We start from the raw sequence: 57,671 nt of genomic DNA, 5'->3' as shown, positions 1-57,671 counted from the left end.
CGTCGCCGTCGTCGTGCAAATCTCGGGTGTGATAGAGCGCGATGGGCTCGATCAGCACGACGATGCGCCGCGCCTCACGGGCCAGGGTAAAAGCCGTGCGGTAGAGCTCGACAGCGTCGTCGCCGCGGGCGGGCACCGCCACCAGCAGCCCGGGAATGTCGCGCAACACGGCGAGGGAGTTGTCGTTGTGAAAGTGGCCGCCAAAACCCTTCTGGTAGGCCAGCCCCGCGATGCGCACGACCATCGGGTTGTCGTAGGCGCGGTCCGAGAAGAACTGCATCGTGGCAGCTTCGCCGCGCAGCTGGTCTTCCGCGTTGTGCAGGTAGGCGAGGTACTGGATCTCCGGCACCGGGAGCAGGCCGAGCGTGGCGGTACCGAGCGCGAGCCCCAGGATGGTCTGTTCGTCGAGCAGCGTGTTGAACACGCGCAGTGGTCCGGCCTTCGCGAGCAGCCCCTTGGTGACGCCGTACACGCCGCCCTTCTTGGCGACGTCCTCCCCGAACAAGATCACGTTCGGAAAGCGCTCCATCGCTTCGACCAACGCGGCGTTGATGCCCTGGGCCAGCGTCATCGGCTGCGAAGAACGCACACGCTCGTCGAGAGTGGCCGCGGCCCGCACGATCTCGTCGCAAGGGTTGGCGACGGCGCGGAGCACCTGGGCGCGGGACGTGAGCTTGGGGCGATCGATGGCGATGCGCGCGGCTTCTTCCACCCGGGCTGCCGCGGCAGCGCGCATCTCGAGCACCGCCTCGGCGTCGAGGGCGCCCGCGTCGATGAGATCGAGGGCGGCGCGGAGCACGGGATCCCGGCGCTCGGCGTCCTCGAGCTCCGTTTGAGTACGGTAGGTGGTGTCGACGTCGCTACCAGCGTGCCCGAGCAGCCGGACCATCGAGAGATGCAGAACCGCGGCCCGGCGGGTCTTCCTGCAGTGCTGCACCGCAGCGCGGGCCGTGCGGAACGTCGAGGCCAGATCCCAGCCATCGGCGCGAAAGTACGCCAGGTGGGGCACGGCTCGGAGGCGTGTCTCGACCCAGTGCTCGGGGGTCCGAACGCTGATCCCGAGGCCGTTGTCCTCACACACCACGAGCAGCGGCATGGGCAGGTTCTGGTGCAGCGTCCAGCTCACGGCGTTCAACGCGCCGAGCGCGGTCGAGTGGTTCAAGCTCGCGTCGCCAAAGCTGGCCACGGCGATCGAATTGCGGGCGCCGGGCACTTCGACGCCGAGTCGCGGCGCGCGCTCGAGGGCAAAGGCGAGCCCCAAGGCCCGCGGCAGATGCGAGGCGATGGTGCTGGTCGACGGGATGATGCCGAGTGGTTTGCTTCCCAAGACCTTGTGTCGTCCGCCGCTGATTGGCTCCTCGCTCGAGGCCACCAACGACAAGACGATGTCCCGCACGCTGTCGACTCCAGGGACCTGGCGAGCACGCTCGACCTGCACGGCGCCGCTTCGGTAGTGGAGCAGCGCTGGATCGCTCGGGCCGGTGAGGCGGCCGAGGACCACGTTGGCCTCGTGCCCCGTGCTGCAGATGGTGTAGTGCCCGTGCCCTCGGCCTCGGAGCTCGTGCGCGGTGAGATCGAGCTGGCGTGTCAAGAGCATCGACTCGAGGAGCTCGCAGCCGAGCAGCGGCTCGAGATCCCAATCGGGGCGCGCCGCGCGACGTTGGTGGCTTTTGACGACCTCGCAGAAGCGAGCGACGAGCTGGCGCACTCTCTCGAGTGACATTTGCCGGCAGCCTACTCGCGGGAGCGTGGGTTATCTCCAGCAAAATCGCGCGGACCGGCGCCTTTTGTTCGGGAGCGCACGAGGCCCGAATTGCAGGGGCATCCGTCCAACGCTCGGTCAGATGGGTCGCGCGCCTTTGCGCGGCCGGGGCCCTCGGCGCTACGCTCCGACTCGGGATTATGCCCTCCGAGCATCCGGACGATCAGGACGGAGGAGCGCTGCCCGCGCGCGCGGCGGCGCCGGATGAACCCACTCAAGTGGACATCAGGCCGCGCGCGGAGGCAGCACAGCCGAGCGGTACCGGGCACTCGCCGGAGGCGGCCGAAGCCAGCGAGGGCAGCTCGACCAGCACGAGCAGCAACGAGACCGCCTCCCGCACCATCAGCGGCGTGACCGGGGTCACCGGTTTGCCTCTCACTCGGGGCGCCGCCAGCGGGGTCACGACCGCCGCCCCGCTGATTCTGAAGAGCGAAGAGCATGCGCGTGCCGTTGCGCTCTTCCGCTTGGTGATCGCCGCCGCGGTCGCTGGCCTCGTCGCGGTCTGGTTGCCGGAGCGGGAATCGCCCGGGCGTTGGTTGGCTACCTTCGTGATCAGCTTCACTCTGGCGGTCACGACCTGGCTCCTGGTCGAGTTCCGAAATCCCGAGCGTTACAGCGCCAACAAACTCCTGTTCCAGGGACTGTGCTGCGTCGCGACGATCCTCGCGGTGGTCTACTACGTGGGCATCTTTTCACCGACGATCATCGCCATGTACATCGGGGTCTACTTCTTCGGCGTCGGCGACTCGCCGCGCTCGGGCTGGGCCATCTACTTGACGGGAGCCATCGGTTATCTCGCGCTCGGAATGGCAGCGATGCTCGGTGTGCTCCCGACTGATCGCGCCGTGATGGCGCTGTCGACCCCCGAGCTGTCCTCGATGATCGCGGTGGCCGGGGTGTGTCAGGTGCTATTTTTTGCGACCTTCTGGATGGCGCGCAGCAGCCGGCGGGCGACGCTGGCGGCGTTCGATCGCCTGGAGCGCGCCGCGAGGCAAATCCGCAAGCGCGAGGCGCTGCTGAATGAAGTGCGAGCCGAGCTCGATCAGGAGCGCGCGGCGAAGGAAGGCCGGTTCACCGACCAGAAGCTGGGGAAGTACCTGATTGGCGAGGTGATCGGCCGCGGCGCCATGGGTGAGGTCTATCGGGGCTGGGAGCAGGGCGCCGAGCGACCAGTGGCGGTGAAATTCTTGAGCGCGGCCCTGGCTGAAGATGCCTCGGCGCTGGAGCGTTTCTTTCGGGAGTCGGACATCGCCGCGAAGCTCGAGTCGAAGCACGTCGTAAAGGTCTTCGACCACGGCGTGGCCGACGGCGGCGCACCGTTTCTGGTGATGGAGCTGCTGGAGGGCGCGGATCTCGCCCAGGTCCTCAGGGACAAAGGACGGCTGGGCACGGGCGAGGCACTGGAGCTCGTGTCACAGGTGGCAGCAGCCCTGGCGGAGGCGGACGAGAATGGCATCGTTCACCGCGACCTAAAACCTCAGAACCTCTTCCGCTTGCTGAGCTCGGGCCGCCCGCATTGGAAGGTGCTCGATTTCGGGGTCTCGAAGGTCCTGGACTCGGCGAAGGACTTGACGCTTGGGGCGGCGGTCGGCACGCCAAGCTACATGTCCCCCGAACAAGCGCGGGGGGCGCCGGTCGATCATCGCGCGGACGTCTTTGCGCTCGGGATCGTCGCCTACCGTGTGCTCACCGGCAAACCGGCCTTCACCGGTCCGGATAGCGCCAGCACCCTCTACAACGTGGTCCACGTGCAGCCGGTGCGGCCGTCGGATCTGGTTGGGCTCGGGGACGACGTCGACCGCGCGCTCGCGCTCGCGTTGGCCAAGGACGCGGAGCGTCGCTTTGCGTCGTCGCTGATGTTTGCGATGGCGTTGTCCGAGGCCTTGAAGAATCGCCTGGACGACCGCTTGCGGCGGGACGCCGACGCGTTGCTGGCCGAACAACCGTGGGGCACGGACGTACTCAAGGTCCTCCGGGCGGAGAATCGCCGCTGGCGCCATGCTCAGGCGTCCGGGCGAAGCACGTCAAAACCTCCGGGCCGCGCGTCTTCTGCCTGAGCACCGCGCTCAAACGCGGCCGGCGCCTCGTACTCGGTCGTCCCCCTGGCGGCGGGTCGTGCCCTCACGGTCGAGCTGTTCGAGCAGCGGAATGGCCTGTTTGCGAGACACACCCGCCAGATCTTTGAACTCCGGCACACTCATCACGGGTCGGCCCGCGAAGAACTCGCCGATCTTGAGGCGCAGCGCGTCCAGGTGCCGCTCGGCAAACCAGAGCCCACCCAGACGGCGTGCGCGAGTTTCGGACGACAGCCCTGCCAGCGCATGTTTCAGTGACTCGGGGCTGAGGGTTGGGCAGCGTTCGGCGATGACCGCTTCGCTCGAACCCTCGAGGGCGGCGGCGTCGAGCACCTCGAGCACACGGTCGCGTGACTCTCGCGCCTGCGGGCCCGCGAGCGTGGCAAAACTCTGTAGACAGATCACGCCGGCCGCGACCTGTGTCTGACCGGATTTCGTGGCGCGCTCGAGGGCGACGTCCGTCACCTCGCGTCCGGCGCGGGCGGCCAGTCGCGTGCGCAGCGTCTCCAGCGACAGCCCGGGCTGGTCGGGGTGGGCTTCGTGATGGCGCCCGAGCTCTGAGACCAGCTCGGAGACCAGGACGTCGAGCGTGGCGGGAACCGTGTAGGCGTCGTTGGAAAGCGCGAGCGCGTCGGCCGGACCACGTCGTTTCTTTCCGGTCAGCCAGCGCGCGAGATCTCCCGGTTCGAGGCCGAAGCGGCGTTCGACGTCGGGCCCGAAGATGGGCCGCGGTGCGGCGAGTGTCATCAAACCGCCGAGCGCTGCGGCCCAGTCCCCCTGGGCGACGTTCGCCAGCGTGGTGGCGCGGAGCTGCCAGCCCGACGTGTCTTTGCGCTTGGGCAGCGGCGGACTCTGCGCGTCGAGCACCCGACCGCCGGCGAGCACGGCGCCATGCTCGCGCGTGCTCTTGAAGCCGCGCAGCACGATGCCGATGCCGCCCTGGCAGGGCAGGGGTTCCTCCAGACGCAGATGAAACAGCCCCTCCCCGATGCGCGTGACGCGGGCGCTTCGCCGGGTCGTGCCGAGATGGACGATGACGGGGCTGCCGTTGCCGAGGGCGGAGTCGGCGCCAGGCAGGAGCGTCAAGTGTGCGTCGAGGCGCGTGCTCAGCGGCAGCTGGGGCTCCAGCGTCACGATGTCTCCGCGCCCGACCTCGTCGACCTCCAGGCGCGCGAGGTTCACTGCCACGCGGCTCGGGGCTGTGATGGTCTCGACCTGTTTGCCGTGCACCTCCAGGCCGCGGCAGACACTCTCGTGGATCCCCCGCGGGCCGGCGACGAAGACCGTGGCGCCCAGCTTCAACGCTCCGCGGGTGAGGGTGCCGGTCACGACGGTGCCGGCGCCCTTCACCGTGAACACACGATCGACCGGCAGCCAGAGGCGCCCACTTGCGCCGCGGTCCGGCGCGGAGCGTGCGAGCTCGCCGAGTGCGGCTCGGAGCTCGTCGAGGCCGCGGCCGGACAGGGCGTCGGTGGGGACGACGGTGGTTGCCTCCAGGCCGAGAGCCTCGAGGGTGGTGCGGACATCCATCACCGCGAGCTCGAGCATCTCCGCGTCGACCAGATCTGCCTTGGTCAGCGCGACGACGACGCGACGGATGCCGAGCAGCGTGCAGATGTGCAAGTGCTCGCGGGTCTGCGGCATGACCCCATCGTCCGCGGCGACACACAGGAGCACACCGTCGACGCCACCGACGCCGGCGATCATCGCGTGCACGAGTTTTCTGTGGCCCGGCACGTCGATGAAGCTGATGCCCGCGTCCGCGAGCTCCGCGAAGCCGAGCTCGATGCTGATGCCGCGGCGCTTTTCATCCGGCAGCCGATCGGTGTCGGTCCCGGTCAAGGCGCGGATCAGCGACGTCTTGCCATGGTCGACGTGCCCCGCCGTGGCGAGCACCACTCGGCGTCGATTCTCGGCTGGCTGCGGCACGCCGAGAACGGTAGCAACCCCCGGCCCGAGCTGGTAAGCCTTCCTCGGAAGCGCTCGGTACGCTGGCGCGGCCCTCGGTCTTCAAAACCGATGGGGGTTCGGTTCAACCCGGGCTCCGGTGGGTTCGATTCCCATGCGCTTCCGCTGATTCCGCCGCGTTCAACCGGCCAGCTCCGCGGCGCGGCGTGACTCACCTTCGGGGATCTCCAGCGCGTCGAGCAGCTCACGCTCGAGCTGATCGAGCGCCTCCACGGCGAGCCCGGGTGCGGCGAACAGCTCCAGGTGCAGCTCACCGCGGTAACCGAAGGCAACGACGGCGGGTACCGGCACGCCTTCCATGTTCGGTCCGATGATCCGGATGCTCTCGATGTCATCGCCAAACGCCGCGACACCGTGATCGATGCGGCCGACGTTGGTGAACACCAGCCCCCGGCTGAGGGGGAGATCGATCAGCACCGGGTGCAACCAGCGGGTGATGCGTCGTGCCCAGGCGTGCGGCGCGCCGATTGCCAGCGTCAACGGTGTCAGCAAGAAGGCCGGGCCCGCGAGGCCTCGGCGGTGTTGCGCGGTGACCTTGGAGACGGCGCTGAGGGTCCGCCCGAGATCCGAGACGGCCGCTCGCGGTACGATCACCGACAGAATGCTGGACGTGTTGGCCGCAGTCAGGCGCGGCGAGCCGGAATAACGGCGCAGATCCATGGTGTACATCACCGCGATGGGTCCGCGACTCGAGCGGCGCGCAGCGACCTTTGCCAAGGCCGCGAGCAGGATGTCGTTGACGCTGGCCTTCTGGGGTTTGCAGCGAGCCTTGATGCGATCGACATCGGAGGCTGTCAGGGTCAGGTGACGCCACCTCGATGGGCTCGACGGCTCGAGGGGAAAGTGGCGCTCGCGCTTGGCTGCCGCGTAGGTCCGAAAAGGGAGCAGGGTCGTCGCGGCCATGTCGCGGGCGAGCACCGGAGCGTGGCGCCAGCCCAGGCCCTCGAGCGAGCTGAGGATGCCGCGTCGCGCGTCGGTGGGGGCCGCTGGTTCCTGGTTGTAGAGGTGCGCGCCGAGCACGTGCCCCACGGCGGCGACGCCGGCCCCGTCGACGGCGAGGTGTGTGATGCTCAGGATCAGCCGCGAACCTTCGTTGCGCCGCAAGCTGACCATCCTGAGCGGGCGCTCGCGAGTCGAGTCGATGGAGCGCCGGACCCAGTGCTTGGTCTCGGCCTCGACATCAACGGGGTTGTCGAGCAGGTGCACGGCGTCCGAGATGGGCCCCTCGACCGCCCGCCAGCGGTCGCGCCAGAAGCCGGGCACGTAGCGGCGGCCGAGCACCGGGAAGGCGCTGACCGCAGCCTGGAACGCGCGCTCCAGATCGGCGCGGGAAAAACTGCGCTTGAGGTCGATGACCGCGTGGATCCCCAAGTCGCCATAACGTTCGATCGAACCGAAGAGGCTGACGTCCGGGAGCTCGGCGGTGAGCATGCTCGGATTGTCGCTCGGGCGAGGCCGAAGTGCGAGGGGACTCGGGGTCGCGCGCGGATATTTCTGTGCAAACGGCTCCGGCTTCGATTGAACGGGCGCGCCCGGCAGGCCCTCACTCGCCCTCGGCGGCTCGCTCCGCCGCGTCGATCAGCTGCGCCAGGTGATCGTGAAATTCACGCAGCAGCTTGGGGTCGTCGCGGGCGAACTCGACGGCGATACCGCGGGCCCGGAGCTGCTTGACCACGCACGGGATCCAGAGCGCGCTCTTGCTCGGGGCGTGGGTCACGCAGAGCGCGATGCGCTGGGATGGAGAATATCCTGGCGGCGTGGCCAGGAACAGCCCGGCGCGCGAGGCGTCGCGCGAGTGAAGAACGAACAGGTCCTCGATTCGCCCGAGGGACACCTCCAACAGCGGCGTATCACTGGCCGCAAACGCAGGCCTCGCCCCGCTGATCTTCCGCGCTTCGAACGGGGTCTCGGCGAGCGCCTGGCAATTGGCCGCGGCGGCAACGATGAAACTGTCCCAGCGCTCGCGCTGCTCACCGGCGAGCAGGAAAAACGCGACACCCATGCCTGCGACCTGCTCCGGCTGGCCCTCAGCCAGGTTTCGACGCGTGACGACCGCGTTGGCCTCGAAGGCGCCGAGCTCGTACGGGAGGTGCGACCGAAGTCGCACGAGCTGTCGCAGACTCGGCGGCTCCTTCGTCCTCAGGTAGAGGCCACCAAGACTCACGTCTTCGCTCGAGAACGGGGTCCAGGTCGCGCCCTGCCGAACTTCGACGGGCATCGCGATGCGGTACCGGATGTCGTGCCGGCCCAGCTCTGTAGTCTCGTGGGTCAGGGTTCCGGCGAATAGCACGACTGGCCGAGGCTGGCTCGGCCGTTGGCGCGGGCTGCGCGCAAAGTCGCTCCGGGCGGCACTACCCCGGGTGGCGACGGTGGCGGGTCATCCCGTCGCCCGTTGAATCGTCACGGCTTTTCGATCCACAGCTCGACGTTGCGGTCGTCTGTGGTGCCGGGACCGCTGGCGCCGGTCCAGCCCGAGACGAAATCGAGCGCGGCGAGCTGGCGGCCCTCCAGGGCGACGGGATCCCCCATCACCGAAAAATCGACGTTCGTGGTCCGGAGCATGAGCCAGCCGTTGTCTTGATCCCAGACCTCGACCACGCGGATCTGCTGCGGGAAGTCGGCGAGCGCGCTCGTCATCACCTCCCAGTACGCATGCCCGGCGGTGGGAGTGATCCACTTCACGCGATTTTCGTGCGAGTGCCCCACCATGCTGAAGACCACGTTGGGATAGACCCCCAGAAGATCGAGCCACGCTTGCTCGGAGACTGCGTCAGCCTGTGCCTTGCCGCCGAGGCCGGTGCCGTCACCCAGGGAGCTGGTGGCGTGATGCGAGGCGAGCGCTACCCATTTGCCATCTGCCTGGGCTTTGTCGAGGGCCGGCTTGATCACCGTGTCGATGTCGCCCTGCCGGAGCAGGCCCTCGGAGCCACCGGTCTCTGCCGCGGTGTCGAGCACGAGGAAGCGCAACTCGGTGCCCTGCACGTCGAATGTGTAGATGGCCTTGCCGCTCTTTTCCTGGTCGGCGCCCAACCCATGGCCATCTCCATTTGCGGCGATGCGGGTCATGAGCTCCGTGCGCAAGAGCGGCATGCGTGCATCGTCGGGGACGATCTCGCCCTTGACGATCGGCCCGCCGGGCAAGGACCAATCCCGCGTTCCGGCGACGGCTTCCGAGCCGGTGGCTTCGGCCTGTTTGACCGGTGTGACGGGCAGGTTGCCCTGGATCAAGATGTCGTGGTTTCCCGTGACCCAGTACCAGGGCATCGCCAGGCCCGGCGCCTTGAATGGATCTTTGCCGTCGTTGCGCGCGCCTTTTTTCGGGTCGTCGTTCTTGCCGGAATCGCACTCGACCTTCTCGCTTCCGCTGAGCAGCGCGAGCACCCAGTCGACCTCGTTCGTTTGTGCGTTGTCGGCGTTGTCACCCCCGAGCAGAAGGAAGTCGATGGGGTCGGTGTCGTGCAGCTCGTTCACACTCTGGACCGCGGCGTTGATCAGGTGGCACATGTCCACGTCTTCCGGCCGATAGGCGCCGGCGGTTGCGCCGGGTGAATCGAACGCGGCGAGACGGGTGGGGGACTCGTCGTCGGCGAGCTGTAGATCGGGCATGTGCACGAAGCGCGAGATGCGCTTGGCATTGGGCCCGGCGGCGGGCGCGGTCTTGCCGGCGGGCATGCGCGCGACGTACGGCTCGCCCGGGCCCTCGGAGAGATCACCAAACCCTTCGGCCAGCATCGCCTCGCGGTCATCGGGATCGGAGGGTTTTCGGCCGTCCGCGGGCTTCATCGGCGCCTTGGAGGGCAAGAGGGTCACGTCGGTGGTCAGGCGCACCGGTTCCTTCGGGATGCCGCCGCCGCCGCCGCCGTCGTCCGAAGATCCGCAGCCGATGGCAGCGAGGCCCAACAGAGTCACGACACACAGGCTTCGGTCGACGGTTCGCATCCGCGCAGTCTAGACGTTGCGCGCGAGCGGCGCCATCCGGACTCGCCGCTGCCGGCGCCGGATAGACTACGGGGCGCGGAGCATGGCGAGCTCTGCCAGGAGCGGCTCGGGGGGCACCGGCATCGCCCCGCGTTCGCTTGCAACGAAGCTCGCGTACCGGTTGGCGCGCGAGAGCGCGGTTTCGGGGGATGTCGCCCGAACGAGCTCGATGGCGAGGCACGCCGTGAACGCGTCCCCGGCGCCGACTGGATCGCCGTCGGAGCAGCGAAGGGCGTAGCCCGGGTGGTCCAAGCGGACCTCGCGTGAACGGAGCACAGCGCCGGCTCCCCCGCGGGTCACAGCGCACCAGAGGACTCCCCTCTCCACGAGGGCGACGGCGGCGTCGTGCACTCCGAGCAGCTCCTCGACGCGGCGGGCCTCGAGCTCGTTCAGCTTGAGCAGCTGCGCGTGCGCGAGGGCGGTCTCCAGGGCCGCCTCGGTGACGTGCGGGGGTCGCAGGTTGAGATCGCAGACGCGAAGGCAAGGGGCAGGCAGATCGCCGAGGATCTTCGTGAGCGCGGCGGAGCCGAGCAAGCTGCGCTGGGCCAGCGTTCCGAACACGAACACATCGGCGTCAGCGACGGCGCGGCCGAGCTCCGGCGTGTGTTCGATGCGGTCCCAGGCGGCGGCGTCGCCGATGCGGAACACGGGCTCCCCCTGCGCGAGCTCGACCCGCACGGTTCCGGTTGGGTAGACGGGATCGACACCGACGAACCGCACGTCGACGCCGCACCGGCCGAGCTCCGCCCTCGCCGTATCGCCGAGCGTGTCCGCCCCAACGCGGCTCACCAGCGTGACGCGCGCGCCGAGCTGGCGCGCGTGAAATGCCACGTTGGCCGCCGCTCCACCCAGGCGTGGGCCGTCCGGGAACAAGTCGAAGAGCAGCTCCCCGAACGCAACGACGTGCGGCGCATTGTGCACGGGTCGAGCATAGGCCCCGCGGACCGTCAGATGAAGCGGGGCGAGTTTGATCGACGGAGCGGGTCATGCTTGGCTCCCGGCGCCGATGTCGCCCGTGCGTTCATGGCCCCTGCTCGCTGCGCTCGTTGCGCTCGGCTGCGGTGCGCCCGACCCCCCGGGATCCACCGGCGGTACTCACGTGACTCCCGGCGCTTGCGGCCGGGGGCTCTCGGTGATCCACACGGACTTCGAGTCGACGAACGTCTCGCTCCTCGACTGGGGCGGCAAGGTGCTGTCGTCATCGTTCATTTCGAGCGCCACGACCGGCGCGAAACTCTCCCAGAAGCTCACCGGGGATGTGGTCTTGCCAACGGCTCCGGTCGTCGGCCCGCCGCTCGTGCTGATCGATCGTTACCCTGCGTCGGTGATCACCTGGGTCGACGTCGAGTCCGCGCAGGTTTCGGCGCAGCTCAGCGTGCGCTCCGGCTTTGCTGCGAACCCCCACGACTATCTCGACCTCTCCGATACCCGGGCCTGGGTCACGCGCTTCAATCGGAACTCCGACCCCGACGCGGGGCCGCTCGATCGGGGTGACGACGTGCTCGTGTTGGACCTGTCGGTGCCCGCGGCCGTGGGGTCCATCGATCTTTCACCGGCCATGGCCGGAGCTCCTGCACAGTTTCACGCCAATCCGCACCGCATGGCGCGCGTCGGGCAGCGCGTGTTCGTCACGCTCCTCGGCAAGACGAAGGACCACAGCGATGCGGTGCCGTCACGCCTGGTGGCAATCGACGTCGACTCCGAGAAAGTCGAGGACGTGCTCGTGCTCGACGGACTCTACGAGTGCAACGGGCTCGCACTCTCACCCGATCAGAGCCGCATCGCGATCTCGTGTTCCGGCCGTTTCCACGGCGGAGACAACCCCGATCCGGGCGAGTCAGCGCTTGCCATCGTCCGGCTTTCCCCCGACCTCGTCGAGGAGCAGCGCCACGCTGCGCCGCCCGGCGCCCCGTTTGGTTTTGCTCTCACGTGGGCGACCGACCAGCTCGTTGTCACCAATACCTTCGGCCGTGATGCTTCCGGGTCGATCGCCGCGCGTCCCGACGCGTTCGTCAGCGTGGAGCTCGCGACCGGCCTCACACGGACGCTGCTCGAGTCGAAGGACACCCCGTTCACGCTGGGCGATGTGCGCTGTGCGCCGAGCTGCTCGGTCTGTTTTGCCACCGACGCCGGGCGCGGACTGCTGTTCGCCTTCGACGTGGACGGATCGGGGCAGCTGGGCGCGGCGCGCCCGCTCACGGTCGGCGACGACATCGGCTTGGCGCCGCGATTTCTCGGCCAGTTCTGAGGCAGCCCCATGGTCTTCGACGTCCTCACGCTGGTTCTCGGCATCTGGCTCACCATTCGCAAACTCGAGGTCCGGCGCCACGAAGCCAGTGACCACCCGGAGGCGGCGCCGGCAGATTTCGAGCGCTGGAAGGTCATCGCGCTCGGGGCCTACAACCTCGGGAGCCTGGGCTGTTTTGCCAAGCTGTTCCTGGACTACCTGGTTCAGCTGGGCGCGCCCCGCATCGGCGTGCCCTGGACCGCGATTCGCGTCGCGGGATTCGGGCTGTTCGTCGCCTGGGTGGTTGTCTTGATTACCGTGTGGGTGCGCAGCAGCCAGGCGCGGAAACTCCAGGAAAAGCTGGGCCTCCAGCTACAACGGCGGCCCGCGGCGGACCGCAACGAGCGCTAGGTCCCAAAGGTTCCAGTGCCGGAGGAAGGAGTCGGTGGGGACCGGCGTAAGGAGGGGCGTCCATGAACGAGCGCGAGCGCCTCTCCACCACGCTGGGCATCCTGCTGGCGGGACTCCTCCAGGCCGAGGACGAAGAGGTCGACTCCCAGCGCCGCCCCAGACTGCGCAGCGAGAGTGGCGTGTTTCGGGTCGGGGAAGATGGGCTCGGCCCCTCTGACTCCGCTTTCGAGCCCGCCGACCCGGGCTGAGCCTCGGCTACGTCGGCCCGGGCGAGCGCAGCTGCCGCCCCGCTAGCACACCGCATGCTTCAGGCGGCGCCGAGCACACCCATCGCACGCCCGACCTGGGTGAACGCGCCGATCGCCTGGTCGATCTGCGCCGGTTCGTGCTGTGCGGAGAGCTGAACGCGGATCCGGGCTTCCCCTTTGGGCACGACCGGATACGAGAACCCGATCACGTAGATGCCTTCCTCGAGCAGGCGGGCGGCCATCTCCTGGGCCGTCTTTGCGTCGCCGAGCATCACCGGCACGATCGGGTGGATCCCCTCTTTGACGCGGAAGCCCGCCGCCGTCATGCCGGCGCGAAAACGGGCGGCGTTGCTCATCACTCGCTCCCGGAGCTCGGCGCTCGAGTCGAGCAGATCGAACACCGCGAGGCTCGCGCCCGCGACGGCTGGCGCGAGGGTGTTCGAGAACAAATAAGGCCGCGAGCGTTGCCGCAGGAGGTCGATGACCTCGCGGCGACCCGTGGTGAAGCCTCCACTGGCACCGCCCAACGCTTTCCCCAGCGTGCTGGTGAGGACGTCGATGCGAGAGAGCACGCCCGCGTGCTCCGGCGTGCCGCGCCCCGTCGGCCCGATGAAACCGGTGGCGTGGGAATCGTCGACCATCACCATCGCGCCGTAACGCTCGGCCAGATCGCAGATCGGGCCCAGCTTGGCCAGGTAACCGTCCATGCTGAAGACACCGTCGGTGGCGATCATTCGCAGGCGTTTGCCCGCGCTCTGTTGCAGGGCGGCCTCCAGCGCGGTGAGGTCGCCGTTCGGGTAACGCAGCCGTTCGGCTTTGCACAGCCGGACCCCGTCGATGATGCTGGCGTGATTCAAGGCGTCACTGATGATGGCGTCCTGCTCGCCGAGCAACACCTCGAACAGGCCCCCGTTCGCGTCGAAACACGAGGAGTAGAGGATGGTGTCCTCGGTGCCGAAGAACTGACTGATGCGTGCCTCGAGCGCCTTGTGCAGGTCCTGGGTGCCGCAGATGAAGCGCACACTCGAAAGTCCGAAGCCATGGGAGTCGAGCGCGCGTTTGGCGCCCTCGATCACCGCCGGGTGGCTGGACAATCCCAGGTAGTTGTTGGCGCAGAAATTCAGGACCTGTTTGCCGTTGGAGGCGATGCGCGCGCCTTGGGGCGTCGTGATCACCCGCTCGTCTTTGTACAGCCCCGCCTCGCGGATGCCGGAAAGCTCGGTGGCGTAGATGTGTTTCGCTCGGTCGTACATGGGTGCGATCTCCGAGGGGTGCGGGTCGCTCGAGGGCTTCAGAAGCGGAGCACGACCTTGGGGAAGGCGGTGATGCGCTCCTCGAACGTGTCCTTGTCGAACTTGTCGAAATCGACGATGGGCCCGTCGCCCTTGTTCAGGATGACGTCGTACACGAGATCGTGGATGTTTGGATCCCGCGACTCGAGCAGGTGGCGGGTGATGTGCCAGGTCTCCCAGATGCGCCGGCCAATCACGCTGTGCATGGCGATGCCGTCCACGATCACGCGGTCGAAGCTCTCGATCACCGCGTCGCCGCTCTTGAGTCCGAACAGGATCACGTCCCCGCCGCGTCGCACGGAGTGAATGGCGTTGTTGACGCTGGAGTTCAGGCCGCTCATCTCGAGCACGACGTCGGCGCCAACACCGTCGGTCAGGCGTCGCACCTCGGCCACCAGCTGTTTGTCGTGGGCGTAGTCGTTCGGGCCCATGTTGCCGGGTGAGAGCACGACATCCGCGCCGAGTTTGCTCGCCATGTCCGCGTGGTGTTTCACCGGCTCGATGCCGATGATTTTCGACGCTCCGAGGGCTCGGGCGATCACCACCGCGAACAGCCCAATCGTGCCGCACCCGACGATGGCCACGCGCTTGCCGCGCAAGTTCACCTTGGTACAGGCGTGAACGGCGTTGCCGAACGGCTCCTGGATCGCCGCCACCTCGGGCCGCATCTTCTTCATGTCGGTGCGCCAGATCACGCGCGCTGGCAGCTTGACGTAGTCGGCGAAGGCGCCGTCGTAGCTGATGCCGATGATCAGGTCGTCGGCACACACGTGGGCGTCGCCGGTCCGGCACTGGTAACAGACCCCGCAGAAGATGTGGCTCTCTGCCGCCACCATGTCACCGACGGCGAGGCCGTGGGTGCGGGCCGCGTCGCTGCCCACAGCGATGATCTCACCGAACAGCTCGTGGCCGATGACCCGGCGGTCGCGGGCCGCGTGCGCGGCGCCCGCTTCTTTGTCGAGCGAGCCGACGATCATCTCCTTGAAGGCACGTCGGAACCAGATCCCGCGGTCGCTCCCGCAAAACCCCACGAAGCGCGGTTTGATCAGCACCCGCGAGCGGTCGTTGTAGTCGTCCTTCTCGTCGAGCGTGGCCTTCGGCACCTCCGCCATGCGGAGGCCCCGGCTCTGGTCCCAGGGATCCTTCACGCGGTCGTAGACCAGGGCGCGCATCGAGTCGGTCATGCCCGCCACTCATACGACCGCGCGAGTCGCGGGTCGAGTGGGGTATGCACGATGCGTGCGGCGAAATGGCGAATCGCCGCGGCGCGTCAGCGACGTCCGCGGCGATCGTGGCTCCCGAGGAGCCGGGCTCAGGGTTTGGTGGCCTTGAGGATCTCTTTGATCGGCAGCTTGAGGCGACCGCCCTTGCCGGCGTCCGCCACCGGCGGCGCTGCGGCGTCGGGGACGACCACGGCGGCCGCGTCCGGGACGGCCACAGCGGCCGCATCCGGGACGGCGACGGCGGCGGCATCCGCGACCATCACGACGCCCGCGTCCTGGTTCTTCACCTTCTCGAGGTCGATCTTCAAGATCTTGTCGTCGAGTTGTTTGCTGACGATCCAGCCCGGCGAAAGCTCTCCTACCCCACTGGGCCAGTCCACCAGCATCCAGTTGCCGTAGCGGGCTTTGCGGTTGACCAGGGTTCCGGTCGACAGCGTGGAGATGTGGGAAGTCGTATCGTCCGCCTCTTTGTAAACCTTGGCGTTGGCGAAGATCACACGGACCGTGCCGCTCTCGTCCTTCTCCTTGTCGCCGTAGCGAGTGACGGCCTTGTCGTCCTTCTTCTCTTCCTTCGGCGGCTCCGCACTCGCGGTCGGGGCTGGGGGCGGCGCGGGCGGTTCGGGCGGCGGCTCCTCCTTCTTCTTGCATGCGAGTAGTGCGCCCAGGAGCAGGGCGGCAGAAGCCGTGATCGTCCACTTATCGAGCATGCGCATCCGTTGATCCTCCGTCGGAGCGGGACCGTAGCAAACAAGCTCGTTCACCGTCGAGTGGCGCGTAAGCCGTGGGCGCTTTGGGCAGAACCCACGCAAAAACTCGGCCCCCCTTCAGGGGCGGGGAGGGGGCGGTGTCGTCTCGGGGACGGGCGGGCGTCCGGCCAGGCACCTGGAAATGCCGTCGACGAGCGCCTGCGGCGCCTCCTTCGGGAGCCGTGGATGCCCCATCACGTTCGACAAGAGGCGGTCCCAGGTCACGTTTCCGTCGGCGCCGAAGCTCATCCACACGAACAGCGCCCGCCCCTTGATGTTGGCGAAGGGGACCCCGGCGCCGCGTCCACCCAGCCAGGCTCGGGAGTCGCTCGAGTTGTTGCGGTTGTCGCCCATCACCCAGACTTCGCCGGGCGACACCTTGTACGGACCCTGTCGGCCGTCGAAACGGTCGTCCTCGAACAAGGTCAGATAGCTGTACTCACCCAGGAACTCCACGAACAAGTCCCCGTGTTTCATGCCGCCGTCGTCCCCCTCGCGGAACTCGTAGGCGCCGACGAGACAGCTCGGAATGCGCCACCCGTTGAGCGCGGGGTGACCGCCCTCGACGGTGAGCACATCTCCCGGCAGCGCGATGACCCGCTTGATGAAGTCTTGCCGGGCGTTGGCGGGGTTCGGGTCCGGGAACTCGAACACCATGACGTCGCCGTGTTTGGGCGGCAGTCGGGAGAGCACCCGGGTCTTCGTGAACGGGATGGTGGGTCCGTAGGAGAACTTGTTGACGAAGATGTGATCCTGGATCTGCAGCGTCGGCAGCATCGACCCGCTGGGGATCTTGAAGGCCTCGACGACGAACGCTCTGAGCAGGAGCGCGACTCCCACCGCGACGCCGATCGACTCCGCGTACTCCCGCAGCTCACCCTTGCGCCAGCGCCCCAGGTGGCGTTCGACCAGCTTCTCGGCGCGCTCCTCAGCGGTGTCGAACGCTTCGGCGTCGAACGTCGCCTGGTCCATCGTGTCGCGCAGGGCCTCCAGGCTCTCGTCGAGGTCTTCCCGCGCGCTCTTCGGCACGTTTCGCTCGATTGCCTTGCGGTTCTTGTCGCGGATGCGCTCGGCCTCGTCGAGCAAGTGGGCCGCTTGTTCGTAGGCTCGCCGCAGCTCCGCGGGCACGTCGGCCCTGCCGCCAAGACCGACCTGAGACGCGAACGGCAGGTGGTACCGGTAGTGGTACAGCACCATCTCGAACAGCGTGAACAGCACGATGCCGCTCGGGACCGGCTGGTCTTGCACGATGAAGCGCAGCTTGCCCAGGCCGCTCGCCGCGGCCTCTGCCCCGGCTGGTTTCAGCAGCCACACCGTCGCTGCCGCCAGGGCGAGGGGTACCAGGACGAACCAGACGGCCCAGAACAAGGTGCGCGGGAGCTTCGAAGGTTGCACGAGTTGGGCCGCCCGTGACTTCTACAAGCTTGCCCCAGGCGGGGCAAGCTCGAGTGATCCGCTCGGAGCGGGACGCGTCACCCTCTCGCAGCGCTGCTTTCGCCGCGCGAAAGCGCACGAGGCGAGTCTAGAGCGCCGAACAGGTTGAACGTCGTTTGTTTTCAGCGACTTGCAAGGTGTTCGGCGCTCGCGCGCGGAGCGCGCACGGCCGAAGGCCGGGGGTTCGGGGCGCAGCCCCAACGTAAAGGTCCTAGAACACGAGCAGCGCAAGCTGATCGGTGTTCTAGGGGCGGTCGCCGGATTGAACGACGTAGTCGATCTTTGCCGCGCGGTCGTCGCCCGCTTGGGCTGGCGGTGAAGTGCGGCCGACCTGACTCGAGTGGTCGATCACGAGGTAGTAGACGCCCTTCGGCGAGGGTACGAAGCGCTTCCACGGTTGGCCCGCCAGCAGCGGTTCGTCGAGCAGAGGGGGTTGCGGAAGCGCAGCCGCGCCTGGCGCTTTCACGTACTGCTCGATCATCTGGTCACCCAGAAATTTGGGGACCAAGAAGGCGTCGACGCCCGGGGCGCCGTCGAGGCTCGCGGTGATGTAGAGCGCCTGGTCGTCGTCCTTGATCTCGAAGCCACCGATGAAGTCCATCTGTCCGGTGTGCACCTCCGTGCGGTCGTTGATCAGGGTGACCTTGTCTTCGCTCGCGACCACGAAGGGCTTGAAAGGTTTCCGTCCCTTGGGCACGTAGCCAAGGCCGAAATCGGTCTCGCCCTTGTCGTTGTAGCGGATCACGGTGAACCCACGTTGCAACTGGCCGTCGACGATCTGGCGGCCGATTTGATCCGGTTTGACGTTCAGGATGCTCATGCCGCCGCGCGCGAGCGCGCTCTCCACCATCAACATCTGGAAGTTGGTCGAGTCGATCTTCCGCGGTCGGAAGTAGATGTACATCGACCCGTCTTCGTGCAGCTGAAAGTCCGGGGCGTATTCGATGAGGCCGGCCGACGTGAAGCCGATGCGCCCGGTCAGGTTCGTCCAGCCGTAGCCCTTGCCGGTGTACTGCACGATGATGCTCTTGCGATTGTCGTCGTCGAGCACGGTCTGGCTGCACGTGTCGGCGAAAAAACGCCCGAGCACGGGCTGATCGTCGGAGAGCTTCAGCGGTGCCCCGCGATGGGTCATCTCGAAACAGAAGCGTTCGAGGCCGAACTTCAGGATGTCGAAGCGCAGCGACTTGTTCTTGGGGTTGTTGATCACGCCGGCGCCGAGCACCGACATGGAGGCTGCGCCGAGGGTCTCCTTCTTGGGGCAGCCGGTGGAGCCGAGGGTGATTGCGAGGAGAGGGAGGGCGAGCCAGGGGCGGCGCATGGCCGGGAGCATAGCCCGAATCTCCCGGCTTCTCGGCAGGGGCGGTTCGGGGCGGCCGGGCGGCCCGACACGACGGCGGTCGCGGACCTGCGCGCGGGCGGGTAAGCTCCGTGACCGAGGTGAACGAGCCGCACGTCGCAGTCATCGGGGCCGGAGCCTGGGGCACGGCCCTCGGGCTGCTGTTCGCACAAAAAGGCGAGGCCGTCCGGCTCTGGACCTGGCAGCCGGAGCACGCCGAGTCGATGCGACGCGACCGGGAGAACGCGGAGTTTTTTCCTGGCTTCCCGCTGCCCGAAAACGTCCTGCCGACCAGCGACTACCGGGAAGCACTCGAAGGCGCCGACCTCGTGGTCCTGGTCGTGCCGTCGGATGCTTTCCGCGAGACGCTGGTGCGCATGGCGCCGAGTCTGCCGCCGCGCGCGGCGTTGATGAGCGCAACCAAGGGCATCGAGAACGACACGCTGATGTCCATGAGCGAGGTCGTCGTGGACGTGCTCGGTCCCGAGGCCAAGGCGCGCTCGACCTTTCTGTCCGGGCCGAGCTTCGCCAAGGAAGTCGCCCAGGGGTTTCCGACCAACGTCGTCGTTGCGGGTTCCGACGCAGAGCTCACGCTCGCCATTCAAAGGCGCTGCGCGACGGATCGCTTTCGTGTGTACTCGAGCGACGATCCCATCGGTGTCGAGGTCGGCGGGGCGTTGAAGAACGTCATCGCGATTGCAGCTGGCGCCTGTGACGGCCTCGGCTTCGGCCACAACACCCGGGCCGCGCTGATCACCCGGGGCTTGGCCGAGATCGCCCGCATCGCCATCGCAAAGGGTGGGAACGTGCTCACCCTGGCCGGGCTATCCGGCATGGGGGATCTCGTGCTGACCTGCACGGCCGAGCTCAGTCGCAATCGCACCGTGGGGTTCGAGATGGGGCGTGGCCGTTCGCTCACGGACGTGCTCGCCGGGCTCGGGCATGTGGCGGAGGGTGTGAAGACCGCCAAGAGTGCCTACCAGCTGGCGCAGGCGCTCGACGTGGAGTTGCCGATTTGCAACGAGGTCTACCGGGTGCTCTACGAGCAGAAAGATCCGCGCGCCGCGGTGCATGACGTGCTGACTCGTCCCCTGAAGAAAGAGTGGGGTTGAGCGCCGCGCCCAGGATTTTTGAATCAGCCCGGCGGCCTGTGCGTCGGAATTCTCGGGGGTCGGAAACTTGACCCCCCTGCCTTGCCGTCGGATGACCTGAGCACCCGGAGAGCACCTGGACATGGGCCGCATCGAACAGTCTGGACCAAGCACGCGCGCCATCTCGGGGCTCTCGGCGCTGGTGGTCGCGATGGGCCTGTCGCTCGTTGCGCCGAGCGCGCGGGCTCAGCAACCCGGCTACGGACAGCAACCGGGCTACGGACAGCAGCCGGGCTACGGACAGCAACCGGGCTACGGACAGCAACCGGGCTACGGACAGCAACCGGGCTACGGACAGCAACCGGGCTACGGACAGCAACCGGGCTACGGACAGCCGCCCGGCTACGGACAGCCGCCTGGCTACGGACGCCCGCCGGGGTATCCCGCGGCGCAGCGCTCGACAAAACGCACCGATGTCGAGCTGGGTTTGCTCTACACCACGGCGGCGCTCTACGGCGTCGGCACTGGCGTGTGGTTCTCCACCGAGGTCGGGATCAAAGATCCCGGGATCTTTCTGATCCCGCCCGCACTCCTGGGAGTGGCGGCTCCCGCCGGCGTCTACTTCTTGGATGATCCCGAGATGGATCGCGGACTGCCGGCATCCATCGCGTCGGGCATGGTCATCGGCGCCGCAGAGGGCATCGGCATCTGGAGCTATCAGTTCGTCAGTTCGGACGAGAGTGAGGCGTGGGGGTTCAAAGGACTCACTCGCGCGACCACTCTCGGTGCGACCCTGGGTGGCGTCGCTGGCTTCGCTACCGGGTACTATCTCGAGCCCTCGCCGAAGAGCTCGTTGCTCACGTCGAGCGCCGTGGTCTGGGGTGCCAGCATCGGAACCATGTTCGGCTACGGCGGCTCCGAGGCGGGAGTGGGCTACGGCCGCGCCAACGACAGTGCGTCGCTGGGCGGCCTGATTGGTTTCAACCTGGCGTTGGCGGCGGGGGCCGCGACAAGCGCCATCTACATTCCCAGCTACGAACAGGTCGGCTGGATGTGGGCTGGCGCCGGCATCGGGGCGGCCGTCTCGTTGCCCGTGTTCCTGTTTTATGCCGGCGACGACGGACCGCCGGCCAAGCGAGGGTTCCTGTTCATGGGCACCGCGACCACACTCGGGATCGCGGCGGGAGCCATCTTTGCGTCGGGTGAGCTCGACGAATACGAGATCGGAAAACGCAACGACGCCCCGCTCGGAAATCGCTTCGCGAGCATCACCACGCTGGGGCCGATGGTCTTGCCGGGTGGTGGCGGCGTGACGCTCGGCGGACTCCTCTATTGAGCGCCGCGCGGTCGCCGCCGGATTTCCGTGCGGACCGCGCCGCCTTTTGGCCTGGCCGGAGCGAGCGGATGGGGTCTCGGGCAGCAGTTGTTCCATCGGGGCGAAAACCGCCCTAGCCTCGGCGTGAAAATGGCTTTGGTCCGCTACTACCCTTCCGATGGCGCACCGGTTCTGACGCCGCTCCACAAACCGGTCACGACCCTCGGCCGCGCGCTCGACAACGACGTGCGCGTTCCCGACGCGAGCGCCGCCGAGCACCACGCGCAGATCGTGTTCGACGGCAGAGATTTCCAGCTGGAGGAAGTGGACCGGACCGCCGAGATCCTGATCAACGGCAAGAAGAAGCGGCGGGCGCGGCTGGTGAACGGTGACCGTCTGACCCTGGGGCGCGCGCAGCTGGGATTCAGCATGTTCAGCGAGCCCATCGCGGCAGAGCGCGAGCAGCCGACGGACAGCCGCAGCCCAGCCAACGAGCTGATGGGTCTGACTCGTCTGCAGTCCTTCAGCGAACGCTTGATGAGCTCGAGCTCCGTGGACGAGCTGCTCGAGACGCTGCTCGACGACATCATCGAGCTGACCGGTGCGTCCCGCGGAGTGGTGCTCCTGGTCGATCCCGGTGAGGGCGATGAACGCCAGCCGCGGGTGCGCGCCAGTCGCAACGTACAACGCGAGGCAATCCAGGATCCTTCGGGCGCCATCAGCGACAGCATCGTGCGACAGGTGATCGAGACCAAACGTCCCGTCATCGTCAGCGACGCCCTGACGGACACCACGTTCAGCAAGTCCGAGAGTGTCATCGCCCTCAAGCTGTCGAGCGTGATGTGCGTGCCGCTCTCGGCCCAGGGCGAGGTGATCGGTGCGCTCTACGTTGGCAACAACGAAATCAAGCACTTGTTCGATCGACGAGAGCTCGATCTTTTGAACATCTTCGGCGCCCAAGCGTCGCTGATCTTGCAGAATGCGATGCTCGTCAGCGCGCTGCGCGCGGACAAAGAGAAGCTCAAGACCGAGCTGCACGACAAACGCTTCGGAGAGATCATCGGCAGCTGCCCCAGCATGCTCGAGGTGTTCCGCAAGCTGCAGAAGGTCGCGGGTACCGACATCAGTGTGATGATCACGGGTGAGACGGGTACGGGCAAAGAGCTGATCGCCCGGGAGCTTCACCGGCGGAGCAATCGTGAAAAGGGGCCCTTCATCACGGTCAACTGCGGGGCGATCCCCGAGAACCTGATGGAGAGTGAGATGTTCGGCCACGTGAAGGGAGCCTTCACCGGCGCCATCGCCAGCCGCCCCGGAAAATTCCAGCAGGCCGACGGGGGCACACTGTTCCTCGACGAGGTCGGCGAGCTCCCTCTCCAGCTTCAGGTGAAGCTGCTGCGAGCGATTCAGGAGCGGGTAGTGTTTCGCGTCGGCGACAGTCGGGCAGAGAAATGCGACATCCGCATCATCGCGGCGACGAACCGCACGTTGGAGGACATGATCAAGACCGGTGAGTTCCGAGAAGACCTCTACTACCGCTTGAACGTGGTCAACATCTGGCTGCCGCCGCTGCGGGAGCGCGCCGACGACATCTTCATCATCGCCAAGGCTCTGCTCAGCAAGTACGCGGACGAGCTCGGGAGCGGGGTGCGCGGGTTCTCTCCCCAGGCGCTGGCCGCCGTCAAACGCTACACCTGGCCGGGCAACATCCGGCAGCTGGAGAACCGCATCAAGAAGGCGCTGGTGATGTGCGACAAGTCGTTGCTCGGTCCCGAGGACATGGACCTCGGTCCCGAGGCGATGGAATCCATCGTGCCGCTCGAGAAGGCCAAGGAAGAGTTTCAACGCCGCTACGTGCTCGAAGTCCTCGAACGCAACAACGGCAATCGCACCCAGACCGCGCGAGACCTCGGGGTGGATCCGCGGACGATCTTCCGTTACCTCGAGAAGGAACAGAACCCCATGCCGAGCGGCGCAGGCGGGACGCCCGTCGAGAAGGAGTGAGCAGGGTGTTGGCGCGCTGTCTCCCGCTCGACCTTCTCGGGGCGGTCCTCACGCTCGGCGCACTCTTTTCGGCTTGCCACCCGCCTACTGCGCCGACGCCGGGGCCGCCGCGCCCGGCCACCAGCGCTCCTCCACCCAGCGCGTCGGCGACCGCGGTGCCGTCGACGCCGCCGCTGTCCAAGGACCTGAAGACCGAGGACGAAAAGAACACCATCGAGGTGTTTCATCGCGTGGCGTCGAGCGCGGTGTTCGTCACGCAGAAGCAGGTCGTCGTCGACTGGCTGCAAGGCAAGGCCATGGAGGTACCCTCCGGCGCGGGCACGGGCTTCATCTGGGACGACAAGGGCCACGTCGTCACCAATTTCCACGTCGTTCAGGGGGCCCGCAGCCTGACCGTCACGCTGCAGAACCAGAAGGTCTACCCGGCAAAGGTGGTCGGGACGGAGCCGCGCAAGGACATAGCGGTGCTGAAGATCGACGCACCGAGCGACGCCCTGAGGCCCGTCGACCTGCCTCCCGCCGGCATGAAGCTGGAGGTCGGGCAAAAGGTCATCGCCATTGGCAACCCCTTCGGGCTCGACCACACCCTCACGACCGGCATCATCAGCGCGCTCGGTCGCTCCGTCGATGGTGTGGGAGGCGTGAGCATTCGCGACATGATCCAGACGGACGCCGCGATCAATCCCGGTAACTCCGGCGGCCCATTGCTCGACAGCCGTGGGCACCTGATCGGCATGAACACCATGATCTTCTCCAAGAGCGGGGCTTGGGCAGGCATCGGTTTTGCGGTGCCCGTCGAGACCGTCCGGCGCATCGTGCCGGAGCTCGTCAGCAAAGGCCGGGTCGACCAGGCCGGGTTCGGCATTCGAATCGACCCGCTGCAGCGCCTGGAGCGCCGCTTCCGCATCGCGGGCGTCGTGGTGTTGGAGGTGTTGCCCGGAACACCAGCGGAGAAGGCCGGCCTGCGCGCGCTGATACAAACGGAAGATGGCGTGACGCTCGGTGACGTGATCATCAAGGTCGCGGATCAGCGTGTGAAGACCTATGACGATCTGTACCAGGTGCTCGACGGGAAGAAGGCCGGCGAGAAGGTCAAGGTCACGGTTGCGCGTGGCAACGACGAGGTTGACCTGTTGCTCGAGCTGACCCTCGTACAGTGACTTGACGCGGCGGCAGCGCGGGGACAGTTACGCGCTCATGCCCATCTCTGACTCGGTTCTGGACGCAGTGGGCGGGACGCCCATGGTACGGCTCTCGCGCATTGGCCGTGATTTGCCGTGTGAGCTCCTGGGAAAGCTCGAGTTCATGAACCCCGGGGGCTCCGTCAAGGACCGCATCGGTGTGCGGATGCTGCTCGAGGCCGAGAAGGCCGGACGCATCAAGCCTGGCGACACCCTGATCGAGCCGACGAGCGGTAACACCGGCATCGGCCTGGCCATGGCGGCGGCGGTCAGGGGCTACCGCATGATCATCACGATGCCGGAGAAGATGAGTCGCGAGAAGCAGGTGGTGCTCGAGGCACTGGGCGCCGAGATCATCCGCACGCCCACCGAGGCGGCGTGGGACGCCCCGGACTCCCATATTGGGGTCGCCAAGCGCTTGAAGGAGGTGATCCCGAGCTCGCACATCCTCGATCAGTACGGCAACCCGGATAACCCGCTGGCGCACGAGCTGGGCACCGCGCGTGAGATCATCGATCAGTGTGGGGGCAAGCTCGACGCGGTGGTGCTCACTGCCGGCACCGGTGGAACCATCAGCGGCATCGCGAGAGCGGTGAAGCGCGAGGTACCCGGCTGTCAGGTGGTTGGGGTCGACCCCGAAGGTTCCATCTTGGCGGGCCCCGGCGAGATCCGAAGCTACAAGGTCGAAGGCATTGGTTACGACTTCATTCCCGACGTGCTCGACACCAAGTTGGTCGACCGCTGGGTCAAGAGCAACGACCGGGACAGCTTCCGGACCGCGCGACAGCTCATTCGCCAGGAGGGGCTGCTGGTGGGCGGGTCGAGCGGAGCCGCGGTCTGGGCCGCGATGCAAATAGCCAAGGACTTCGCCAAGGGCGCGCGGATCGTCACGTTGTTGCCGGACTCGATCCGGAACTACCTGTCCAAGTTCGTCGACGACGCCTGGATGCGACAGCACGGGTTCGTGGACCAGGACTGGGAGATGGGCGCAATCGGCGACGTCGTGCGTGCGCTGCCGCCCAAACAGGTCATCTGCATCGAGGACGACAAGACCCTGGCGGACGCCGTCGAGATGTTGAAGACCCACGGGATCAGCCAGTTGCCCTGCACCAGTCAGGGGACGCTCTCCGGTATCATCACCGAGACCGACGTGCTCGGGCTACTGGTCCAGGGCAAGGATCGCAGCACCCCAGTCGCGGAGGTCATGGTGCGCAAGATCTCGACCGTGGCGCCGCACGACGGCGCGGGCGCGCTGCCGCAGATCTTCGAGCGTGGTGAGGTCGCTCTGGTGGTCGACGCGGACCGGCGGGTTCAGGCGCTGCTCACCAAGATGGATCTCATCGACTACCTGGCGTCCCGCGCCAAGCTCGGACCGGCGCGTCCGAGCACCCGAGCCTGAAGCTCGGCAGGGTCGCCGCTCTCGCCAACGCTCGGGACGGAGGTCCCGGTTCACAGCATTGGCAATGGCTCCGGCCTTCGCCCGCGCGCTTTGTCGTGAGCGCGCGGCCGATGGTCTCAAGCTTCTGCTTCTGCGTCTTCCGCGGGTAGCGGCTGCGGGCCGGGAACGATGCCGGCAAGATCGGGGTCTTCACCCGGATCGACAGCAGGCTTCTGGTCCTCTTTCTCGCTCTTGCGTTGCTCGCGGCGCTCGGCCTTGTCGCGCTGACGCTCCTGTCGAGCCAGCTCTTTCTGTCGCTTCTTGACGCTAGGGTTACCTGCCATTTCCGTTCTCCGTTTGGTTCACTCGTCGGCGTCGGGGGCCGTACGGGACAGCCACGTTGCCTTTGCCACGACGTAGGCACGCCGCGCTAGAGTTTCGAGATCAGCCTCGGCGCTCCGCGACGCCGAGCGTGCACAGACGCTGACACGGGCCCGCGCCTCACTCATCGTGCCGGGCCAACCCCCGGCAATGGGTCGCCCTTCGTTTCTGAGCGCTTCCATCTTGGCTTGCGCCCAAGCTTGCCCGATGGCCTCCACCTCTCGGTCGAGCGCGGCGCGCAGCCGCGTTCTGGAAGCCATCGAGCTGCCGTTGCCCGCGGGCGGCGGCGCGACGCTAGCCGCACCGCCGCGATCGCGGAGCTCGGACATCAGGAGCGGCCCCAGCGTCCGCCACCGCCGCCACCGCCGCCACCCGTCTTGGGGCGACGCTCTTCGGCCTCGTTGACCTTCAGCGCGCGACCGTCGAGGTCGGCACCGTTGAGCTCGGAGATTGCGCGCTGGGCATCGTCCGGCGATCCCATCGTGACGAAGCCAAAACCACGCGAACGCCCGGTCTCGCGGTCGATGACCAGCTTGGCCTCGGTGACGGAGCCGATTTTCGCGAACACGTTCTGGAGCACGTCTTCGGTGGTGTGAAACGCCAGGTTGCCTACGTACAGTCGGTTGTTCATTTGCTTACTTCTCTCGAATCACGACTCTTGATGCGGGGATGTCGCATCCAGGCCGACACACCAGAGAGTCGCAGCCTGGCGAGCCGGAGGCAGCGAGTGCTGCCAACCCACAGGATCGCTGTCGGGGAATCGACTTTCCGCGATCTCGTGGGAGAGGCAGCCAGGCGGGGTCCGAAAACGCTGTGACGCGGCGGAACCTAGTGCCTAACCGCCTAACACGCAAGAAGAGGCGTAATTTCAGCCGAATCCGCCACCCTTGGGGCACGCCGCATCGGTCCAGGTCAGGTTGAAGGTCTGCTTTGAGCCAAGCGCACCCAACTCGAGTGTCACCTCGTTCGAGACCGGCGGATTCGCGCAGGCCTGGTCGAGCGGAAGGATCGAATAGACGATCAGTGACTCGCCGCAGTGCAAGCGGAGCGGCAGTTTGTACTCCGCGCCTGCATGCCCACCGATGGACAGCTTGTGGGAGAGCAGTGCGCAGTCCGGGGCGCCTTGTCCCGACACGCGCACGCGAAACGAGACCATCGGCAAGCCTTGGCCACCCCAGATCACATCGATCGGCGCCCCGTCCGCGAGCGGCACGAAGTCGGAGGCTGGGTCACCGTTCGCGATTTCGAGCGCCGCGCCCGCGATGGGGGTGGAGCTCGGCTCGGCGCAGCTCTCACCGAGCGGGGGCACACAGCTCGAGCCGCCACCGGCGCCGACACAGTTCGCGCCCCAGCGACCGGCGATACAGCTGAATTCGTAGGGGCTGGCGGGGTAGCTGCAGGTGTCCGAGACGTCGCAGTGGGCTCCGGTGTAGGGCGGAGTGCCCGGACACTCGCTGGCGACGTCCCAGCAGCCGGGCTGGCCGCCGCTCCCCCCTCCGCCAGTCGTGCCCTCGCCGGACGAGCACGACAGCATGCAGACGATGCTACCTGCCAGAAGAACGCGGAGCTCGGGGGCGCGACGTTTCAAACGCTGATCGCGTCCTTGCGGAAATCGCTGGACGCGATCTTCACGTTCACACAAGCCGGCACACCCGCGGCGAACGCCGCGTCGAGGGCCGGACCCAGGTCCTCGGTGCGCTCGACCCAGTACCCCTTGCCACCCAAGGCCTCGACCACCTTGTCGTAACGCGTGTAGTCGAGCTTGGTCGCGATGGCGCGCTCCTCGCCGTACATCATCACCTGGCCGCGTCGGATCTGTGTCCACGACGCGTCGTTGCCAATCACCGCCACCACCGGCAGTTTCTGCCGCGCCATGGCCTCGAACTCCATGCCGTTCAGGCCGAAAGAACCGTCGCCGTACATTATTACGGTGCGCGCGTCGGGGCGCGCGAGGGCGGCCGCCATCGCGTAACCGGGGCCAATGCCCAGAGTGCCGAGCGGGCCCGGGTCCATCCACAGCTGCGGCCACTCGAGCGGGATGACGTAGGCGGCGGTGGCAACGAAGTCGCCGCCATCACCGATCACGATGTCGCTCTTGCCGAGGCGCTTGCCAACCTCGTGGCAGACTCGCAACGGGTTCGGCGGGCTGCCGTCGCTCTCGATCTCCGCCTTCATCTTGCCGCGGCGCTTGGTCTCGGCCTCGCGCAGCGTCGAGAGCCACGCAGGCGCCTCTTTCGAGCCAATGCCGGTGAGCAGCTGCTGGAGCACGAGGCCGCTGTCGCCGTGGATGCCCACGTCGATCGAGCGGTTTCGCCCGAGCTCGGAGCCGTCCAGATCGACCTGGACGATCTTGGCTTTTTCGTTCCAGGTCCCCGGGCGCCCGTAGTCGACGCGGAAATCGAAGGGGGTGCCGAACACGAAGATGGCGTCGCTCTCCGCGAGCGCTTGTTTGCGCGAGCGGGTGAACAGGCACTCGTGAGCGAAGGGCAAGGCGCCGCGGGCCATGCCGTTCAGGAAGAACGGGGCTCGGACTTTGTCGGCGAAGCGCTGGACGATCTCGCGGTCCTTCGACCAACGCAGCTGGGCGCCAATGACGAAGCTGGGGCGCTCGGCCTGTTTCAAGATCGCGACCGCGCGCTCGATGCTCTCGGGATCACCGCTCGCTCGCGGCGGCGGCATCGGTCCGGTCAGCGGCTCCTCGTCCTCGTGCCAGTTCATCAAGAGGTCGAGGGGCATCTCCAGGTAGACCGGCCCGGGCAGGTTCGACTGCGCGATGCGGAACGCGCTGTCCATGTACTCCTTCACCCGCCGGATCTCCGGGACCTGCACGCTCCACTTCGAGATGGGGCGCATCAAGGTGACCGAGTCCATGTCCTGCAACGAGCCCATGTCGCACAGCGTCTTCGGCCCGGCGCCGCCGATGCAGATCAGCGGGACGCCCGCGCGCTGAGCGTTCGCCACCGCGGTCACGACGTCGGTGATGCCCGGGCCCGCCGTCACCAGACACACGCCGGGTTTGCCCGTCACGCGGGCGTAGCCGTCTGCGGCGTGCCCGGAGGTCTGCTCGTGACGGGTATCGACGACGCGGATGCCCTCGTCCAAGCAGCCATCGTAGATGGCCTGGATGTGTCCGCCGCAGAGCGTGAAGACGTGATCGATGCCGTGCTTCTTGAGCGCCTGGGCGACGAGGCGCCCGCCGTGGACCATGGTCATGAGCCCGGATTACACCGCTCGCGGGCTGCCGTCATGCGCGGGCGGCAGCGTCCGCCAAGAACGCGGAAATCTCCCGCGTCACGGCCTCCGGCTGCTCGATGCTGGAGGAGTGTCCCGCGCGTGGAATGACCACCAGCTTCGAGCCGGCGATGCCGCTCTGGATGCGCTCGGACTTGGGCGGGGGTGTCGCGACGTCCTCGTCACCCACCAGGATCAGCGTCGGGCAGCGGATCTGAGCGAGCTCCGGCTCGACGCTGTCGCGCTCGAGCACGCCGTTGACGGCACGCCAGAGCGACCTGGGCAGCTTGGACAGGTGGTCGCGCCATTGGCGACGGACGTCCGCCTTCGCGGGGTCTTCCAGGAAGGTCTTGCCGAACATGATCGGCAAGATGCGGTCCACCAGCAACGCCGACCCCAGAAAACGGGCCGTGAGGTTCATCGCGGTGAACTTGGGGATGTTCTCGGCGGGCTCCGGACCGGCGCTGGTATCGAGCAGCATCAACGTCTTCACCAGCTCTGGGCGGCGTGCCGCGAGGCGCAAGCCGACGAACCCACCCATGCTCAAGCCGATGAAGTGGACCTTGCCGAGCTCGAGTTTTTCGATCAGCTGCGCGGCGTCACCCGTGAGTGTGCCCATGTCGATGGAGCGCAGGTTGCTAGGGGCGCTCGCGCCTTGCCCGCGGTGGTCGTAGGCCACGCAGCGGTGTCTCCCGCGCAAGGCGGCAATCTGTGCCGCAAACAGCTCGCGGTTCATCAAGAGCCCGTGGCTGAACACCAGCGTGTCGCCAGCGGGAACGGGGCCGGTATCGAGGTAGCTGAGCTCGGTGTCGTCGAGCTTCAAGATGGGCATCGGGCGGAGGCATCGGCGATCCGGCGCGCGGCCGCAAGCCGCGGGCTGGCCCAGGCGCGCGCCCCTGGCCGTCAGCGGGCCCAATCGGAGAGATTCACAGGAAGACGGAAGGGCCGAGATTCAGAGGATTCAGAGGGGCAGAGTGATCGGTGCAAGGTCCGCTGAAATTCAAATCTCTCGTCTTCCGTCTTCCTGTGAAATTTCTGATTCCTCGATTTCGCCCCGCGCTGACCCCACCGGCGCGCACGCAGCCGTGGGGCTCATTCGGAGAGATTCACAGGAAGACGGAAGGGCCGAGATTCAGAGGGAGGCGTCTTGCTCTGCTCCGCTCCAATTCAAATCTCTCGTCTTCCGTCTTCCTGTGAAATTTCTGAATTCGGAGCGCGTCTCCAACGAGCGTGGTGCGCGCCGCGGAGACTGAGGCGAAGGCCCACCGACTCAGTGCACCGCGCCGACGAGCCACGCGTATGCAGGTACGAGCACTTCTTCCGGCGAAGCGCCGCCGGAGCGGGCCGCGCTGGTGCCGCCACCAACTGGATCCAGCGTGAAGCCGTGGTCGCCGAAGACCAGCACCAACGTGCGGGGCGGCAGCTTCAGGAGATGACCCGCCAGGGCCTCTGCGACCTCGTCCGCCAGGTCGTCCAGTCGCTCCGCCAGTGGTCCTCCGGGCACGCTGACCGCGCTCTCGACCAGATCGAGCTTGAGCACCTCGCGCTGCCCCGCACGCACCCGGCGCAGGGTGGCCGCCGCTCGCCCTCGCGCGACGGGGATCTCGCTGTCGGTCTGCTCGGTGAGCTCCTTCAGTCCCTGTGGACCGCGCCCGATCAGCTCGAGCTGCATCGCGGTCGTGGACGGCAGCGCCGACCAGAGCAGCAGTCGCTCGGTGAGCGCCGCGCGTTGACCGAGCAGCGGGCGCAGCCGCTCGTTGATGCGCATCCCCAGATCGAAACGCATGCCGTCGACCAGGATGAGCTGCGCCGAGCGCGCGCCATGCAGGCGGCCGATGCGCAGCGCTAGATCCGGTACATCGAGCACCATGGTGGGTCGCTTGCCGCGGACGCGCAGCGCGTCGAAGGCCTCGCTGTAGCTCTTCTCGAAGGCGCTCGCCCAGGCGTCGGCGACCGGCGCCGCTTCGGGCCCCGCAACTCCCCGAGCGAGGGCGTCGGTCAACGGCACGAAGGCGGAGACGAACGTGCGCTCGACCACCGCCAACGGTTTGGGTCCGCGCGTGCTCTCGAGCTCGTGAACCCAGCGACGCCACTCCACCGCGGCATTCGGGTCGAGGGGCGGGTTGGACTTCTTGGGCTGAGGAACCGGCGCCGGCTCGGCGACCTTGGCCGAGAGCACCTGCGTCTCGGGCTCCACACTCGTTGGCTCGGGCTCGATGGCCGCGCACTCAGCCTCGACGACTCCCGGTGCGGGTTCGCAGAAGGCGTCGACGGGCGGCGGGGTCAACACACTCGACTCTTCGTCCGAGGTCGCCTCCGGCTCGAGCACCTCGGCAAAGGCCGCAGCGAGCTCCCGCAGCGGGTCGGGTGCGTGCGTTGCCACGGGCGGCGCATGCGCCGACTGCTCGGTACTCACCACCTCGGGGGGCTCGTCCGTGACCACCGGCGGAGCGTCGGACGGTGTGTCGTCGTCCGCGAAGATGGCGGCCATCGCCTGCATCAAGGCGTCGGCGTCGTTGATCGGCTCACACGTCACCGGCGTCGGCGAGGGTGTGGGCTCGCGCTCCTCGCGCACCACGATCCGGGCGGCGATTTCCGCCACCGACGGCGGTAGCTCCGACAGCTCCATTGCCGCCGCGCTGTCGGCGACCTCGGGCGCAAGGTTGGGCGACTGACCCGAGCACGCCCGCGAGGGCGCGCTGCCGAGCAGCGACGCGAGGGAGACGGGCTCGTCGTAGACGCCGATCGATCGATCACTCGTGGCCAGATAGAGGTGGATGGGGCGTTCCCTCGCCGCGGCGACCCACCAGCGCAGCACTGCGCTGTCCTCGGCGTCGATCGAGCCCGCGAGGTTGGCGATGCCCTCGAGCGTGTGCAGAGAAATCGCGAGCCCACGGCTGCCCACCAGGCGCGCGCGGTACAGCTGGTCGCTGAGGGAAGCATCCAGATCGCTCGATGCCCCCACGCCGGGTGGCGGTGCCCCGCGGCGCTCCAGCTGTTCCTCGACCGCCGACTCGATCAAGAGGGCCAGGCGGCCCCGCAGCGCCGGTCGCGGAGGCTCGATGGGAACTAGCAAGAGGCCCACGGTGGTGGCACCGGCTTCGAGCTCGGCGCGCTCCGCGCCGTCGACGAAGCGCACCTCGCCTCGGTCGACGCTCGGCTGGTCATTGGTCACGGTCGCCCACGTCATGGGGCAGGCATGACCCATCCGCCGGTGTTCGGCCCAGTTTCCGGCGCGGACCTGTCCGGGCGCGCCGGAAGTCAAGCGAGTTCAGGCAGGAATTTGAAGAATTTCCCCGGAAAAACTGCAGGATCAGCGGTTGACGGAGTGCGTGCCGAGAAATACCCTGAGTCGAGGTTCCCTCTGCCGAGCACGAGAGGAGCGCAGTAACGAACTCCTGACAAGCATACGAACCCGGAACACGAATTCTCGGGTGGAGTGCAAGCCCGGACCTTTTCACCGGGAAGCCAGAAATCCAGACGAGTGTCCCACCTAGCGCTTTGCTAGGGGTTCGGGCTACGCAACCAAACTCACGTCTCAAGCGGTAAGGAACCCATGAACGGGCCGGCGGAAACGCTGGCCCGTTCGCCTTTTCCCAGCCCTTCCGTCCGGCCGAGGGCTCGACTAGCGTCGGACGCGATGACTTCCAGAGTCGGGCGGGCGTCCCTCGCCCTCACGCTCGGTCTCTCCCTCCTCGGCGCGGCCGGGGTTGCGGAGGCCGCCAAGGTCAAAGGCAAGGTCGTGGGTTTCCGCGGCCTCGTGAACCCAGTGTGGGACGAAGCGCGCGATCCCAAGAAACGCGGCTACTCGTTCCGCGAGATCGTGCCGACGGTGCGGCCCGAATTTCGTCACCTGTTCCCGCACATCCCCAAGGAGCTCTGCATCGTCGCGCTCGCCGAGAGCAAGCAAGCGCCGCAGAAGACCGCGATCTTGATCCGGGTCGGAGGTGGGCGCACCACTCCGGTGACGATCGTGGTGCCGGCGGGCCAACAGCTCCAGTTTCACAACACCGACCCGTTCAAACACCGCCTCTTCGGCGTCGGTGTCTCGACGTTCCTGCCGGGTGACACGATCAAGGGCGCGCGGCGCGATTGGACGGCCTCCGCGCCCGGCTCGTACGAGATCCGCGACGAGGCGGCGCCCAGCCTGCGCATGTGGGTCATCGCGGAGCCCAACGTCGCGGGCATCGCTTACCCGAACCTGAAGGGGGAGTTCGCTCTGCCCGTCACCGCCGACGGCAAATACACCGTGCAGGCCTACTTTGCCGGCAAGAAGGTCGGGCCCGCAGTCCCCGTCGAGGTGAAGGGTGGCGACATCGACCTGAAAGAGGCGCTCAAGGTCGCCGAGGAAAAGAAGCCCGAGAAGAAGACCGACGACAAAGACAAAGACAAAGAAGCCAAGGACAAGGGCAAGTAATGCTGCTGTCTCGTTTCTGGTACGTCGTGATCGGGCTCTTGCTCGGTGTAGCGGCGTTCGTGCTGTTTCTCGCCGCCGGCATGTACAACCGCGTCGGAGCCCGGGCCATGGGCGAGGCGCTGAGCGCGGACGCGCAGGTCGTCTCCTGGTACCTCGGCAACGATGCGCGCCAGCGGTCGGCCCAGCTGATCACCTTTGCGCTCGAGCCGGATATCGGGAAATACCTGCAGAAATCCGGGGATTCAGACGGCAAGGTACCGGACGAAGCCCGGGACAAAGTCGGCGCCGCGCTGCGCGCCGTCAACGCGAAGATCCCGCCCGAGTTCGCCTTCGACGCCGTGTTTGCGGTGGATCAACACGGGCGTGTCGTGGCCCACGTCGGCTACGAACAGGCCGCGGGCATGGAGGACTTCGAGCTCGGCGGTTACCCGGTGGTTGCCGACGCGCTGCACGGCTACATCCGCGACGACACCCTGGTCCTCGATCGCATCTACCGCATCGTGACCCGACCCGTGGAGGTCGACGCCAACTCGATGCCGGCTGGCGCCATCGTCGGCGCGCGCATCATCGACGACAAGTTCGCCCGCGAGCTGTCGAGCCGCACCGGTGCGGCGGTGGCTTTTTACACCAGGGGCCAGCGGGTGGCGGCTGGCGCGCCCGAGGGTTTCGACAAGGCGCAGCTCGATCAGATCGTCAGTGATCTGACCAACATCGAGAGCGACGAGGACTACAACGAGAAAGGGCGCAGCGGCATCCGCACTCTCGGTGGCATGGGCCTGGGTGTGCAGTACACCCGGCTGCCCGGCGAGGCGTGGGAGCTGGGGGCGGGTTACGCCGTCGGCCGATTGCCCGCTCGTGTCAACGGCCCGCTCGGGTTCTTCAAGCAGGCCGACGACAAGGACAAGAAGGAAGTGCCCATTCCGCTCGTCGCCGGCATCGTGCTCGGCGCCATGGGCCTTGGGCTGATCTTTTCGCTGTTCGAGCACTCGCGGCCGCTCGGCATCTTTCGGCGTGAAGCGGTGAAGCTCGCAAAGGGTGAGGTGGACCAGCTGGCACCCAGTAAGTTCCGCGGCATCTACCGCAAGATCGCCGCCGACGTGAACGACGGTATCGACAAGGTCGCAGCCAAAGGTGGCGTCCCGCGGCGCGCGGCGGATTTGCAGCAGGTCCTCGGCGATCTGCCGGCGGAGCCTCAGATGAGCGCGTTCTCGTTCCCCGGCGACAGCGTCCAGAGCTCGAACCCCGTGAGCGTTGAACCCGAGCAGGTGCTGCCCTCTCAGGCCTCGCAGCCGCGTCTGCCGAAACCGCCGCCGCGGCCGGGTGGGCCTCCGCCCAGGCCCGCAGCGGCCGCCCCGGCCTCGAACCCAGCTGCGCTCGAGTCGACGATGCCGTCGAACATCGAGATCGCCGCCGCGGCCGGCGGCAGCGAGGCCGCCGAGTGGCGGGGTGTCTACCAGCAGTTCGTCGAGCTGAAGCAGCAGTGCGGCGAGAACATCGAAGGTTTCACCTACGAGAAGTTCGAGCAGACCCTGAAGAAGAACCGCGACGCTCTGGTTCAGAGGCACGGTGCTGCGCGCGTGAACTTCAGCGTCTACGTCAAGGACGGCAAGGCCGCGTTGAAGGCGAGCCCGATCAAGGCATGACCGGGCGTGCGCTGCGGGCCGCTCGGCGGGGCATCCAGGTCACGAGTGCGTGTCTGGCGTTCTTCGTCGCGAAGTCTGCCAGCGCGACCGATGCGCAGGACTTTCCGGATACGGGCACCGAGCCGCTGGGGCGCGGTGGGGCTTGGGTTGCGCGCGCGACCAACCCGCTCGCGACCTTCCAGAACCCGGCCGGCCTGGCGGGGCAGCGCACGGGAGTGCTCGGCAACGTGCACCTGGTCTTCAACAAGGTTTGTTTCGAACGCAAGGGCGACGGCTCGAAGCTCGATGTTCCGAATGGTCTCGACTACCCGAAGGTGTGCAACAGCAACAAGGGCACCCCGACACCCTTGCCGGCGCTGGCCGGAGTGTTTCGCGCCAGCGACAGCTTGGGGATCGGTCTCTCGGTTGCCCCGCCGAACCTGTACGGCCCGCTGAAGTTCCCCGAGACCGTAGAGGTGACCAACAGCTTCGGCGCCAAGCAGAACGTGCCGTCTCCTGGGCGTTACATGCTGCTCGAGCAGAGCGGACTCGCGCTCAACACCACACTCGGCGCCGGCATGGAGGTGATGCCGGGTCTGCGCATTGGCGCCGGTTTCGTCTGGGGTTTTGCCAACTACAAACTCGCGAACGCGAACATGAGCCTGACGCCCGTGCGTCAGCCGGACGGAAGCTGGCGCGATCCGGTGACCTCCGACGTGCGAGCCGAGCTGTCGGTGGCGGACTGGTTCATTCCGGGTGCGACCTTCGGTGCGCTCTACTCGCCCACGCGCGCGCTGGATGTCGGGCTGAACGTGCTCGTGCAAGACGCCTTCGATGCCCATGGCGATCTGACGACGAAGGCGAACTACTGGACCAACAACGGGACGTCCGACAGCCCGGTGGTCTCGGATTCGGCTGATGTCGAGAAGGGGCTCGGCCACTTCCGCATCGCGAACCCGATGGAGGCGCGCATCGGGGCACGCTTTCACATGCCGCGAGGCTCGGCCAAGACGCCGAGCTTGGTGCGGGATCCCCTCGTCGACGATCTGTTCGACGTCGAGCTCGACGTCTCGTACACGCGCAACAGCGCCTACGACCGGGCGATGCTGCGCTTCCCGGCGAAACCCGTGGTGCCCGTGAAGGGCACGCCGGGACAGGTCCCCCAGAACAACGACGTCACCTTCAAGGTGAAGAGGGACAGCGTCGGGCTCCGGCTCGGCGGCGACTACGTAGTCCTGCCAGGGCAGCTGGCGGTGCGGGCCGGTGGCTTCTGGGAGCCCGACGTTCACAACGACGACTACGCAAACGTCGCGCTCTTGGCGAGCCAGCGCATTGGCCTCGCGGCGGGCGCAACCTATCGAGTCGCGTTCGTCGACGTCGAGGTGGGGTACATGCACGTCTTCGTCACGGACGTCGACAACGGTGGCAACGGCAAGCTCTTGGTCGTGAGCGGAGATGCCGCGGGCACTCCGCCGTTTCGGTCCCCGTATCCCATCAACGGCGGGCACTTTTCTCAGAGTGCCAACGTGCTGTCCGTGGGTGCGACTGCGCGGTTCTGAGCTCGTCGGTGCGGCGCGCTCTCTTTCGGTCGGCGCCCATGGCGCCGCGCTTCCCGGTGCAACGAACGTGAAGGCATCCAAGCACGACTACCTGTGGACCTGCCGCGCGGGGTTCGAGAACGATCTCGCGGAAGAGCTCGGGGGCGGTCGTGTGCTCGGACCGGCGCTAGCGCGGGGCAAGCCGCCCGCGGAGAAACACCCCACCTTTGGCCGCCAGGGCCTGCCGATCTTCGCCGAGACAGCAGCCACGGCCGCGGCGTGCTTGCCGGTAGTGCAACACCTCCTGACGGATGCGCCGGGCGCGTTCGGTCTGCATCTCTGGGTTCCTGACACCGACAGCGGCAATCAGCTCACGGGCCTCGCCGAGGCCATCGGGCGAGAGCTACGCGCGGGGCTCGGGTCCGTCGCGGCGAGCGAGCGTCGAGCCGATCAGCTCGCACCCGGCGAACCCTTGGTGCAGCTCGCGGTGCTCGACCGTGAGCGGGTGTGCATTGGTGCGCTGCCGGTGAGTGAGGCCGCGTCGACGTGGCCGGGCGGGCGTGCACGCATGAAGCTGCCGCCGGGTGCGCCGTCGCGAGCTTCGGCCAAGCTGCTCGAGGCGCTGCTCTGGACAGGGATCGGACCTGGCCCCGGGGAGGTGTGTGTGGATCTTGGCGCGGCGCCCGGCGGCTGGACGTTCGTACTGCTCGCTCGCAAGACGCGAGTGATCGCTGTCGATCGGGCGCAGATGGCGCCGAACATCGCGAAGGATCGACGCCTGAAATACGTGGCGGGTAACGCCTTCGAGTACCGCCCGGACGAGCCGGTGGACTGGTTGTTCTGCGACATGGTGCACAAACCGGCGGAGGTCGCCAAGCTGCTCGCGCGCTGGGGTCGTGAAGGCATGGCGCGGCTTCTGGTGTCGAACCTCAAGCTGCCGATGAAAAAGCGGGTGGCGGCGGTCGCCGAGGCCTGCCGCATCGTGCAGGGCGGGGGTTGGAAGGACCTGAAGACGCGGCAGCTCTATCACGACCGGGATGAAATCACGCTGTTTGCCCACGCCTGAAGCGAGATGGCGCTGCGTGGAACTCGAGCCGGTCGGGTGTGTCCGTAGGCGCATGAGTCTCTCCGCGCGGTCCGCGTCGCTTGCAGCGCTCGCAGCTCTGGCGGGCGTCCCCGGATGTCACCGCGCCAAGGACACCGAGCAGGTGGCGCCGCCGGACGAAGACCCGCCGATCCACCTGCATCCCCACCCCGAGATCCCGCCGGACGAGCTGCAGGTGTCGCCCGCGGACGCCCCGGATGCGCTGCCGGGGCGGGAAGTGTCGGCGAAGCTCGAGGGCTGTAACGACCAAGCCGAGCCACCGCCCGAACCCTCTGCAGTGCCGCGCATTGCCTCGGGGCCGCCGGTCACCAACTACATTCCGCCGATGGTGATCATGAAACCCATCCGCGCACGGGCTCGTTGTTTTCGACTCTGCTACGAGCGCGGTCTCGGGCGCACACCGGACCTGCGCGGTCGTGTCGTGATCCACTTCGTGGTCGACCTCGACGGCTGGGTGAGGAAGGCGAAGGTCAAAGATAGTGAGCTCACCGACCCCGCGGTGGCCGAGTGTGTGGCTCGGGAGTTCGTGGGACTTCAATACCCGGCGCCGGAGGGGGGGAAGATCAGTGTGGTGTATCCGCTGCTGTTCGAGCCGGCGGACGCTGGGATGTGAGGGCTCGACGGTCGCGGGCGTGGCCGGAGCAGCGGTGGCTCGGGGTACGGGATGTCGGCGCCGTACTCGCGGCAATTTCCGCGCATCCACGCGAACCGAACCCGCGCGGACGGCGGCGGGCTTGGGGCCGGGCCGTTGGTTTGCTAGGACCAACACCCCATGAGCGAACCGCGTCTGCACAATGTCCTGATCATCGGCTCCGGTCCGGCCGGCCTCACTGCCGCCATCTACGCGGCGCGGGCCAACCTGAAACCGTTCTGTGTCGAGGGCTTCAACGCCGGAGGGCTCATCCCCGGGGGGCAGCTCATGTTCACGACCGACGTCGAGAACTACCCGGGCTTCCCGACCGGGGTCACCGGTCAGGAGATGATGGCGAAGTTCCGCGAACAAGCCGAGCACCAGGGCACCGAGATCGTCACGGTCGACGTGCAGAAGGTCGATTTCTCCGCGCGCCCGTTCAAGGTCTGGGTGGGCGAAGACGAGAACGAGCTGCACCTGGCCAAGACAGTCATCATCGCGACCGGCGCCCGCGCAAACTACATCGGCCTCCCGAACGAAGAGAAGCTGAAGAACAAGGGCGTCAGCGCCTGCGCGGTGTGCGACGGCGCACTGTTTCGCAACCAGGACGTCGCCGTCGTTGGCGGAGGCGACACTGCGATGGAGGAGGCAAGTTACCTGGCGGGGCTGTGCAAGAGTGTGACCTTGATCCACCGTCGCGACGAGTTCCGCGCGTCGAAGGCCATGCAGAATCGCGTCGCCGAAAACCCGAAGATCAAGATCCTCTACAGCCACGTGGTCGAGGACGTGCTCGACGTGTCCCAGGACAAGGTGACGGGACTGAAGGTCAAAGACCTGAAGAGCGGCGATGTCCGGAGCGTCGACGTTGGAGCCTTGTTCGTGGCCATCGGGCACACGCCGATGACCGAGCTCTTCAAAGGCCAGCTGGCGCTGCACGATAATGGTTACCTGAAGGTCGAGCCGGGCAGCACCCGCACCACTGTGCCCGGGGTTTTTGCCTCCGGCGACTGCGCCGACTGGGTCTATCGGCAGGCCGTGACCGCGGCCGGCACGGGTTGCATGGCGGCGCTCGATGCCGAGCGCTGGTTGCAGGCCAACGGCCACTGACGGAGGAGCTTGACCGAGCTCGACGACGACCCTGCGGAAGAGCTCCGGGCACTCACCCGGGCGCTTCGCGCGCACGCGGAGTGGCAGAGCATCACCGGCGCCGCGGGGCTCGAGCCGGCGAGCGCCGAGCTTGCCCAGAGCCGACGCGGTGCGAGCGACGACGCGCCGAACGACGACCCCGTAGCTCAGCTCGAATCTTCGCCTCGACGTGCGCGGCCTGATGAGCGCCCGAGTGCAGAGCGCGCGGCGTCAGCTAGCGACCACCCCACACACCGCGGCGAACCGAAGTCGGCGTCCCGGACCGCCGAGGTTACCTCTCGGACCTTGCCCAGCCCGGCGGTGACCGATCCCGTGGAGCGCCAGCGTCAGCTCGACGTCATTCAGGTCGAGGTTCGTGCGTGTGTGGCCTGCCCGCTCCACTCGACCCGAACGCAGACGGTGTTCTCCCGTGGTAGCGGCGGCTCGGGGCTGATGTTCGTGGGCGAAGGTCCGGGCGCCGACGAGGACGAACAGGGGCTGCCGTTCGTGGGCAAGGCGGGCCAGCTGCTCGACAAGATGATCGAGGCGATGGGTTTCTCGTGCGACGAGGTCTACGTCGCGAACATCGTGAAGTGCCGACCGCCGAACAACCGTAAACCCGAGCCCAGCGAGATGGCGGCGTGTCTGCCGTTTCTGGAGCGCCAGATGGCGGTCTTGAATCCCGAGGTGATCGTTGCGCTCGGCGCGACCGCGGTGCAGGGCCTGCTCGGTACCACCGAGGGCATCACGCGGCTGCGCGGCAAGTGGAAGCTCTACAAAGGGAAGACCGCGCTGATGCCGACCTTCCACCCGGCGTACCTGCTCCGAACACCGAGCGCCAAGCGCGAGGTGTGGACTGATCTTCAGGCGGTGCTCCGGCAGATGGGTCGTTCTTTGCCGCCGAAGCGTGCCTGACGAGAGGGCAGGGCATGCTGTCTTGGTTGGAGCGTCTGCCTGGCAAAACGTTGGCTCGCCTCGTGCGCGCATTCTTGCTGCTGGTTGGCATCGCGCCGCTAGCCACTCCGGTCGTCGCCGATGTGCCGGTGCTCGGGCGCGTGGCTCGGCTGTTCGAGACATGGTTCGAGTTCCAGTGTCATCGGGAGATCGGTCGTTCCTTCGCCATCTTCGGCCACACGATGCCGGTGTGTACCCGCTGTTTCGGCATCTATCTGGGGCTCGGCCTCGGCGCGCTCGTCTTGCGCCCGCGCCTCGACGTGTGGCCACTGCGGATCTGGGTGGGCGTCGCGGCGCTCGCGATGATCCTCGACGTCGTGACCGAGAATCTGGCCATGCGCCCGCCGTCGGATTGGGTGCGCTTCATCACCGGTGCGCTCTTGGCGTACCCGGTCGGAGCTGCGCTGGTGCACGCCGCGGAAGGTGAGCCGGTTCCTGCGGCGTCAGCCGGACAGCCGGAGGACGCGTGACTCTGCCACGACACCCGACGACTGCCCGTCAGTCGTAGTCGGTGCGAAATGTGGTCGCGTCGACCAGCACCGGGCGCGCGTCGCTTGCTAGCGGATCCGCGAGGCCGATGCACCAGAGATCGATGGCGCTGCCGTCAGCACGGACCCTCAAGCGCAAGAAGTGTTTGAAGCCGGGGTGGTCCAGCGCGGTGAAGGCCTGGGTGTGCTCGTAGCCGAGCCGAGTGAGCAGCGCGAGATAACAACCGAACACAAATGCCCCGCCGAAGCTCGACAGGAGCAAGCTCCCGCCGACCAACAACGCGCGCGATTGCGGCAGCGCGACCAGCTCGCGTAGCTCGCGCATCAAGGGAAAGGCGCCAAAGGGGAGCAGGGCCGTGACTGACGCCGCGAGGAAAGCCAGCCCGAGCACTCGCGGGCCGTGCTGACGGAGCCCGCCGATGAGGCTGTAGATCAGCGTGCCGACCAGCGCCACGGCGAGCGGTCCGGCGAGGTGTGAACCGACCCACTTGAAGGTTGCCATGCCCAGGCCGAACGCCGGGGCAAACAGCGCCAGCATGACCCAGTGCGGCAGGAACCCGGAGCGTCCGACGGCGACCTTCCAGGGCACCTGCCTCAAGAGCGCGGCGCTCTGCCGTGCGTCAGGCCACTCGACGTCAGGGCGTTTTCGCCCACGGCTCGTGCTCGGCGCAGGATGCAGAAAAGCGCCGCCGCCGCCGGCGATGACGTGCAGCGCCTTCCCGCGCGTGAAGCGCTCGTAGTGATGCACGTCCCCCGAGAGCAAGAACGCCGGGCGTGCCTCGGTGTCGAGTCCCAGCGCTCGGATCATCGCGGTGCCGGTGCGGCTCGGGGAGCCAAAGTGATAGACCGGGTCGGGCATCGCGACCCAGGGCGTGACCTCGGGATGATTCGCGAGCCAGCCCGTCAAGAAACGCGTCTGCCGCCCGTCGAGATCCCGGAGTTGGCGGTCTACACCCACGAGGTGCACACTCTCCGTGAGCGGCAGCACGAAAAAACTCGCGCCCTGGATCGCCGTGTAGCCTCTGAGCACGAGCGATTTTGGCTTCTCGACCCGACCGCCGCGAAAGAACTGTTTCGCCCACTCTGCGTAGTGCTCCAGCATCTGCTTCGAGACGCCGAGAATACTGGGGCGCGCGTCGTCCTCGTCGTCGTGGCGCCGGAACAGCCGCGCGAAACCGTCGAGCCCGTCGTACCAGTCGTGGTTTCCTGGGATGCCGAGGAGGACGCGAGGTTTGTCGTCGTCCACCTTCTCGAGTACCTGATTGAACGGGACCAACACCCGGTTGGCGATCTCGGTCGCGGTGGCGACCGGATAGGCAGTATCGCCACCGAAGAGCAGTACGTCGCCGCGGGGGCTGTCGAGGTACTCCCCCGGTCGGTCGGGATCCGGCAGCTCGTAGGTGGAAAACACGAGCTCGGCTACCTTGCGGCTGACGCTGACGTCGTCCCCGGTGTCGGCAATGAAGTCGATCCACACGTCGCGGCCGAGGGTGGTCGCGAGCGGCGCCGCATCGGGTCTGGCTCCGAGGGCGGTGGCAGCGCGTTCCGCCAGGGTGTACGGCGGGTCCGCGGTCATCCAGTCGCGCGAATCGATGTCTTCGGTGGCGATCGCGCTCGCAACGAAATGGCGCAAATGCCCCCAGAACGAGCGCACGCCAAACCACACCACGCCGCGGGGGTGTTCGTGCCCGCGTACGAAGCGTGTGAGCGGAGCGCGGGCCTCGAACGGCTCGGGGCGAGGCGAGCGTGTCATCGCGTGGTGTCCAGTCGCGCGGCGCGCGCCTACGGCCTCTCGGACGGCGGGGGATGGTAGGGCGCCGAGGTGTCGTACATCACGCGAATCGTGCTCGCGTAGAGCTCACGAATGCGGTCGCGGCGAGGTTTCAGGGTCTCGGTGAGCTCTCCGCTGACGACGCTGAGCTCTTGTTCCAAGACGGTGAACTTGCGGATTTGTTCGAAGCGCGACAGGCGCCGGTTCACGTCGTCCACGTCGAGCTGGATCAGCGCGCGCAGCTCGGCGTCTCGCGCCAGCGCAGAGGGATCGGTGCCGCGCCGGTGATCCGCGGCCCAGCGCTTCACGGTGCTCAGGTCGAGTGTCAAGAGCGCGACCAGGTAGCGCTCGCGGTCCCCGAGGACCACGGCCTGGCTGATGAACGGCGACTGGCAGAGCAGTCGCTCCAGATTCTGTGGTGCGACGTTCGAGCCACCGGCCGTCACGATCAGATCCTTCTTCCGGTCGATGATGCTGAGGAATCCGTCGGCGTCGATGCGGCCGATGTCCCCTGTGTGCAGCCAGCCGTCGGCGTCGACGACCTCGGCCGTCGACTCGGGTTGTGCATGAAAACCACGCATCAACCCGGGCCCACGCAGGAGCACCTCGCCGTCCTTCTCGATGCGAGTCTCGACGCCGTCGAGTGCAAGGCCGACCGTGCCGAAGCGGTAGCGGTCGAAGCGGTTGACGTGGGTGCAGCCGCACATCTCCGTGAGGCCGTAGCCCTCGAGCACCAGAATGCCGACGGCATGAAACCACTCCGCCAGCTCCTTCGACAGCGGGGCGCCGCCACTCACGGCAAAGCGCAGGCGCCCCCCGAAGCGCTCTCGGACCTTGGAGAGGGCGATCTTGTCCGCATAACGCTGTCGAGCAGCGAGCAGCCCCGAAGGAGCATCGCCGCGCTGTTTCATCCTGGAGGTCTGCAGTCCGATGCCGATCGCCCAGCGCCACAGCCGCTCTTTCACCGCCCCCTCGGCGCCGGCGTTCTCCGTGGCGACGGAGAAGACCTTCTCGAACAAGCGGGGGACGGAGGTAAAAAACGTCGGGCGCACCTCCATGAAATTGTCGATCACCTGATGCATGCCCTCGGCGAAGGCCGTGCGGGTGCCTGCGGCGACCGCGCCGAAGAGCACGATGCGAGCGAGGATGTGAGCCAGCGGCAGGAACAGCAGCTGCTCATCGCTCGGACCGATGGGCATGGCCGCGAGCAGCTGTTCGACCTCGTAGAGCAGCGCGCCGTGGGTGAGCTCGGCGCCCCGCGACACCCCTGTCGTCCCCGAGGTGTAGACGATGGTGGCCAGGTCGTCGGGGCCGAGGGCCGTCCGACGGGCGTCGAGGTCCGCGGTGCAGGTCGCATCCCCCGCGCGGGTCGTGCCGTCGCGCACCAGGTCGACGTATCGACGGAGCTCGATCGGCTCGCCGGTCGCGCGCATCATTGGCTCCAGCGCTGCGGACGGGTCGAGCACGATGACCTCGTTCAGCTGCCCGGTGGTCCGCCCGGCAGCCCTCAGCGCGTCGAGCTGGGCGGCCGTCTCCACGAAGGCCCAGCGTGCGCCGCTGTTGTCCAGGATGGCGCCGATCTGCTCGCTGGTCGCGGTCGGGTAGATGGGTACGGTCACGGCACCGGCGCCCAGGATGCCGAAGTCGATGATGCCCCACTCCTGCCGTGTGCTCGACAGCAGCACGACCCGCTCTCCTCTCTCTACGCCGCCCGCGCACAGCGCCAGGGAAATGGCGCGACTCGCGTCACGCCACTCGCGCCAGCTCTCCCCCGTGTAACGACCCGACCTCTTGCTGCGGAGCGCGACCGCATCTCCGCTCTGGGCAGCGCGGTTCTCCAGCAGCTCCTGCAGGTGGCGCGGCTTCATGCTCGGGCCGCAGGCATCTCCGAGGGGCTCACAGCCCCATCACGTACCCAAGGCTTGGCTCGATGACCTGCCCCGTCGTCGGCAGCATGTACATGATGTTGATGTTGAGCTGGAAGCCACTGTTGGGGCTCATCGCGTACATCGCGCCGCCGTTGATGCCGACGAAGCTCTGCCCGAGCTTCTTGAAGGCGTCGAGGTCGAGAGGTTTGCCCTGGAAGCCCGGCTGCCCGGCTTTGCACGCATTGTAGAAAGCCTGATCCGTGACGGTCTTCAAGCCGTTCGCACAGTCGCGCACCGTGACCGGGAGCTTGGCGTCGATCTGAGCCAGACCGCCCTCCGCGCCGACGTACGGGCGCAGGCCCTTCTTTGCGAACACGTCCTTGCCGCCGAGCCAGTACTGCACCCGCAGCTCGGCGTGATACGGCAGGAACTTCACGTCCTTGTTCTTGCCAGCGGCGGGACCGCCGTTGAAGGCGTAACCGACGCGCGCGCCGAGGGTCAGGTTGGTGCCGAGCGCCCGGTCGAACGAGAGCATCACACGCGCGGTGGCCGGGGCCATGCCGGTGCTGATCTTGTTGGCCACGCCGGGCTGTGGGTCGAAGCGGTACTGGTCCTCCGTGCCTTTGTAGAAGCAGGCAAACCCTTCGGAGTCCTGGCTCTTCTGCGAGCACACGTCGTCCCCACCGACGATGGCGAGATCGTAGGCCGCGTGGAAACCCATCCAGTTCTTCTTGAAGGGCCCACTCGGCCCACTCGCATCACACTTGCCGCCACTGCACTTGGCGCCGGTCGGGCAGTCCGCATCGACGTCGCAGGTCTGTCCTTGTTCACAGGTGCCGTTGTTGCAGGACAGGCCCGACTGGCACTCGTCGGTCGACGCACAGCTCGAGCCCCAGCCCTTGGTTCCGCCGCCGCCCTTCTTGCAGCCGGGGAAATCCGGCGGACACTCTTCTTGTTCTGCGCAGCGCGCCGGCGGGTCCTTGTCCGGGAAGCTCGGCGCGTCCTGGTCGGTCTGCGGGACGACGGAGATCTCCACCGGCTTACTCTTGTTGCCATGGGTGTCGACGGTCTCCCCGGACGAGTCCTGCGCGCGCACGTAGAAGCGCAGGGTGCCGGCGAGCTGGGTGGCGGAGCAGGGGATTTCGCCCTGGAAGGCGTCGCCCTTCTTGCTCATCTTGACGGTCTTCCACTGCTCGCCGCCGAACTCCTTGTATTTGAGCTCGGCCTTCGAGGCCTCTTCCTCCGTCGTGCACGAAATGGGAATCGAACGCCGGGTCTGCACCTCGGAGACCTTCGGGGAACAATCCATCTCACCGACGGCGTCCTCGCCCGTCGGCTTCTTGCCGGGTTTGCCGCCCTCGCCGCCCTCGCCGCCTTCGCCGCCTTCGCCGCCGGTCCCGCTGGTGCCCCCGCCCTGCACCTCGCCGAAGGCTTTCTTGGTCTCCGGCGTCGCCAACGCGTCGTCCAGGGCAACCTTCGAATCTGCCGCGATGGCCTTCTGGAAGGCCTCCTTCGCGCCTTTCAGGTCGTTCTTGCCGCTGCCGCGCACGATGCCGACGTACATCCAGGCCTTGGCAATGACCGACCCGCTGCACTTGTCCCCGCAGGCGTTGATCGTGCCCGTGAGTGTGGCCTCGGCCTTGTCGAAGTCCGTTGCGAGGTAATGAGTATTGATCGCCTCGTCGATCTTCTTGGTCGCCGCGGCGTCGCGCGGAGCTGCAGAGGCGGTCGCAGCGGCAAAGGCCACGACGGCGGCGGAAAGGAGCTTGATGAGCGGTCGGCGATGCACGGGATATTTCTCTCCGTAAGGTGTTCGGTGATCGTTCGGAGCTCGCGAGCCGTTGATGGCCCTCCCGCGTCCGCATCCCCCGGGGTGGGGCGCTGCGGAGCCCGGCCGCTCAGTTGTTCTTGCTCTTCGGACAGCCTTCCTTCGTGCCCTCGGTGCGGACGAACTGAACGCGGCGGTTCAACGCCATGTTCTGCTCGGAGTTGTTGGGGACGAGGGGTCGCTCGAAGCCGTATCCGTGCGAGTCGAGTCGGCTCGCAGTCGTGCCGTGAGAGACCAGGTACTTCATCACGCTCGCGGCACGCTTGTCGCTGAGGCTCTTGTTGTACTTGGCGCTGCCGCGGTTGTCGGTGTGCCCCTGGACCTCGATCTTGATTTCCGGGTTCTTGCCGAGCACCTCGACGACGGCGTCCAGCACCGGGAAGCTCTCTTTGCGGATGACAGCCTTGTTGTACTCGAAGTGGATCTGCTGCGTGATCTTCACTTCGCAGTCGGTCACGACCACGAGCGCCGGTTTGGCGGGGCAGCCGAGCGGCTCTTGGGTCGCCGAGCCGATCTCGTTCGGGCACTGGTCCTTCAGATCCGGGACCGTGTCCTTGTCGTTGTCGAGATCCGGGCAGCCGTCCTCGTCTTCGTACCCGTCCGGATCTTCCGGGTCCATCGGGCACTTGTCCTTTGCGTCGAGGATGCCGTCGAGATCGTTGTCGACGTCGGGGCAGCCGTCGTCGTCGAGATAGCCGTCCTTGTCCTCGGGCTCGAGCACACAGGCGTCGATCGAGTCCGGCATGCCGTCGCCGTCGGTGTCCGGATCGTCCGGGCAGCCGTCTTCATCCTTGAAACCGTTGAAATTCTCGGGCTCGTCGGGGCAAGCGTCCTCGGGATCGAGGTAACCATCACCGTCGCGGTCACCCGGCGCAGGCTTGGGTTTCGCCTTCATCTCGACGAAACCGCGCTCGGCGCAGTACTGCGGCGGCGAGAGGAACACCGCGGCGTGCGCGTTCGGCTCGGCGAGCCAGAGGTGGCGCTTGGCGTTGGAGATGAAACCTTGGTCGAGCTCCATCGCCGCGAACTTCAACTGGCTTTGAGCCGTCGCGAGCTCGCGCGGCGCGCAGCGCACGGCGCCGTTGCGCTCGGCCTGCTCTGCGACCTGGCTGAGGCCTTCGATCTGGCCTCGCAACTTCGGCCCCTGTGCACACGCTGCGAACAAGAGTGCGGGGACGAGAACGAGCCATGCTCGGCGGAACCAGCGGTTCACCGGCCACCTCCTCGGTGTGCGTCGCGCGACAGGCGAATTGCTTTGTCTGCGAACTCTTCGGCAGTCTCGGCGAGGTTGGATGCGTCGCTGTAGTCCGCGGACGCCGCCTCTTCTTGTGCCTTCTCGAGGTGCTGCTTGGCGTAGAAGTACTCGTACGGAGCGAGCTTCTCCGCGCCGAGCTCGCGCGCTTCTTCGAGTCGACTCGCAGCGGAGTTGGCCTGGAACACGTAGAGCGTGTGTCCGCAGCCACTGAGCGCGATGCCGAGCCCCATCACCGTGAGCGCGGTGGGAAGGATCCCCCGCACACTGCCCCGACCGAAGCTGTCTTCCCTGGTCATCCGTTGCCCTCGGCTCGACAGCCGATTTTCGCTACGGGGACGCTACCAACCGACGGATTCCGCCGTCAATAAGCGGCGTTCGGGAACGACCATCGGCCGGGTATTCTCCCCCTCCCGGTAGTCCGTGCTGGGGGCGCCCCGGGACAAATCCTGAAGGGGCGGCTGGGGCGCCGGGGCGGAACTGACCCTGGTGCCACCCCGTCTTGGGCGCGGAGGCGGTCGGCGAGGTCGTTCCGACACGGAACGCACCAGCCCAGCATGAGCGCTCGGCAAAAGCGTCGCGCGCTCAGAGCGAAGCCCGAGCGCAGGTGTCAGCGCCGACGGAAAGGCGGCTCAGATCTTGCGGAAAACGCCGATGACTTTGCCCAACAGCATGGTCGGCTTGAAGTCCGAAGCTCGCACCAAGATGGGTGCCATTTGCGCGTTGGCCGGCTGGAAGCGCACGTAGTCGCGCTCGGGGTAGTAGTACTTCACGGTGGCTTCGTCGCCGATCATTGCGACCACGATCTCACCGCGCTCGGCCGTCGCTTGTTTCTTCACGAAGATGTAGTCGCCGCTGAAAATCCCGGCGTCGATCATGCTGTCGCCGGCCACTTTCAGGCCAAAAACGTCTTTTCCGCCCCGCACGAGCATGCGGTCGATGCGCACGTTGTCGACGATGTTTTCTTCCGCGAGCAGCGGTGCACCTGCCGCGACACGACCGACGATCGCGATCTCGACCAGGTCGTCGTTGTCGGCGGCCACGGGCGCTAGCTTCGGGTCGTTCACCAGCTTGAGCGCGCGGCTCTTCATGTCTTCCCGGCGCAGGTAGCCCTTGCGCTCGAGGGCGCGCAGGTGGTCGTTCACACCGTTGGTCGACTTGATGCCCATGTGTTCGCCGATCTCGCGCAGGGTGGGCGGGTAACCGCGGTCCTGGATCGAGTAGCGAATGAAGGCCAACGTCTGCTCTTGGCGCTTCGTGAGTCCTTGCATGATGAGGCAAGGCTACTGAACGGCCGTGCGGGAGTCAAATGTCCTACACAGTTTTCCCACAGCAGCGCGAAAACCCAAGGATTTCTTGGGCCCCGCGGGCCTCCCCGCAGGGAGGTTCTGAACGGCTTGGACTGCGCGCGCGCCACGCTGCGGGCGCGCAGGGCGATGCGTCCGAGCGCTGTGCGTGCGCTCAGAACTTCCCGCTCACCGACAAGAACGTGAGTTTGTCGGTGGTCTCTCGCAGCCGGCCAACCAGCATGCGCACGACGCTCCAGAGCACCTCGTAGGCCAGGTCTTTGTGCAGGAAAAGCAGATCGTCGAAACCGTCCTTCGGGATTGCGAGCAGTCGGCAGCGCTCGTGGACTCGAGCGTCCGCCGAGCGCGGGGACTCGTCCAGTAGCGCCATTTCGCCGAAGACCTCGCCCGCGCCGAGCACCGCGAGCGCTTCTTCCCCCATGCCCGGCACTTCGCGGCTGATCCGCACTTTGCCCTCCATGATCAGGTAGAGCTTGTCCCCGGCGTCGCCGTGCTGAAAAATCTTGGTCCCCGTCGCGTGACGCTCTTCGGTGGCGACCTTCGCAATCAGCTCCAGGGCCTCGGTCTTCAGGCCACTAAATAGCGCTACTTTGCGCAATTGCTCGACGCGCTCGGTGCTCACGAGCCTCGCACTCTAAATCAAGCCCCCGAGCCCGGCCACTTCGGCGAGGGGCCGGCGGCCTCGGGGCGTCGAACGGCGGCCCACGCTAGCGCGTGAACCGCACCGGGAACGGGCTCGTCGTCTTGGTCACGGGCTGACCGTCTTTGTCGATGCCTGCGGTGTACTGCATGCGGAGGGCGCAGCTCTTTGCCAGTCGGCCAAAGCCGTGGCCCGGATCGTTCAGCACGTTGACACTCTTGGCCCGGCCGTCGGTGCCGACCGTGACACTGATCATCACGGTGGCGTAGTCGATCTGATCGAAGTCCGCTTCGGGCGGGAAGCCGCAGTTCCAGCTGCGACTGGTCGGCGCCGCGGGCCGTGAGCCGTCTTTCGCGGCGGTCGGCGCAGGTCCTGCCGGGGCCCCGGGTTTGGTGCCCTTGCCTCCCGGCGCGCCGCCGTTGCGCGCCTTGGTGTCGTTTACTGCTGTCTTGGACGTGCCTGCGGAGGCCGTCGTGCCGCCCGCGAAACGGTCGCTGTCCCCGGTCACGAAGCCGTCCTTCGTCAGGTCGAGCGGATCGTCGGGGCTCGGCTCTTGCGTGAGCAGCTTGCCGGCTTGCGCCGCCTCGGGTGGTGGCTGGTCCTTCTCCGCCTGCTGTTTGTCGACCGGCGGTGTCGGCGCGGGCTCTTCCTTGACGATCTCCTCCGGCGCCGGGGGTGGCTTCGGCGGCTCCGGCTCGTGCAGGTCGATGTCGATCTCGGCGCGCTGCCGCTCGAGCACGACGCCGCGCACGCCCCGGGCGAACAACTCCATGTCGAACAGGTTCGTCGCCATCTGATAGACCGCGACGCCGTGCAGCATCGCGGCTCCGATGACACCGACGGCAAAGCCGAAGCGGAGCTCTCGTTCGCCCAGCTCGAGCACCCGCGCGAGCGGATCCGGTCTCGCTGTCCCGAAGACCGAGGAACCTGGGTGGGCGACTGCGCTCATCGAGAGATTACTTGGGCTGGGGCGCTTCTACTGGAACCCCCTCACCCTTGGGCGAGACGGCGAAGGCAATTTTTGCCACACCCGCGCCGCGCAGCAAGTCCAGCACGTGGATCACCCGCCCGTGCTCGACTTTCTTGTCAGCGCGGATCACGCAACGAATGTCCTTGTTCTTGGCCTTGGCGTCCTTGGCAAGCTGCGCGATGGCCTCGTCGCTCGGCACGCCCTTCGAGTCCACCACGGTCTTGCCATCGGCGCCGAGCTCCACGGAAAATACCGTCTGCACGTCCTCACCGCTGGCAGCCTTCGGCAGGTCCATGGGCATGCCCTGGGAGACGATGATCTTCGCCGTCACCATGAAGATGATCAGGAGTACGAGGGTGACGTCCACCAGCGGCGTCACGTTGATGCCGCTGATCAGCCCGTCGTCGTCATCACCACTACCGGCCGCCATCGATCACTCCTCGTCGTCGGCGCGGCTGGCGGACTTTTCGCGGGGCTTGGCGGGCGGTTCGGACTCGCCGTCGATGCGCGGGGCGTGACCGGCCTCGATCGCTGACAGGTGCGAAAGGAGCACGCGGGTCAGCGCGTCCGTGTTGGCGAGGATGGCCTTCGCTTGACGTTGAAACACGTTGTACATGACGACGGCGGGGATGGCGACGGCCAAGCCCACTGCCGTTGCGACGAGCGCCTCGGCGATGGCGTACATCACCTCTTGGGGTGCCATGGCGCCCGCGGTCTGCACGGTCTGGTTCTGCCGGCTGAGTGCTTCGAACGCTTGCACCACGCCAATGACGGTGCCGAACAGCCCGATGAAGGGTGCGTTGTTGCCGAGGGTGCCGAGGAACGCCAGACGTCGTTCGAGCTTGATGCGCTGCAGTGCCTGAGCCCCTTGCATCGCCTGTTCGGCGGCGCGGAGGCCGCGATCGGCCTCCAGCAGGCCGGCGCTCACCACCGCCGCCTCGGCGCTGGGAGAGGACTCCATGCGCTTCTTTGCGCCGTCGATGTCGTTGGCCCGGAGACGCTCCCGGAGATCCTTGGCCAGTTTTGCCAGGTCGTCGCGCAGGGACCAGTAGAACCAGCCTCGCTCGAGCATGACTGCAACCGAGAGCACGCTCAGCGCGACGAGGAGCCACATGACCCACCCGGCACCGAAGTTGGTCATCAGTCGTTGCAGCCACGATACGAGATTCATGAGTCTTTCCTTGGGGACGGGGCGATCGGTGGGAGGGCGATATCTTTAGTGCGGATCGCCCACGGAGCCATAGTCAAACGTGAAAGTGGCGGAGAGTGCGCGGGATCCGCGCGGGGGTCGGTCACTCAGAACACACGCACCTCGGCCAGCCCGCCGCCGGTACCCCGCCAGCTCTCGATCGTGATGCGTAGCTGGTCGATGGGCCGGCCGCTGAGCAGGACACCCTGGTGGAGGGTTCCGGGAGCCGCGAAGCGGAGGCGTCGTTCATCCACGAGCGCCCCACCGAACGAGGTCTCGATGCGGACTTCGTCGGCCCCGTAGTTCCCGTGCGGTGGGTTCTTGGCATTGGTCAACGCCAGGTGACGGACGGGCATGGCGGTGGCGAGGCGCACCTCGAGCCACGCATCTCGACCCGGCGGTGCGAGCCACTCACTCTCGTTACGGCCATCGACGGCGTTGGCCGGTTTGTACCAATCGTTCAGCGCCCGTTCCGCAAAATCCGAGGCGGTTGCCGACAGCATCGGTTTCGGTCGCTCCGGCGGATCGAGCGGTCCCGGGACGAGTGCGCGCGCGTAGCTCAGCGTGGTGAGTCCCACGCCGACCAGCACACCCGCGATGCGGACCCGCCGACGTCGCACGAAGAGCAAGAGGGCCACGCCAGCCAGGCCGACCCCGGTCGTGACGACCCCTGGCCAGAACGAACGAGGTTGGTAGCGGACGACGACTCGCTGCCTGCCTGGTGGCAGATCCAGCGCGAGCCGGCGTTCGTCGACCGCGATTTCGCCGACGGACGCCGACCACCCGGGACTGTAGGTCTGATTGAAGACCACTCGCCCGCCGATCGGCAGCTCGACCTCGGCGAACACCGTCGATGTGGTTCGCCCTTCGCCGATCAGTGTGCCGAGCGGAGTGACCCGGGTCTGCGGGACCGGACCCGACCACAGCGACGGAGCGGGTTTGTAGCCCATGCCGGTGTAACACCAGCCGCTGCCGAGGTTGTCGTTGGGAGCCTGGGCTCGGGGCGGGAATTTGGCCTCCTGTTTGGAGGTCGGGACGCCGTCGAGGCTGAAGTCCTTCGGCGCGCGCACGATGATCGGCGGCGACGCCCAGTGCCCGTCGAGGATTGCCCGGTGCTCGGCAAGCACGGGGAGTGAGGCGGCCGCGGCGATGAGCCACGGCAAGAGCGCGCGAGCCTTGCCCAGTCTTTTCAGACCGAGCTCGAGCCGCGCGCTGCCCTCTGCCGTCGCGAGGAGCCAGTCCAGACCGTGCGCTGCGAGGAGCGCGACGAAAAAGGTCACCGCGAACAGGAAGCGAGTCGGCACCTGCAGTGAATTGAACAGGGGCAGTCGGCGCAGCAGTGACCATGGCGCGAGCCGCGCGAAGTCGCCGAGGCAGAAGCTGCCGAACAGGGCGGCGCCCAGCAGCAGGCTGGGGCGTCGCTTCGTCACGACGGCGATGCCGAGCGCGGCCAGACCCAGCACGCCGAACCCGAGGTAGCTGCCGTATTCCACGCGACCGTAGAGGTGGCCGGGCAGCTGAACGAGATCCGAGGCGTGGTCGAAGTGGGTCAGGAAGTTCCACAGCTCCGCCAGCGAGACGACGTCCTTGTGGTCGCGGACTCGCGGGTAGAGCACGACGTGTTCGAGCACCGGGATCAGGCGGAACCCCGACAGCAAGAGCGCGAGCAGCGCCGCGATACCCAGGGCCGAAGCGAGCCGGCGGGGCTCGGCCCCGCGGCGCCAGAGCACGCCGGCGTCGAAGGCGAGCAGGAGCGCGAAGTACGGGAAGGCATAGACGCCGCCGGCGAGGAGCGCGAGGGCGAAGGTCGTCGCCACGAGCGCCGCCCAGCGCAGCTCGGAAATCGATCTCCGGAAACCGAGCAGCACCAGCGGCGCCAGGTAAAACGCAACGAAGCCGCCGTGTCCGGAGCCGACGTGCCAGGCGAAGAACCCGGACGTGGCCCACGCGATCGCGGCGAGTGCCGCTGGGGCGCGGCCGAGTTTCTCTTCGCTCCGCGCGAAGGCGTACATCGCCAGCAGCCCCGAGAGCGCGTGCGCGACGATGAACGTCTTCAGCGCGAGGGTGCTGCCCACGAGGAACGTGAGGAAGAAGAGCGGGTGGAAGAGCTGCGACTGAGGATCACCCCACTCGGGGATCCCTCCGCACTGAAAGGGGTTCCAGAGTGGCAGCTCGGCGTGACGGCTGAGGGCTACCCGGCCGAGCTCCCACGAGTGGTGGAAGAACTGGTAGTCGCCGAAACCGGTGTTCGCCGGGCGGGCGAACAGCTCCTGGAACGCGACTGCGACCACGCCCAGGAACAGGCCCAGCACTCCGAGCCGCGGGAGCCATGCCCGAGGTGGGACGGGTTTCGTCGACGGAGCGTCGGGCATCTGCCCTCCGGACGCTACAACGGACGCGCCTCGAGTTCTAAAGCCGGATCGAGGTCCTGCTCGGGAAGTGGCGCGCTCACAGCTCGTGGGGCATCAAGTCGTGCGGGGAGCGGTAGAATTGCTGGGGTGAGTAGGCGAGCAAATTCGAGACCCGGCGCATGTAAATGTCTGCGTACTGGCTGACCTGAAGTCCGAAGCCGCTCATCTCGTTCTCTTCTTTCAGCAGCGAACCCCAGTACGGGTGGAAGGTCCGATCGACGCGTTCGTGCAAGAGGGCGTGTTCTTGGTCGATGCGTCGGAGCTCGGCCCGGAGTCGGTCGATGGCGCGTTTGACCCGGGCCCGGTCGGCGATCCGCTCGGCGCCGTCGTGGTTGGTCGCTCGCCCCAGCTCCTTGAACTGCGTCTGGTAGAAACGCAGCTCGTCCTCGATCTTCTCGCGCTGTTCGTGCAGGTCGCGGATGCGTGACAGCTCGGTGGCGCAGGTCTCGAGGGCGGCGATCTCGGCGTCGAGCTCCTGAATGATCATGGCGGTGCGCCAGGAGGTCTCCTTCTTCGAGCGCAGGATGTCGCCGAAGATGTGGTCGCCGACGTAGAGCACGCTGGAGCCGCGCACCCCGACCAGTCGCTCGAAGTCGGCCAGGTTGCCGTGCTCGTAGACCCGTCCGCGTTCGAGCCCAGCCTTGACGGGTCGGGTGGTCTCTCCGTCACGCTCCAGGAAGGGTTGGCCGTCCTGGAACCACGCGGGTTTCTGCGCCGCCGCGATCACGACGTCGAAGTAGTGGTGCCAGCTCGGGTACTCCGCCATGGCGCTGCCGAGCAGGTAGGTCATGACGGAGTCGGTGTAGCTCGACGGGGAGTTCGTCAGCAGAAACAGCTTTTTTCCCGATGACCTGAACTTGTGCAGTGTGCGGGCGAGCTCCGGGTCGCGCTCGATGTAACGCGGAAAATCGGCGGTCACCCGGGCGTAGACCGAGCCGTCGCGGTGTGCGTCATCGATGGACATGCGCACGTCGCCGAAAACGGTCGCGTAGTCGACGTGCTCGCCACGGCGTTCGAGCACGTCGACGATGGCGGAGTACGCGGTCACCTCGGACAGCGCAAAGAGTGTGTCGATCCAGTGGTAGCGGGGAGTGTGCGGGCGGATGCGCAGGTGATGATAGAGGTCGTCCAGCGTCTCACGCGCCAAGAGACTCAGGCCGTGGTAGCCCTTGAGTACGCCTTTGTGGCGGTCCATCTTCAGGACGTGGCCGAGCTTCTTGTCGACCAAGAGCCCGCGGATGGGAAAGCGGGCGTCGTAGCTCAGGTGTTTCAGGTAGGCGGGATAACCCCGGCGCACCATGCGCTCGGCGGTCATGTCGATGCTGATCGCGTCCATCTCCTCTTGTCGGTAGATGGCCAGGGTGTAGTCCATGTCGAACCCGACCCACTCGATGCCAGAGAGGCGCAGGTTGCGGTTGACGAACACCCGATCCGCGCGGGGGATGCCCAGGCCGCGCGCCGATTCCGAGACGACCCCCGGCAGGGGCAAGAGCAGTTGTTTGGGGTAGAGAGGCAAGAAAGCTGATTGTTCAGGACAATGCCCGCGCTTGTCGAATTGTTGGCACTGGCTACGTCGTGTCTCGGACCCGCTCGACGCCGTGTCCGGCCTTTATCTCCGCGAGGGAGAGCTCCGGTCCACGCTGCTCGAAACCGCCGGCGAGCGGCCGCTTCGCCATGAACAGCGGAGTGTCGAGGTCGACGAAGGAGAATCCCCCGAGACCTGCGGCGAAACACGCCCCGGTGGTCATGGCGAGCTCCGTCTCGACCATGCCGCCAATCATCAGACGCAGGCCCAGCGCGCGAGCCGTGAGTGCCATGTCGAGGGCCTCGGCAACGCCGCTCTTCATCAGCTTCAGGTTGATGACGTCGGCGGCGCGCTCTCGGGCGAGCACCGTTACGGCGCGCGCGTTCTTCGCGCTCTCGTCCGCTGCTACCGCGATGCGTCCGTTCTCGCGCACCCGGCGTAGGCCTTCGATGTCGCCCGCTGGCGTTGGCTGTTCGAACAGAACGATGCGTGAGCGAAACGGACCCAGCTCGCTCAAGACAGCCAGGGCCTCGTCGGAGGAGAAGGCCGCGTTGGCGTCGAGGATCAGCCGGGCGCGGGGCGCGGCCTCGAGGACCGCGACGAGGCGCGCGAGATCGGTATCGAGCTGAGTGCCGCCGATCTTCACCTTGAGCAGCTCGAACCCGCCCTGGGCGGCGCGCTCGGCGGCGGCTCGGGTGTCGGCTACGGTTCCGGTGACGAGCGTGATGTCGGTGTGCAGCGAGAGCTCGGCGCCGCCGAAGAACTCCCAGAGTGGCATGCCGGCATGGCGGCAGAGTGCGTCGAGCAGCGCGGTCTCGACGGCGCAGCGGGCGGCGGGCGCTCCGGGCGCGAGCTCCGCGAGCTGTGCAGCGATGCGTCGCCAGCGGCGCGCGTCTTGGCCCGTCACGACCGAGCGCATGCTCTCCAGGCTGGCGAGGGTCTGGTCTCGGGTCTCGCCGCTCACGACCGGGAACGGTGCGGCTTCGCCCAACCCCAACGTGCCGTCCTCGAGCTCCAGCGTGACCAGGACGTTGTTCGCGACCTCCTGTTTACCGCCGGCGATGCCGAACGGCGTCGTGAGTGCGACGTCGAAGGCCTCGGCGCGCAGGTGGCGGATGGCGAGCATGCTGAAACCCCGGCTAGACTAGCGCCGTCATGCGTCCGATAGCCATTGTCGTCACCGGGGATCCCGTTCCGGCCGCGCGGGCCTCGCGGGGCAGCTTCGCCGACATGATCCGGCGTGGGGTCGGCGAGGCCTGGACGGGTCCGTGGCTGGAGGTCGATGCGCGGGCGCCGGCGGCGTGGCCCGAGCCGGAGGAGATCTCGGGTGTCGTCGTGACGGGGTCGAGCGCGAGTGTCACCGAGCGTGCGCCGTGGATCTTGGAGACGGAGGCACGCCTGCGCGGATGGGTCGCGGCGGGTGCGCCGGTGTTTGGGATTTGTTTTGGTCACCAGCTGCTCGGTCAGGCGCTGGGTGGCCGTGTCGCGCACAACCCGCGTGGGCGTCAGATCGGAACGGTGGAGGCGGAGCTCACTGCCAAGGACGTGCTGTTCGACGGTGTGGCACGTCCGTTCCGGGTCAACGCTTCGCATCGCGACGTGGTGGCAGAGCTTCCCCCGGGCGCGCGTGTGGTAGGGCGCACTCCGAAGGACCCGCATGCGTTCGTGCGCTTCGGCGAGCGCGTGGTCGGCGTGCAGAGTCACCCGGAGTTCGACGCGGTGACGATGCGCGCGTACGTCACGGAG

At 67.1% G+C, this 57,671-nt stretch carries 49 protein-coding genes and 1 tRNA gene (2 of these 50 only partly in view); 19 read left to right on the top strand and 31 right to left on the bottom strand.

Translation table 11 applies throughout. The features are described from left to right. A protein-coding gene (locus IPI67_25485; protein MBK7583531.1) for an MFS transporter crosses the window boundary here: on the bottom strand, nt 1-1,723 show its 5' portion. 434 nt of this gene lie to the left of the window's left edge; the window shows 1,723 of its 2,157 coding nt (coding positions 1-1,723); the start codon lies at nt 1,721-1,723; the stop codon falls past the left edge of the window. Nucleotides 1,724-1,902: 179 nt separating this feature from the next. On the opposite strand from IPI67_25485, the gene IPI67_25480 reads away from it, so the two are divergent. Next, nucleotides 1,903-3,819 carry a serine/threonine protein kinase gene (locus tag IPI67_25480; protein MBK7583530.1) on the top strand — a complete coding sequence of 639 codons (1,917 nt, stop codon included), beginning with the start codon at nt 1,903-1,905 and terminating at the stop codon, nt 3,817-3,819. Between the two features lie 9 nt (nt 3,820-3,828). Here the strand turns inward: IPI67_25480 and selB are convergent, their stop codons facing one another. Then, nucleotides 3,829-5,766: a selenocysteine-specific translation elongation factor gene (selB, locus tag IPI67_25475; GenBank protein MBK7583529.1), complete on the bottom strand. Its 1,938-nt coding sequence runs from the start codon at nt 5,764-5,766 to the stop codon at nt 3,829-3,831. A gap of 46 nt (nt 5,767-5,812) precedes the next feature. On the opposite strand from selB, the gene IPI67_25470 reads away from it, so the two are divergent. Continuing rightward, nucleotides 5,813-5,911: transfer RNA gene (locus tag IPI67_25470), tRNA-Sec, on the top strand. Nucleotides 5,912-5,925: 14 nt separating this feature from the next. Here IPI67_25470 and IPI67_25465 read toward each other — a convergent pair. From IPI67_25465 to IPI67_25450, 4 genes are all read right to left on the bottom strand, one after another. Beyond that, entirely contained in the window at nt 5,926-7,236 is a 1,311-nt protein-coding gene (locus IPI67_25465; protein MBK7583528.1) for a hypothetical protein, read from the bottom strand. A gap of 112 nt (nt 7,237-7,348) precedes the next feature. Then, nucleotides 7,349-8,023, bottom strand: coding sequence for a PilZ domain-containing protein (locus IPI67_25460; GenBank protein MBK7583527.1), 675 nt, complete (start codon nt 8,021-8,023; stop codon nt 7,349-7,351). Nucleotides 8,024-8,205: 182 nt separating this feature from the next. Then, nucleotides 8,206-9,744 (bottom strand): metallophosphoesterase, encoded by a 1,539-nt coding sequence (locus IPI67_25455; GenBank protein ID MBK7583526.1) that lies wholly within the window; start codon nt 9,742-9,744, stop codon nt 8,206-8,208. A 66-nt stretch (nt 9,745-9,810) separates the two neighbouring features. Beyond that, the gene (locus IPI67_25450) at nt 9,811-10,704 is read right to left on the bottom strand and encodes a carbohydrate kinase (protein MBK7583525.1); all 894 of its coding nucleotides are present in this window, start codon (nt 10,702-10,704) and stop codon (nt 9,811-9,813) included. Between the two features lie 94 nt (nt 10,705-10,798). Here IPI67_25450 and IPI67_25445 point away from each other — a divergent pair, with 94 nt between their 5' ends. The 3 genes from IPI67_25445 to IPI67_25435 all read left to right on the top strand — a co-directional run bounded on the left by IPI67_25445 (nt 10,799) and on the right by IPI67_25435 (nt 12,669). Beyond that, a complete protein-coding gene (locus IPI67_25445) occupies nt 10,799-12,031 on the top strand; it encodes a hypothetical protein (protein ID MBK7583524.1) in 1,233 nt (410 codons plus the stop codon). Nucleotides 12,032-12,040: 9 nt separating this feature from the next. After that, nucleotides 12,041-12,421, top strand: a complete 381-nt coding sequence (locus IPI67_25440; protein MBK7583523.1) for a hypothetical protein — start codon at nt 12,041-12,043, stop codon at nt 12,419-12,421. A 62-nt stretch (nt 12,422-12,483) separates the two neighbouring features. Beyond that, nucleotides 12,484-12,669, top strand: coding sequence for a hypothetical protein (locus tag IPI67_25435; GenBank protein MBK7583522.1), 186 nt, complete (start codon nt 12,484-12,486; stop codon nt 12,667-12,669). Nucleotides 12,670-12,728: 59 nt separating this feature from the next. On the opposite strand, the gene kbl is transcribed toward IPI67_25435, so the two are convergent. The 5 genes from kbl to IPI67_25410 form a co-directional block, all read right to left on the bottom strand. Next, nucleotides 12,729-13,922, bottom strand: coding sequence for a glycine C-acetyltransferase (gene kbl / locus IPI67_25430; GenBank protein MBK7583521.1), 1,194 nt, complete (start codon nt 13,920-13,922; stop codon nt 12,729-12,731). 38 nt (nt 13,923-13,960) lie between these two features. Then, nucleotides 13,961-15,145, bottom strand: coding sequence for a zinc-binding dehydrogenase (locus IPI67_25425; protein MBK7583520.1), 1,185 nt, complete (start codon nt 15,143-15,145; stop codon nt 13,961-13,963). A gap of 128 nt (nt 15,146-15,273) precedes the next feature. Further along, nucleotides 15,274-15,897: a hypothetical protein gene (locus IPI67_25420; protein ID MBK7583519.1), complete on the bottom strand. Its 624-nt coding sequence runs from the start codon at nt 15,895-15,897 to the stop codon at nt 15,274-15,276. Between the two features lie 111 nt (nt 15,898-16,008). Then, on the bottom strand, nt 16,009-17,325 hold the full coding sequence (gene lepB / locus IPI67_25415) for a signal peptidase I (GenBank protein ID MBK7583518.1): 1,317 nt from the start codon (nt 17,323-17,325) through the stop codon (nt 16,009-16,011). Nucleotides 17,326-17,608: 283 nt separating this feature from the next. Continuing rightward, nucleotides 17,609-18,685: a hypothetical protein gene (locus IPI67_25410; GenBank protein MBK7583517.1), complete on the bottom strand. Its 1,077-nt coding sequence runs from the start codon at nt 18,683-18,685 to the stop codon at nt 17,609-17,611. Nucleotides 18,686-18,804: 119 nt separating this feature from the next. Between IPI67_25410 and IPI67_25405 the strand changes: the two genes are divergently transcribed. The 5 genes from IPI67_25405 to IPI67_25385 all read left to right on the top strand — a co-directional run bounded on the left by IPI67_25405 (nt 18,805) and on the right by IPI67_25385 (nt 25,693). Then, the gene (locus IPI67_25405; protein ID MBK7583516.1) at nt 18,805-19,815 is read left to right on the top strand and encodes an NAD(P)-dependent glycerol-3-phosphate dehydrogenase; all 1,011 of its coding nucleotides are present in this window, start codon (nt 18,805-18,807) and stop codon (nt 19,813-19,815) included. Between the two features lie 121 nt (nt 19,816-19,936). Beyond that, a complete protein-coding gene (locus IPI67_25400; GenBank protein ID MBK7583515.1) occupies nt 19,937-21,130 on the top strand; it encodes a hypothetical protein in 1,194 nt (397 codons plus the stop codon). A 129-nt stretch (nt 21,131-21,259) separates the two neighbouring features. Further along, the gene (locus tag IPI67_25395) at nt 21,260-23,113 is read left to right on the top strand and encodes a sigma 54-interacting transcriptional regulator (GenBank protein ID MBK7583514.1); all 1,854 of its coding nucleotides are present in this window, start codon (nt 21,260-21,262) and stop codon (nt 23,111-23,113) included. Between the two features lie 5 nt (nt 23,114-23,118). Continuing rightward, on the top strand, nt 23,119-24,273 hold the full coding sequence (locus IPI67_25390; GenBank protein MBK7583513.1) for a trypsin-like peptidase domain-containing protein: 1,155 nt from the start codon (nt 23,119-23,121) through the stop codon (nt 24,271-24,273). Between the two features lie 37 nt (nt 24,274-24,310). After that, nucleotides 24,311-25,693, top strand: coding sequence for a cystathionine beta-synthase (locus IPI67_25385; GenBank protein MBK7583512.1), 1,383 nt, complete (start codon nt 24,311-24,313; stop codon nt 25,691-25,693). A 116-nt stretch (nt 25,694-25,809) separates the two neighbouring features. Here IPI67_25385 and IPI67_25380 read toward each other — a convergent pair whose 3' ends face one another. From IPI67_25380 to IPI67_25350, 7 genes are all read right to left on the bottom strand, one after another. Beyond that, nucleotides 25,810-26,016 (bottom strand): hypothetical protein, encoded by a 207-nt coding sequence (locus IPI67_25380; GenBank protein ID MBK7583511.1) that lies wholly within the window; start codon nt 26,014-26,016, stop codon nt 25,810-25,812. 18 nt (nt 26,017-26,034) lie between these two features. Next, on the bottom strand, nt 26,035-26,382 hold the full coding sequence (locus IPI67_25375; protein MBK7583510.1) for a hypothetical protein: 348 nt from the start codon (nt 26,380-26,382) through the stop codon (nt 26,035-26,037). Next, the gene (locus tag IPI67_25370; GenBank protein MBK7583509.1) at nt 26,382-26,684 is read right to left on the bottom strand and encodes an RNA-binding protein; all 303 of its coding nucleotides are present in this window, start codon (nt 26,682-26,684) and stop codon (nt 26,382-26,384) included. Before IPI67_25370 ends, IPI67_25375 begins: the two co-directional genes overlap by 1 nt. A gap of 237 nt (nt 26,685-26,921) precedes the next feature. Further along, a complete protein-coding gene (locus tag IPI67_25365; protein MBK7583508.1) occupies nt 26,922-27,587 on the bottom strand; it encodes a hypothetical protein in 666 nt (221 codons plus the stop codon). Nucleotides 27,588-27,637: 50 nt separating this feature from the next. Beyond that, nucleotides 27,638-29,266, bottom strand: a complete 1,629-nt coding sequence (locus IPI67_25360; GenBank protein ID MBK7583507.1) for an acetolactate synthase — start codon at nt 29,264-29,266, stop codon at nt 27,638-27,640. A gap of 31 nt (nt 29,267-29,297) precedes the next feature. Further along, nucleotides 29,298-30,116, bottom strand: coding sequence for an alpha/beta fold hydrolase (locus IPI67_25355; protein ID MBK7583506.1), 819 nt, complete (start codon nt 30,114-30,116; stop codon nt 29,298-29,300). A gap of 438 nt (nt 30,117-30,554) precedes the next feature. Next, entirely contained in the window at nt 30,555-32,474 is a 1,920-nt protein-coding gene (locus tag IPI67_25350) for a hypothetical protein (protein MBK7583505.1), read from the bottom strand. 450 nt (nt 32,475-32,924) lie between these two features. On the opposite strand from IPI67_25350, the gene IPI67_25345 reads away from it, so the two are divergent. The 8 genes from IPI67_25345 (at nt 32,925) to IPI67_25310 (ending at nt 41,146) form a co-directional block, all read left to right on the top strand. After that, nucleotides 32,925-33,701 carry a hypothetical protein gene (locus IPI67_25345; GenBank protein ID MBK7583504.1) on the top strand — a complete coding sequence of 259 codons (777 nt, stop codon included), beginning with the start codon at nt 32,925-32,927 and terminating at the stop codon, nt 33,699-33,701. Continuing rightward, the gene (locus tag IPI67_25340; GenBank protein MBK7583503.1) at nt 33,701-35,344 is read left to right on the top strand and encodes a hypothetical protein; all 1,644 of its coding nucleotides are present in this window, start codon (nt 33,701-33,703) and stop codon (nt 35,342-35,344) included. The genes IPI67_25345 and IPI67_25340 overlap by 1 nt, the downstream gene beginning before the upstream one ends. Beyond that, nucleotides 35,341-36,882, top strand: a complete 1,542-nt coding sequence (locus tag IPI67_25335) for an outer membrane protein transport protein (protein ID MBK7583502.1) — start codon at nt 35,341-35,343, stop codon at nt 36,880-36,882. The genes IPI67_25340 and IPI67_25335 overlap by 4 nt, the downstream gene beginning before the upstream one ends. Nucleotides 36,883-36,949: 67 nt before the next feature. Then, nucleotides 36,950-37,927, top strand: coding sequence for a 23S rRNA (cytidine(2498)-2'-O)-methyltransferase RlmM (rlmM, locus tag IPI67_25330; GenBank protein ID MBK7583501.1), 978 nt, complete (start codon nt 36,950-36,952; stop codon nt 37,925-37,927). Nucleotides 37,928-37,979: 52 nt separating this feature from the next. Next, nucleotides 37,980-38,579 carry an AgmX/PglI C-terminal domain-containing protein gene (locus IPI67_25325; GenBank protein MBK7583500.1) on the top strand — a complete coding sequence of 200 codons (600 nt, stop codon included), beginning with the start codon at nt 37,980-37,982 and terminating at the stop codon, nt 38,577-38,579. Between the two features lie 159 nt (nt 38,580-38,738). After that, complete coding sequence (trxB, locus tag IPI67_25320) at nt 38,739-39,704, top strand: thioredoxin-disulfide reductase (GenBank protein ID MBK7583499.1); 966 nt, start codon at nt 38,739-38,741, stop codon at nt 39,702-39,704. A 324-nt stretch (nt 39,705-40,028) separates the two neighbouring features. After that, nucleotides 40,029-40,637, top strand: coding sequence for a uracil-DNA glycosylase (locus tag IPI67_25315; GenBank protein ID MBK7583498.1), 609 nt, complete (start codon nt 40,029-40,031; stop codon nt 40,635-40,637). Between the two features lie 14 nt (nt 40,638-40,651). After that, nucleotides 40,652-41,146 (top strand): DUF2085 domain-containing protein, encoded by a 495-nt coding sequence (locus tag IPI67_25310; GenBank protein MBK7583497.1) that lies wholly within the window; start codon nt 40,652-40,654, stop codon nt 41,144-41,146. Between the two features lie 28 nt (nt 41,147-41,174). Here the strand turns inward: IPI67_25310 and IPI67_25305 are convergent, their stop codons facing one another. The 13 genes from IPI67_25305 to IPI67_25245 all read right to left on the bottom strand — a co-directional run bounded on the left by IPI67_25305 (nt 41,175) and on the right by IPI67_25245 (nt 57,051). Further along, nucleotides 41,175-42,917, bottom strand: coding sequence for a hypothetical protein (locus IPI67_25305; protein ID MBK7583496.1), 1,743 nt, complete (start codon nt 42,915-42,917; stop codon nt 41,175-41,177). Nucleotides 42,918-42,946: 29 nt separating this feature from the next. Continuing rightward, nucleotides 42,947-44,803 carry a long-chain fatty acid--CoA ligase gene (locus IPI67_25300; protein MBK7583495.1) on the bottom strand — a complete coding sequence of 619 codons (1,857 nt, stop codon included), beginning with the start codon at nt 44,801-44,803 and terminating at the stop codon, nt 42,947-42,949. Nucleotides 44,804-44,831: 28 nt separating this feature from the next. Continuing rightward, complete coding sequence (locus tag IPI67_25295) at nt 44,832-46,592, bottom strand: hypothetical protein (GenBank protein MBK7583494.1); 1,761 nt, start codon at nt 46,590-46,592, stop codon at nt 44,832-44,834. A gap of 109 nt (nt 46,593-46,701) precedes the next feature. Then, on the bottom strand, nt 46,702-47,844 hold the full coding sequence (locus IPI67_25290; GenBank protein MBK7583493.1) for an OmpA family protein: 1,143 nt from the start codon (nt 47,842-47,844) through the stop codon (nt 46,702-46,704). Beyond that, entirely contained in the window at nt 47,841-48,116 is a 276-nt protein-coding gene (locus tag IPI67_25285; GenBank protein MBK7583492.1) for a DUF4398 domain-containing protein, read from the bottom strand. Before IPI67_25285 ends, IPI67_25290 begins: the two co-directional genes overlap by 4 nt. 399 nt (nt 48,117-48,515) lie before the next feature. Then, a complete protein-coding gene (lexA, locus tag IPI67_25280) occupies nt 48,516-49,154 on the bottom strand; it encodes a transcriptional repressor LexA (protein MBK7583491.1) in 639 nt (212 codons plus the stop codon). 190 nt (nt 49,155-49,344) lie between these two features. Continuing rightward, nucleotides 49,345-49,812 (bottom strand): cyclic nucleotide-binding domain-containing protein, encoded by a 468-nt coding sequence (locus IPI67_25275; GenBank protein MBK7583490.1) that lies wholly within the window; start codon nt 49,810-49,812, stop codon nt 49,345-49,347. Nucleotides 49,813-49,897: 85 nt separating this feature from the next. Beyond that, on the bottom strand, nt 49,898-50,779 hold the full coding sequence (locus tag IPI67_25270; protein MBK7583489.1) for an energy transducer TonB: 882 nt from the start codon (nt 50,777-50,779) through the stop codon (nt 49,898-49,900). 7 nt (nt 50,780-50,786) lie between these two features. Further along, entirely contained in the window at nt 50,787-51,230 is a 444-nt protein-coding gene (locus IPI67_25265) for a biopolymer transporter ExbD (protein ID MBK7583488.1), read from the bottom strand. Between the two features lie 3 nt (nt 51,231-51,233). Beyond that, nucleotides 51,234-51,971, bottom strand: coding sequence for a MotA/TolQ/ExbB proton channel family protein (locus tag IPI67_25260; GenBank protein ID MBK7583487.1), 738 nt, complete (start codon nt 51,969-51,971; stop codon nt 51,234-51,236). A 125-nt stretch (nt 51,972-52,096) separates the two neighbouring features. After that, nucleotides 52,097-54,361, bottom strand: a complete 2,265-nt coding sequence (locus IPI67_25255) for a hypothetical protein (GenBank protein ID MBK7583486.1) — start codon at nt 54,359-54,361, stop codon at nt 52,097-52,099. Between the two features lie 76 nt (nt 54,362-54,437). Continuing rightward, nucleotides 54,438-55,916: an HAD-IG family 5'-nucleotidase gene (locus tag IPI67_25250; GenBank protein MBK7583485.1), complete on the bottom strand. Its 1,479-nt coding sequence runs from the start codon at nt 55,914-55,916 to the stop codon at nt 54,438-54,440. 52 nt (nt 55,917-55,968) lie between these two features. Next, a complete protein-coding gene (locus tag IPI67_25245; protein ID MBK7583484.1) occupies nt 55,969-57,051 on the bottom strand; it encodes a dipeptide epimerase in 1,083 nt (360 codons plus the stop codon). A gap of 29 nt (nt 57,052-57,080) precedes the next feature. Here IPI67_25245 and IPI67_25240 point away from each other — a divergent pair, with 29 nt between their 5' ends. Then, a protein-coding gene (locus tag IPI67_25240; protein ID MBK7583483.1) for a glutamine amidotransferase crosses the window boundary here: on the top strand, nt 57,081-57,671 show its 5' portion. It continues 129 nt past the right edge of the window; 591 of the gene's 720 nt are visible here — the first part of the coding sequence; its start codon is at nt 57,081-57,083; the stop codon falls past the right edge of the window.

The organism is Myxococcales bacterium (assembly GCA_016706225.1).
Lineage (GTDB): Bacteria > Myxococcota_A > Polyangia > Polyangiales > Polyangiaceae > JADJKB01.
This window is presented reverse-complemented; position numbering and strand designations above follow the sequence as displayed.

What these genes read in the sequence shown, in the direction of transcription:
- IPI67_25435 (MBK7583522.1), top strand. Translation starts at nt 12,484, where the DNA reads ATGAACGAGCGCGAGCGCCTCTCCACCACGCTGGGCATCCTGCTGGCG.
- IPI67_25385 (MBK7583512.1), top strand. Translation starts at nt 24,311, where the DNA reads ATGCCCATCTCTGACTCGGTTCTGGACGCAGTGGGCGGGACGCCCATG.
- IPI67_25420 (MBK7583519.1), bottom strand. Translation starts at nt 15,897, where the DNA reads ATGCGCATGCTCGATAAGTGGACGATCACGGCTTCTGCCGCCCTGCTC.
- IPI67_25245 (MBK7583484.1), bottom strand. Translation starts at nt 57,051, where the DNA reads ATGCTCGCCATCCGCCACCTGCGCGCCGAGGCCTTCGACGTCGCACTC.
- IPI67_25425 (MBK7583520.1), bottom strand. Translation starts at nt 15,145, where the DNA reads ATGACCGACTCGATGCGCGCCCTGGTCTACGACCGCGTGAAGGATCCC.
- IPI67_25410 (MBK7583517.1), bottom strand. Translation starts at nt 18,685, where the DNA reads ATGCGCCGCCCCTGGCTCGCCCTCCCTCTCCTCGCAATCACCCTCGGC.
- IPI67_25300 (MBK7583495.1), bottom strand. Translation starts at nt 44,803, where the DNA reads ATGAAGCCGCGCCACCTGCAGGAGCTGCTGGAGAACCGCGCTGCCCAG.
- IPI67_25260 (MBK7583487.1), bottom strand. Translation starts at nt 51,971, where the DNA reads ATGAATCTCGTATCGTGGCTGCAACGACTGATGACCAACTTCGGTGCC.
- trxB (MBK7583499.1), top strand. Translation starts at nt 38,739, where the DNA reads ATGAGCGAACCGCGTCTGCACAATGTCCTGATCATCGGCTCCGGTCCG.
- IPI67_25465 (MBK7583528.1), bottom strand. Translation starts at nt 7,236, where the DNA reads ATGCTCACCGCCGAGCTCCCGGACGTCAGCCTCTTCGGTTCGATCGAA.
- IPI67_25440 (MBK7583523.1), top strand. Translation starts at nt 12,041, where the DNA reads ATGGTCTTCGACGTCCTCACGCTGGTTCTCGGCATCTGGCTCACCATT.
- IPI67_25375 (MBK7583510.1), bottom strand. Translation starts at nt 26,382, where the DNA reads ATGTCCGAGCTCCGCGATCGCGGCGGTGCGGCTAGCGTCGCGCCGCCG.
- IPI67_25360 (MBK7583507.1), bottom strand. Translation starts at nt 29,266, where the DNA reads ATGACCATGGTCCACGGCGGGCGCCTCGTCGCCCAGGCGCTCAAGAAG.
- IPI67_25460 (MBK7583527.1), bottom strand. Translation starts at nt 8,023, where the DNA reads ATGCCCGTCGAAGTTCGGCAGGGCGCGACCTGGACCCCGTTCTCGAGC.
- IPI67_25310 (MBK7583497.1), top strand. Translation starts at nt 40,652, where the DNA reads ATGCTGTCTTGGTTGGAGCGTCTGCCTGGCAAAACGTTGGCTCGCCTC.
- IPI67_25255 (MBK7583486.1), bottom strand. Translation starts at nt 54,361, where the DNA reads ATGCCCGACGCTCCGTCGACGAAACCCGTCCCACCTCGGGCATGGCTC.
- IPI67_25350 (MBK7583505.1), bottom strand. Translation starts at nt 32,474, where the DNA reads ATGACGTGGGCGACCGTGACCAATGACCAGCCGAGCGTCGACCGAGGC.
- IPI67_25455 (MBK7583526.1), bottom strand. Translation starts at nt 9,744, where the DNA reads ATGCGAACCGTCGACCGAAGCCTGTGTGTCGTGACTCTGTTGGGCCTC.
- IPI67_25325 (MBK7583500.1), top strand. Translation starts at nt 37,980, where the DNA reads ATGAGTCTCTCCGCGCGGTCCGCGTCGCTTGCAGCGCTCGCAGCTCTG.
- IPI67_25480 (MBK7583530.1), top strand. Translation starts at nt 1,903, where the DNA reads ATGCCCTCCGAGCATCCGGACGATCAGGACGGAGGAGCGCTGCCCGCG.
- IPI67_25270 (MBK7583489.1), bottom strand. Translation starts at nt 50,779, where the DNA reads ATGAGCGCAGTCGCCCACCCAGGTTCCTCGGTCTTCGGGACAGCGAGA.
- kbl (MBK7583521.1), bottom strand. Translation starts at nt 13,922, where the DNA reads ATGTACGACCGAGCGAAACACATCTACGCCACCGAGCTTTCCGGCATC.
- IPI67_25400 (MBK7583515.1), top strand. Translation starts at nt 19,937, where the DNA reads ATGGGCCGCATCGAACAGTCTGGACCAAGCACGCGCGCCATCTCGGGG.
- IPI67_25380 (MBK7583511.1), bottom strand. Translation starts at nt 26,016, where the DNA reads ATGGCAGGTAACCCTAGCGTCAAGAAGCGACAGAAAGAGCTGGCTCGA.
- IPI67_25285 (MBK7583492.1), bottom strand. Translation starts at nt 48,116, where the DNA reads ATGGGGCTCGGCATCGCGCTCAGTGGCTGCGGACACACGCTCTACGTG.
- IPI67_25335 (MBK7583502.1), top strand. Translation starts at nt 35,341, where the DNA reads ATGACCGGGCGTGCGCTGCGGGCCGCTCGGCGGGGCATCCAGGTCACG.
- IPI67_25355 (MBK7583506.1), bottom strand. Translation starts at nt 30,116, where the DNA reads ATGCCCATCTTGAAGCTCGACGACACCGAGCTCAGCTACCTCGATACC.
- IPI67_25305 (MBK7583496.1), bottom strand. Translation starts at nt 42,917, where the DNA reads ATGACACGCTCGCCTCGCCCCGAGCCGTTCGAGGCCCGCGCTCCGCTC.
- IPI67_25370 (MBK7583509.1), bottom strand. Translation starts at nt 26,684, where the DNA reads ATGAACAACCGACTGTACGTAGGCAACCTGGCGTTTCACACCACCGAA.
- IPI67_25265 (MBK7583488.1), bottom strand. Translation starts at nt 51,230, where the DNA reads ATGGCGGCCGGTAGTGGTGATGACGACGACGGGCTGATCAGCGGCATC.
- IPI67_25365 (MBK7583508.1), bottom strand. Translation starts at nt 27,587, where the DNA reads ATGCTGTCGTGCTCGTCCGGCGAGGGCACGACTGGCGGAGGGGGGAGC.
- lexA (MBK7583491.1), bottom strand. Translation starts at nt 49,154, where the DNA reads ATGCAAGGACTCACGAAGCGCCAAGAGCAGACGTTGGCCTTCATTCGC.
- IPI67_25345 (MBK7583504.1), top strand. Translation starts at nt 32,925, where the DNA reads ATGACTTCCAGAGTCGGGCGGGCGTCCCTCGCCCTCACGCTCGGTCTC.
- IPI67_25395 (MBK7583514.1), top strand. Translation starts at nt 21,260, where the DNA reads ATGGCTTTGGTCCGCTACTACCCTTCCGATGGCGCACCGGTTCTGACG.
- IPI67_25340 (MBK7583503.1), top strand. Translation starts at nt 33,701, where the DNA reads ATGCTGCTGTCTCGTTTCTGGTACGTCGTGATCGGGCTCTTGCTCGGT.